The sequence below is a fragment of the Bradyrhizobium zhanjiangense genome (genome assembly GCF_004114935.1).
GTDB classification, from domain to species: domain Bacteria; phylum Pseudomonadota; class Alphaproteobacteria; order Rhizobiales; family Xanthobacteraceae; genus Bradyrhizobium; species Bradyrhizobium zhanjiangense.
Map to the genome: position 1 here is coordinate 9234256 of NZ_CP022221.1, position 56546 is coordinate 9290801.

General features: G+C 64.1%; 55 protein-coding genes (2 of these 55 only partly in view). 32 read left to right on the forward strand and 23 right to left on the reverse strand.

The window, feature by feature from the left end; translation table 11 throughout:
* The 5 genes from XH85_RS44135 to XH85_RS44155 form a co-directional block, all read left to right on the forward strand.
* Positions 1 to 446, forward strand: partial view of an ABC transporter substrate-binding protein gene (locus tag XH85_RS44135; RefSeq protein WP_128936948.1) — the end only. Its footprint begins 523 nt before the window's first position; the window shows 446 of its 969 coding nt (coding positions 524-969); its start codon lies off the left edge, out of view; the stop codon is at positions 444 to 446.
* A gap of 270 nt (positions 447 to 716) precedes the next feature.
* Positions 717 to 1400 carry a glycerol-3-phosphate 1-O-acyltransferase PlsY gene (gene plsY / locus XH85_RS44140; protein WP_128936949.1) on the forward strand — a complete coding sequence of 228 codons (684 nt, stop codon included), beginning with the start codon at positions 717 to 719 and terminating at the stop codon, positions 1398 to 1400.
* A gap of 336 nt (positions 1401 to 1736) precedes the next feature.
* Complete coding sequence (locus XH85_RS44145; protein ID WP_164940901.1) at positions 1737 to 2423, forward strand: Crp/Fnr family transcriptional regulator; 687 nt, start codon at positions 1737 to 1739, stop codon at positions 2421 to 2423.
* Positions 2424 to 2569: 146 nt separating this feature from the next.
* Complete coding sequence (locus tag XH85_RS47755; RefSeq protein WP_128936951.1) at positions 2570 to 2998, forward strand: hypothetical protein; 429 nt, start codon at positions 2570 to 2572, stop codon at positions 2996 to 2998.
* A gap of 12 nt (positions 2999 to 3010) precedes the next feature.
* Positions 3011 to 3193, forward strand: a complete 183-nt coding sequence (locus tag XH85_RS44155) for a hypothetical protein (RefSeq protein WP_128936952.1) — start codon at positions 3011 to 3013, stop codon at positions 3191 to 3193.
* 119 nt (positions 3194 to 3312) lie between these two features.
* Here XH85_RS44155 and XH85_RS44160 read toward each other — a convergent pair whose 3' ends face one another.
* A complete protein-coding gene (locus XH85_RS44160) occupies positions 3313 to 3522 on the reverse strand; it encodes a hypothetical protein (protein ID WP_063707793.1) in 210 nt (69 codons plus the stop codon).
* A gap of 184 nt (positions 3523 to 3706) precedes the next feature.
* On the opposite strand from XH85_RS44160, the gene XH85_RS44165 reads away from it, so the two are divergent.
* The 5 genes from XH85_RS44165 to XH85_RS44185 all read left to right on the forward strand — a co-directional run bounded on the left by XH85_RS44165 (position 3707) and on the right by XH85_RS44185 (position 8562).
* Positions 3707 to 4138, forward strand: coding sequence for a hypothetical protein (locus XH85_RS44165; protein WP_128936953.1), 432 nt, complete (start codon positions 3707 to 3709; stop codon positions 4136 to 4138).
* 1204 nt (positions 4139 to 5342) lie between these two features.
* Positions 5343 to 5576, forward strand: a complete 234-nt coding sequence (locus XH85_RS44170) for a hypothetical protein (RefSeq protein ID WP_091896907.1) — start codon at positions 5343 to 5345, stop codon at positions 5574 to 5576.
* A 175-nt stretch (positions 5577 to 5751) separates the two neighbouring features.
* A complete protein-coding gene (locus XH85_RS44175) occupies positions 5752 to 6678 on the forward strand; it encodes a complex I NDUFA9 subunit family protein (protein ID WP_128936954.1) in 927 nt (308 codons plus the stop codon).
* Positions 6679 to 6834: 156 nt separating this feature from the next.
* Positions 6835 to 7308: a GNAT family N-acetyltransferase gene (locus tag XH85_RS44180; protein ID WP_128936955.1), complete on the forward strand. Its 474-nt coding sequence runs from the start codon at positions 6835 to 6837 to the stop codon at positions 7306 to 7308.
* Between the two features lie 102 nt (positions 7309 to 7410).
* Positions 7411 to 8562 carry an acyl-CoA dehydrogenase family protein gene (locus tag XH85_RS44185; protein WP_128936956.1) on the forward strand — a complete coding sequence of 384 codons (1152 nt, stop codon included), beginning with the start codon at positions 7411 to 7413 and terminating at the stop codon, positions 8560 to 8562.
* Between the two features lie 185 nt (positions 8563 to 8747).
* Here XH85_RS44185 and XH85_RS44190 read toward each other — a convergent pair whose 3' ends face one another.
* Entirely contained in the window at positions 8748 to 10916 is a 2169-nt protein-coding gene (locus XH85_RS44190; RefSeq protein WP_128936957.1) for a putative bifunctional diguanylate cyclase/phosphodiesterase, read from the reverse strand.
* 460 nt (positions 10917 to 11376) lie between these two features.
* On the opposite strand from XH85_RS44190, the gene mepA reads away from it, so the two are divergent.
* The 4 genes from mepA (at position 11377) to modC (ending at position 14795) form a co-directional block, all read left to right on the forward strand.
* A complete protein-coding gene (gene mepA / locus XH85_RS44195; protein ID WP_128936958.1) occupies positions 11377 to 12321 on the forward strand; it encodes a penicillin-insensitive murein endopeptidase in 945 nt (314 codons plus the stop codon).
* A 311-nt stretch (positions 12322 to 12632) separates the two neighbouring features.
* Complete coding sequence (gene modA, locus XH85_RS44200; protein WP_128936959.1) at positions 12633 to 13418, forward strand: molybdate ABC transporter substrate-binding protein; 786 nt, start codon at positions 12633 to 12635, stop codon at positions 13416 to 13418.
* Between the two features lie 13 nt (positions 13419 to 13431).
* Positions 13432 to 14127, forward strand: a complete 696-nt coding sequence (gene modB / locus XH85_RS44205; RefSeq protein WP_128936960.1) for a molybdate ABC transporter permease subunit — start codon at positions 13432 to 13434, stop codon at positions 14125 to 14127.
* 2 nt (positions 14128 to 14129) lie between these two features.
* On the forward strand, positions 14130 to 14795 hold the full coding sequence (gene modC / locus XH85_RS44210) for a molybdenum ABC transporter ATP-binding protein (RefSeq protein ID WP_128936961.1): 666 nt from the start codon (positions 14130 to 14132) through the stop codon (positions 14793 to 14795).
* Between the two features lie 102 nt (positions 14796 to 14897).
* Here the strand turns inward: modC and XH85_RS44215 are convergent, their stop codons facing one another.
* Positions 14898 to 15158, reverse strand: coding sequence for a PepSY domain-containing protein (locus XH85_RS44215; protein ID WP_128936962.1), 261 nt, complete (start codon positions 15156 to 15158; stop codon positions 14898 to 14900).
* Positions 15159 to 15419: 261 nt separating this feature from the next.
* Positions 15420 to 17213, reverse strand: coding sequence for a potassium/proton antiporter (locus XH85_RS44220; RefSeq protein WP_128936963.1), 1794 nt, complete (start codon positions 17211 to 17213; stop codon positions 15420 to 15422).
* A 209-nt stretch (positions 17214 to 17422) separates the two neighbouring features.
* Between XH85_RS44220 and XH85_RS44225 the strand changes: the two genes are divergently transcribed.
* From XH85_RS44225 to radC, 4 genes are all read left to right on the forward strand, one after another.
* A complete protein-coding gene (locus tag XH85_RS44225) occupies positions 17423 to 18739 on the forward strand; it encodes a mechanosensitive ion channel family protein (RefSeq protein WP_128936964.1) in 1317 nt (438 codons plus the stop codon).
* A 129-nt stretch (positions 18740 to 18868) separates the two neighbouring features.
* Positions 18869 to 19687 (forward strand): type I methionyl aminopeptidase, encoded by an 819-nt coding sequence (map, locus tag XH85_RS44230; RefSeq protein WP_128936965.1) that lies wholly within the window; start codon positions 18869 to 18871, stop codon positions 19685 to 19687.
* A gap of 81 nt (positions 19688 to 19768) precedes the next feature.
* Positions 19769 to 20590, forward strand: coding sequence for an intradiol ring-cleavage dioxygenase (locus XH85_RS44235; RefSeq protein WP_128936966.1), 822 nt, complete (start codon positions 19769 to 19771; stop codon positions 20588 to 20590).
* 229 nt (positions 20591 to 20819) lie between these two features.
* On the forward strand, positions 20820 to 21533 hold the full coding sequence (gene radC, locus XH85_RS44240) for a RadC family protein (RefSeq protein ID WP_091896850.1): 714 nt from the start codon (positions 20820 to 20822) through the stop codon (positions 21531 to 21533).
* Positions 21534 to 21581: 48 nt separating this feature from the next.
* On the opposite strand, the gene XH85_RS44245 is transcribed toward radC, so the two are convergent.
* The 6 genes from XH85_RS44245 to XH85_RS44270 all read right to left on the reverse strand — a co-directional run bounded on the left by XH85_RS44245 (position 21582) and on the right by XH85_RS44270 (position 26592).
* Complete coding sequence (locus tag XH85_RS44245; RefSeq protein ID WP_128936967.1) at positions 21582 to 21956, reverse strand: hypothetical protein; 375 nt, start codon at positions 21954 to 21956, stop codon at positions 21582 to 21584.
* A gap of 101 nt (positions 21957 to 22057) precedes the next feature.
* On the reverse strand, positions 22058 to 22750 hold the full coding sequence (locus tag XH85_RS44250; protein WP_128936968.1) for an AprI/Inh family metalloprotease inhibitor: 693 nt from the start codon (positions 22748 to 22750) through the stop codon (positions 22058 to 22060).
* Positions 22750 to 23739 carry a 2-hydroxyacid dehydrogenase gene (locus tag XH85_RS44255; protein WP_128936969.1) on the reverse strand — a complete coding sequence of 330 codons (990 nt, stop codon included), beginning with the start codon at positions 23737 to 23739 and terminating at the stop codon, positions 22750 to 22752. The genes XH85_RS44250 and XH85_RS44255 overlap by 1 nt, the downstream gene beginning before the upstream one ends.
* Positions 23739 to 24557 carry an ABC transporter permease gene (locus XH85_RS44260; RefSeq protein ID WP_128936970.1) on the reverse strand — a complete coding sequence of 273 codons (819 nt, stop codon included), beginning with the start codon at positions 24555 to 24557 and terminating at the stop codon, positions 23739 to 23741. The genes XH85_RS44255 and XH85_RS44260 overlap by 1 nt, the downstream gene beginning before the upstream one ends.
* Entirely contained in the window at positions 24554 to 25369 is an 816-nt protein-coding gene (locus XH85_RS44265) for an ABC transporter ATP-binding protein (protein ID WP_128936971.1), read from the reverse strand. The genes XH85_RS44260 and XH85_RS44265 overlap by 4 nt, the downstream gene beginning before the upstream one ends.
* A gap of 200 nt (positions 25370 to 25569) precedes the next feature.
* The gene (locus tag XH85_RS44270) at positions 25570 to 26592 is read right to left on the reverse strand and encodes an ABC transporter substrate-binding protein (protein ID WP_128936972.1); all 1023 of its coding nucleotides are present in this window, start codon (positions 26590 to 26592) and stop codon (positions 25570 to 25572) included.
* 162 nt (positions 26593 to 26754) lie between these two features.
* Here XH85_RS44270 and XH85_RS44275 point away from each other — a divergent pair, with 162 nt between their 5' ends.
* The 3 genes from XH85_RS44275 (at position 26755) to XH85_RS44285 (ending at position 30333) form a co-directional block, all read left to right on the forward strand.
* Positions 26755 to 27561, forward strand: a complete 807-nt coding sequence (locus tag XH85_RS44275; protein ID WP_128936973.1) for a creatininase family protein — start codon at positions 26755 to 26757, stop codon at positions 27559 to 27561.
* Positions 27562 to 27701: 140 nt separating this feature from the next.
* Complete coding sequence (locus XH85_RS44280) at positions 27702 to 27965, forward strand: hypothetical protein (protein ID WP_164934759.1); 264 nt, start codon at positions 27702 to 27704, stop codon at positions 27963 to 27965.
* Between the two features lie 397 nt (positions 27966 to 28362).
* Positions 28363 to 30333: a carbohydrate porin gene (locus XH85_RS44285; RefSeq protein WP_128936975.1), complete on the forward strand. Its 1971-nt coding sequence runs from the start codon at positions 28363 to 28365 to the stop codon at positions 30331 to 30333.
* A 186-nt stretch (positions 30334 to 30519) separates the two neighbouring features.
* Here XH85_RS44285 and XH85_RS44295 read toward each other — a convergent pair whose 3' ends face one another.
* Positions 30520 to 32595 (reverse strand): methyl-accepting chemotaxis protein, encoded by a 2076-nt coding sequence (locus tag XH85_RS44295; protein WP_128936976.1) that lies wholly within the window; start codon positions 32593 to 32595, stop codon positions 30520 to 30522.
* Between the two features lie 239 nt (positions 32596 to 32834).
* Between XH85_RS44295 and XH85_RS44300 the strand changes: the two genes are divergently transcribed.
* Complete coding sequence (locus XH85_RS44300) at positions 32835 to 34130, forward strand: hemolysin family protein (RefSeq protein WP_128936977.1); 1296 nt, start codon at positions 32835 to 32837, stop codon at positions 34128 to 34130.
* Positions 34131 to 34395: 265 nt separating this feature from the next.
* Here XH85_RS44300 and XH85_RS44305 read toward each other — a convergent pair whose 3' ends face one another.
* From XH85_RS44305 to XH85_RS44315, 3 genes are all read right to left on the reverse strand, one after another.
* Entirely contained in the window at positions 34396 to 34635 is a 240-nt protein-coding gene (locus tag XH85_RS44305) for a PilZ domain-containing protein (protein WP_091896804.1), read from the reverse strand.
* A gap of 98 nt (positions 34636 to 34733) precedes the next feature.
* Complete coding sequence (locus XH85_RS44310) at positions 34734 to 36422, reverse strand: FMN-binding glutamate synthase family protein (RefSeq protein ID WP_206734806.1); 1689 nt, start codon at positions 36420 to 36422, stop codon at positions 34734 to 34736.
* Positions 36423 to 36777: 355 nt separating this feature from the next.
* Positions 36778 to 37551, reverse strand: a complete 774-nt coding sequence (locus XH85_RS44315) for a ferredoxin--NADP reductase (protein ID WP_091896801.1) — start codon at positions 37549 to 37551, stop codon at positions 36778 to 36780.
* A 376-nt stretch (positions 37552 to 37927) separates the two neighbouring features.
* Between XH85_RS44315 and XH85_RS44320 the strand changes: the two genes are divergently transcribed.
* A complete protein-coding gene (locus XH85_RS44320) occupies positions 37928 to 38731 on the forward strand; it encodes an ATP-grasp domain-containing protein (protein WP_128936978.1) in 804 nt (267 codons plus the stop codon).
* Positions 38732 to 38952: 221 nt separating this feature from the next.
* Here XH85_RS44320 and XH85_RS44325 read toward each other — a convergent pair whose 3' ends face one another.
* Together XH85_RS44325 and XH85_RS44330 are read right to left on the reverse strand one after the other, a co-directional pair.
* Complete coding sequence (locus tag XH85_RS44325; protein ID WP_128936979.1) at positions 38953 to 39885, reverse strand: amino acid ABC transporter substrate-binding protein; 933 nt, start codon at positions 39883 to 39885, stop codon at positions 38953 to 38955.
* 9 nt (positions 39886 to 39894) lie between these two features.
* Positions 39895 to 41193 carry a dicarboxylate/amino acid:cation symporter gene (locus XH85_RS44330; RefSeq protein ID WP_128936980.1) on the reverse strand — a complete coding sequence of 433 codons (1299 nt, stop codon included), beginning with the start codon at positions 41191 to 41193 and terminating at the stop codon, positions 39895 to 39897.
* A 212-nt stretch (positions 41194 to 41405) separates the two neighbouring features.
* Between XH85_RS44330 and XH85_RS44335 the strand changes: the two genes are divergently transcribed.
* The 5 genes from XH85_RS44335 (at position 41406) to XH85_RS44355 (ending at position 46761) form a co-directional block, all read left to right on the forward strand.
* A complete protein-coding gene (locus XH85_RS44335) occupies positions 41406 to 42404 on the forward strand; it encodes an NADP-dependent oxidoreductase (RefSeq protein ID WP_128936981.1) in 999 nt (332 codons plus the stop codon).
* Between the two features lie 231 nt (positions 42405 to 42635).
* Entirely contained in the window at positions 42636 to 43472 is an 837-nt protein-coding gene (locus XH85_RS44340; protein WP_128936983.1) for a cysteine rich repeat-containing protein, read from the forward strand.
* 130 nt (positions 43473 to 43602) lie between these two features.
* Positions 43603 to 43818, forward strand: a complete 216-nt coding sequence (locus tag XH85_RS44345) for a hypothetical protein (RefSeq protein WP_128936985.1) — start codon at positions 43603 to 43605, stop codon at positions 43816 to 43818.
* Positions 43819 to 44011: 193 nt separating this feature from the next.
* Positions 44012 to 45151 (forward strand): FAD-dependent monooxygenase, encoded by a 1140-nt coding sequence (locus XH85_RS44350; RefSeq protein WP_164934760.1) that lies wholly within the window; start codon positions 44012 to 44014, stop codon positions 45149 to 45151.
* Complete coding sequence (locus XH85_RS44355) at positions 45148 to 46761, forward strand: benzoate-CoA ligase family protein (RefSeq protein ID WP_128936987.1); 1614 nt, start codon at positions 45148 to 45150, stop codon at positions 46759 to 46761. Before XH85_RS44350 ends, XH85_RS44355 begins: the two co-directional genes overlap by 4 nt.
* Positions 46762 to 46980: 219 nt before the next feature.
* Here XH85_RS44355 and XH85_RS44365 read toward each other — a convergent pair whose 3' ends face one another.
* Both XH85_RS44365 and maiA read right to left on the reverse strand, forming a co-directional pair.
* The gene (locus XH85_RS44365; RefSeq protein WP_164934761.1) at positions 46981 to 47493 is read right to left on the reverse strand and encodes a MarR family winged helix-turn-helix transcriptional regulator; all 513 of its coding nucleotides are present in this window, start codon (positions 47491 to 47493) and stop codon (positions 46981 to 46983) included.
* Positions 47483 to 48115 carry a maleylacetoacetate isomerase gene (maiA, locus tag XH85_RS44370; protein ID WP_128936990.1) on the reverse strand — a complete coding sequence of 211 codons (633 nt, stop codon included), beginning with the start codon at positions 48113 to 48115 and terminating at the stop codon, positions 47483 to 47485. The genes XH85_RS44365 and maiA overlap by 11 nt, the downstream gene beginning before the upstream one ends.
* Positions 48116 to 48218: 103 nt before the next feature.
* Here maiA and gtdA point away from each other — a divergent pair, with 103 nt between their 5' ends.
* Positions 48219 to 49259, forward strand: a complete 1041-nt coding sequence (gene gtdA / locus XH85_RS44375) for a gentisate 1,2-dioxygenase (protein WP_128936991.1) — start codon at positions 48219 to 48221, stop codon at positions 49257 to 49259.
* 275 nt (positions 49260 to 49534) lie between these two features.
* Here the strand turns inward: gtdA and XH85_RS44380 are convergent, their stop codons facing one another.
* The 4 genes from XH85_RS44380 to XH85_RS44395 all read right to left on the reverse strand — a co-directional run bounded on the left by XH85_RS44380 (position 49535) and on the right by XH85_RS44395 (position 53826).
* Positions 49535 to 50359: an ABC transporter permease gene (locus tag XH85_RS44380; RefSeq protein WP_164940056.1), complete on the reverse strand. Its 825-nt coding sequence runs from the start codon at positions 50357 to 50359 to the stop codon at positions 49535 to 49537.
* Positions 50352 to 51125, reverse strand: coding sequence for an ABC transporter ATP-binding protein (locus XH85_RS44385; protein ID WP_128936994.1), 774 nt, complete (start codon positions 51123 to 51125; stop codon positions 50352 to 50354). Before XH85_RS44385 ends, XH85_RS44380 begins: the two co-directional genes overlap by 8 nt.
* A gap of 286 nt (positions 51126 to 51411) precedes the next feature.
* Complete coding sequence (locus XH85_RS44390; protein WP_128936996.1) at positions 51412 to 52416, reverse strand: ABC transporter substrate-binding protein; 1005 nt, start codon at positions 52414 to 52416, stop codon at positions 51412 to 51414.
* A gap of 42 nt (positions 52417 to 52458) precedes the next feature.
* Entirely contained in the window at positions 52459 to 53826 is a 1368-nt protein-coding gene (locus tag XH85_RS44395) for an FAD-dependent oxidoreductase (protein WP_128936997.1), read from the reverse strand.
* Between the two features lie 111 nt (positions 53827 to 53937).
* Between XH85_RS44395 and XH85_RS44400 the strand changes: the two genes are divergently transcribed.
* Positions 53938 to 54822 (forward strand): LysR family transcriptional regulator, encoded by an 885-nt coding sequence (locus XH85_RS44400; RefSeq protein WP_128936998.1) that lies wholly within the window; start codon positions 53938 to 53940, stop codon positions 54820 to 54822.
* Between the two features lie 141 nt (positions 54823 to 54963).
* Positions 54964 to 55236, forward strand: a complete 273-nt coding sequence (locus XH85_RS44405) for a hypothetical protein (protein ID WP_128936999.1) — start codon at positions 54964 to 54966, stop codon at positions 55234 to 55236.
* 3 nt (positions 55237 to 55239) lie between these two features.
* Here XH85_RS44405 and XH85_RS44410 read toward each other — a convergent pair whose 3' ends face one another.
* A complete protein-coding gene (locus tag XH85_RS44410) occupies positions 55240 to 56043 on the reverse strand; it encodes an enoyl-CoA hydratase-related protein (RefSeq protein WP_128937000.1) in 804 nt (267 codons plus the stop codon).
* Positions 56044 to 56197: 154 nt separating this feature from the next.
* On the opposite strand from XH85_RS44410, the gene XH85_RS44415 reads away from it, so the two are divergent.
* Positions 56198 to 56546 carry the start of a ketopantoate reductase family protein gene (locus XH85_RS44415; RefSeq protein ID WP_128937001.1) on the forward strand. Its footprint extends 626 nt past the window's final position, so only the first 349 of its 975 coding nucleotides appear in the window; it begins with the start codon at positions 56198 to 56200; the stop codon falls past the right edge of the window.

Genomic DNA, 56546 nt, shown 5'->3' on the forward strand with positions numbered 1-56546 from the left:
ATGTAACAGGCCTGCGATCAGCCGCATCTTCCTCGGGACTGCAACTGCTTGTTCTGGAGGCGCGAAACCTCCCCGAGCTCGAACAGGCGTTTGCGACATCGGTCGAACGTCGAGCAAACGCGCTGCTTGTAACCTCCGACCGCCTCTTCAATCTTGAACGTCGTCGTGTCGTTGATCTAGCGGCGCTTAGCGCCATACCCACAATGTACCCGTGGCGCGATTTTGCTGACGCCGGCGGCTTGATGAGCTACGGCAACAGTCTGACCGACGCCTTTCGACAAGGCGGGATCTATGTCGGCCGCATTCTGAAGGGGGACAAGCCGGCCGACCTGCCGATTTGGCAGCCCACCAGATTTGAGTTCGTGATCAACCTCAAGGTCGCAAAGACGCTGAACCTCGAAATCCCGCCCGGTCTGCTGGCGTTTGCGGACGAGGTGATCGAATAAGACTAACGTCCGCTTGGGCCATACCGGACAATGCAATGGGCTAGTCGATGACCGGTGGGCTCGACCCGAATCTCGTAGGATGGATTGAGCCCTTGCGAAACTCATCACCCCAATGGGCGAACGCAGCATCTAGATGAAGCTTGATGGGTTTCGCTTCGCTCTACCCATCCTACGGGCTCAAGCGTCTTGGCGTTTTCGCGCAGCCAAGACCCATAGCGGTCACGCGAAGTCGGAGATAAAACAGCGTTCGGGAAACTGGACATAAAACCAATGGCTTTTTGGACAGCGGGCGCGGTTGGGTTGGTGATCGCCTATCTCCTCGGGTCAGCCCCCACGGGCTATCTGGTGGGGAAACTGCTCAGGGGCATCGACATTCGAGATCATGGCTCCAAGTCCACCGGGGCAACGAATGTCTTGCGGACCCTCGGTAAATGGCCTGCCTTGTTCGTGCTCGTGGGCGATGTGCTGAAGGGCGTGAGTGCCATCATCGCCGCGCGTTGGTTCTGTCCTTGGCTTTATGCAGAACTATCCCCGCCGCCGACAGCGTCTGATCTGCAAATCTGGGTGCCATGGGCTGTTTGTCTGGCTGGAATTGCCGTGCTGTTGGGACATAGCCGATCGATCTGGCTGAACTTCACCGGCGGCAAGTCTGCTGCGACCGGGCTCGGTGTGTTGCTGGCGATGTCGTGGCCCGTGGGATTGGGGGCTGCAGCCGTCTTTGGCGGTGTGCTGGCTATGACCCGGATCGTTTCCTTGAGCTCGATGCTCGCGGCGTTGACGGCAATCGTTCTCGTCTGCGCGGTCGAGCACCCATTGCCGTATCGGTTGCTGGTTATCGGAGGCGGCTTTTACGTGATCATCCGCCATCGCGCCAACGTTCAAAGGCTTTTGGCGGGAACGGAGCCGCGTCTGGGTCGAAATGGCGGGGATGCGAAAGCGGAAGCGCAGGTTTAGCAAAGGACTTATTTGGAGCCGCTCATGGCCCGAGGGCGAAGATCGCGATGGCGCCGGGCACGTCAGCAGCCGGGGCCAGACCGGACGTGGTGGTGACGCGGCCAAATCGACGCGAATGACCCCAAACGGACCTCAACTATCATCCACCAAGCTCCCGTTTAGGTATCCAGAGCGCACGAACGATTGCCGGGACCCCTGCACGGCAACGTAAGAATTGTGAGGAACGGATCGACCTCATCCGACTTTGTCGTCACGTACCCCTTCCGTGGTAACGCCCTCGGAGCGTTGATTTACCCCCTGCGGACCGGCCCGACCGATGGGGCGATAGGTGCGCAAGTGGATGATCCTCTTCGCAACAAGCTCTTGGCCCTTCTTCCGCTACGGGACCTCGAGTCTGTAAGGGAGAGGTCGTCGGTCGTCGGGTATGCCCAAGGCGATGTTGTTGAAAAGGAGGGCCAGGAAATCACGGCCGTTCACTTCCCGCTATCGGGCATGTTCTCGCTTTTGGTCGTGCTGAAAGATGGTCGGACGGCCGAAACGTCCGTCGTCGGGCGGGAAGGCATGATCGGAGCCCGTGCGGGCCTTGGGCCGCCGCGCAGGTCCCTCGTTCGCGTCGTCGCCCAGCTACCGGTTCAAGCCTTGAAAATTTCAGTGAAGGAGTTTCGGAACTTGGTGGCGCACAGCGCGCCTATGGCGGAGCTATGTGTCAGGAGTGCTGACGTGTTGCTCGACCAAACCAGGATGACAGCTGCCTGTAATGCGCTGCATGGCGTCGAGCAGCGCTTCTGTCGGTGGTTGCTACACACGGCGGACCGCGCGGAAAGCGATCACTTCGTACTGAAACAGGAGCTACTGTCCGAGATGCTGGGCGTGCACCGCACATACATCACGGATGTCGCAAACAGGCTGCAAAAACGAGGAGCCATTGCCTATTCGCGGGGAAAACTTCAGATCCTGGATCGCAGCCTCGTGCGAGATTTATCGTGCGAGTGCTATGGCCTTCTCAAGCGAAATAGTTCCTAGCATTTCTTTCGAGCTCGCGAATATTTACGTCGACAACCAGACATAACGGGTATCTACTTCTTCGATCACCGCACCGTCCTTAAGGCAGTTATCGGTGAAGAGAACGCCGGTTGCGCTCCCGCCCCAACTTAAATGGAGCAGCGCCGATGCGACGCCGTTTCAAACAAACCAGCACCCTCGAACAGCGGCTGCTCGAACAGGCAGAACGTCTGCGCCAGCGGGCCCAAGCCACTCCGCCCGGCGTTGAACGCGAAGGACTTTTGCGTCGTGCGCGCCAAGCCGAGACCGCTTCCCGCGTCAACGACTGGCTTCGTCCAAGGAATTGCGGCCGCCAACCTAGCGCGGAGCAGCAATTCAATATGGTCGGATACCGAGCATTTATTATCGGCGAGGATAGTCACATCTGCGATGCGCGGGTGATTGAGGCGGCCAGTGATGAAGCCGCTGTCAAGGCCGCACGGCGCTTCATCAACCGCCACGGCATCGAGATATGGCAACTCGGTCGCAAGGTCGCGATCCTTGACGCCGATGATGCAGCGCCGAGTGCTGCCGCCACGCTCCCGCCTGCGAAATAGCGAAGCAACGCGATGCTCATTCTAATCGACAATCCGGAGCGCCGCGCCGAGCTGATCTCGCGAGTTCGGGCCCGTATCGAATGCGAAATTGAAGAGGTGAGCGAAGCGCTGTGCGAAGGTCGCCCAGCGACCCGCTCCTTACGCTTGCTTGAGACGCTCACGAAAATCCTGGCAGAGCTGGAGGTGCAAAAGTAAGCCGCCTCGGTTGGCGGCCTTTTTCATTTCGAACGTCACCTGTTGGCCCGTCGCGACATTGCACTGCCGCGCGATCCCGGTCGCTAACGGGGCATAGGATGTGCAGAGGACTCAGTCGTTCAGAGATGAGCACGCGGCAATAGCCATCCCATGATCTTCTGATACGGATCGCGACGACTGCGGACGAATGCGTTCTCGTTCTGCTGAGCGGCTGTTCTGGCGAATTCAGAAATCCCCTCCATAGACTGCCGTTTATCCTTCGGAAGCTTCGCCCATTGGCGAATGATCTTCCGGCGGGCTTCGCGTTGCTTTTCCCTTACGTCAGGCATCGGGACGCTCCTTGAAGAGGATTTATTCCGGTCGACCTAGTATTGTTTGGGCTCACTAGAACTTCAACGTCCAATCAAGAACTCTTAGCCCCTCTGATCGTGCGGCGCTATACACGGGAGCGAGTCTCATATTGGCTTTGCAGGCCCGCCGTCCTAGAATTGCGGCGATCGCAGGATGGACGAAATGCAGTATGTTTGCGACGCGCCGAAGGGCAAGACCTGGTTCCGTATCGAGACGGAAGGTGAAGCGATGCATGAGTCGCGCCTGATGGGTCACACAGTTGAGAAATATTTCCGCCGCGAGCGGGAGAAGGCAGTCCAGTCCTGGCGTCCCGAGCGGCCCAACGCGATCGAGCGCGACATCGGCCTCGAGGCCCATATACAGCGAGAGATGCCGCTTTTCCTCACGCTGCGCGACAGGGAGGGCAATGCACTGACGACAGCGATGCTGCCACCCGGTGGCAAGGATCGCGGCGGGTTCCGGATCATCATCGTTGCCGCATCCAATGCCGATCCTTATCCTCAGCAGGACGCGGCCATCGCTGCATTGGGAGCGCATTTCGGTCTCACACTCGATCGCAACCGCTGCTTCCCCTACGGCCGCCAAGGAGCCTGACAAGTATCGCCGCTTGATTGGAGCGATGTCGGCTCATGGCCCCTTCGCGTCATTTGCTGCGGTTGCACACCAGGTTGGACTTGGCATTTCACCCGCACTGTTTCTAACCTACCGCGTAACACTGGGCATGGTTTACGGCTCACTCAATTCCTGACTTGTTTGAACCGCAAACTGAAAGAGGCCGCCAACTGAAGCGGCCTTAGTATCGCTCCCAATTCCTTCGGCTCGGGCGCTCTTTTGTGAGCGCCGGGGGTCACTCTTCTAGTCCGGTACTGCTAATCGCAACGGCGGACCCTGCGGACCGAACCGTCGTCGCGCTCGATCGTGACGGTGCGGCATCCACCGCGATATCCGCGATCATATCCGTAAGCGCGATAAGCGGGTCGATCGTACTCTCGGTAGTAACGCCGCTCCGGGCCCACTCTCACGCCGCCGAGCGGAGTTTCAACGGCAACTTGAGCTGACGCGGGCGCGATGGAGATCGACGTGGCGATAGCGAAACCAGCAACCGCCATTACACCGGCCAATAACAGAGTTCTCATACGAGTTCCTCCTAAGTTCTCGCAATTGCCTTCCAACATCCCAGGTAGGGCAAGGTTCCTGCACGAAATTCATCCAAACGGCGGGCGGCTCAGACTTAGGTCGCCCGCCTCGGACGGAACACGAACGGTGCTGGCCCGCCGCGCATATTCCTGAACCAAACAAATACCGACCGGAATGTCTGTTGAGGGTCAGCCTCCGAAGAACTCGCTTTCAGCACAACGAGTCAGCCTTACTTCAATCAGCCGACATCAAGGCGGAGTTTGCAGAGGTCTGCATCGAGCCAAAGCGGCGGTGCATTTCTGCAGCTACACAAGAGGACGAAAGGTTCGAGCCCCTGGCGGAAATGCCGGCTAAACATTCGCCGCAGCCCGCAAACTGCATTGGCAAAAATCGCGCACATCCTCGGATTTTCGAAAGGCATGGTGCAAGTTGACGATTCGACCAATCAACTTGATCCCGTCTCTAAAGTTGTCCTCGGGATGCCGACTGAGGTGCTTCAGCGGCCGGTGCACACTGGCTCCTAGACGATCTGAAGCAAGTCAGGTCGAATAGGAACAATTGGTGAACTCCGCCGTTCGTAGCGCACCGGCCGATGAACGTTCCAGGTCAGCCAAGAAGGCAGCTCAAACTCGCAAACGCCGCGTGGCGTGAAGGAGGCACAATGTCGACATGCGAAACCTGCGGCAATGACTATGACAAGAGTTTTCAGGTGGTGATGAACGGCCAGGCGCACACGTTCGACAGCTTCGAGTGCGCAATTCATGCCTTGGCGCCAACGTGCAAGCATTGCGGAACGCGCATCGTGGGACACGGCCTGGAAAAGAGCGGCACCTACTATTGCTGCGACCACTGCGCCCAGAAGGAGGGCGTGACCGACCTCCGCGATCGTGTGTAAAGCCAGGAATAGGCTCGGCGGCGTTGCACGCAGCTTCCTCGGGAATTTTGGCGCTCACGCGGGGGACGGTGAGATGAAACGGACTGCCGTTGCCAGGCGCCGCTTTCGCGAGAATAGACGACCGACGAGCCTGCGGTCTCCGCTGGCTTGAGACGATCTCAGTACGAGTTGCGCTATGGCGCCCGCAAATAATCGCCTTGTTACGGTGTTCGGTGGAACGGGGTTTCTCGGCCGCCGCGTTGTTCAACATTTGCTCCGGTCGCCCGAGTTTTTCGTTCGGATTGCATCAAGACATCCCGAACGAGGCAGACAGCTTTTTGGTCACGACGAGCCACGCCTCCAATCCGTGAACGTCGATCTACGTGACGAGGGTTCGATAGCCGCTGCTGTTGATGGCGCATATGGCGCCGTCAACGCGGTCAGCCTCTATGTTGAACACGGACAGGAGACTTTTCATTCCGTGCATGTGGAATCAGCCCGGCGATTGGCTGCCCGGGCACATCGAGCTGGCGTCAAGCGGCTCATCCACGTTTCCGGTATCGGCTCTGATGCCACGTCGCCGTCCCTCTATATTCGCAAGCGTGGCGAAGGCGAACTCGCGGTCCGCGCAGCATTTCCTGAGGCTACGCTGGTTCGCCCGGCGGTCATGTTCGGCCCGGATGACGCGTTTCTCACCATCATCCTCAAGCTGCTCCGCCGATATCCGATCTATCCGATGTTTGGCCGCGGATCGACGCGATTGCAGCCGGCCTATGTTGACGATGTGGCCGACGCGATCACAAGAGCGCTTCTGAGCACCGAATCGAACGCAATCACGTATGAATGCGCGGGTCCTCGCATCTACACCTACGAAGAGCTTCTCAGAACCGTCGCGCACGCAGCCGGCCGCAGCCCCATGCTCATTCCAGTACCGTTTGCTGCTTGGCATGTCGCGGGATGGATTTCGGAGCTGCTTCCAAGGCCGCCCATCACACGGAATCAGGTGGAGTTGATGCAGATCGACAACATAGCGTCGGTGGGAATGCCAGGATTTTCCGAGCTTGGAATCCCGCCGCAATCAGTCGAACAAATTGTACCGGCAATGCTACGGGAAAGCTCGTAGGATGGGTTGAGTTCTTGCGAAACCCATCGCCCAGATGGGCGGACGCAGAATCTGGTAATGCTTTGTTAGCTCGATCCGATTTGTGAGGAAGAGGTTTGATGGGTTTCGCTTTGCTCTACCCATCCTACGAACTACTGCTGAGCGAGTGGAGCGATAATGGAATGCACGATCCGACTGGCACGTGAGGACGACGCTGCTGACATCAGCGCGGTCATCCTGCGCGCGCTGCGCGAAACCAACGCGAAGGACTATACGGGCGAGATCATCAAAAGGGTCGAGCGCAGCTTCAGCCCAGACGCAGTGCACCAGCTGATCGGGAAACGCACCGTTTTCGTCGCCTCGACGGGCAGCCGCGTGGTTGGAACGGCAAGCCTCGACGGAAACGTGGTCCGCACGGTCTTCGTGGCTCCCGATATTCAGGCCCGAGGTATCGGCAAGCGGCTGATGGCAGAGATCGAGCGCACAGCGCGCGAGCGAAGCATTCCCTCGCTGACCGTTTCGTCTTCGATCACCGCTGAAGCATTCTACGCACGGCTCGGGTTCAAGGCCCTGCGCGACAGCTATCACGATGACGAACGCACGATCATTATGGAGCGATCCCTCGATGATCCGAGCCGGTCCGCGCCATAGTACGTAGCCCGGATGGAGCGAAGTGATCTTGATCCTCGCTGCCAAATAGACGACCATCGCGTTCCTGACCGCTCACGGCAGAATGGGCGAGGAAACGCAGCAATGAACGCAACTCCCGGAGTTGGCCTGGTCGAACGTGCCCGCGCCATCGCGCCGTTGATTGCGAGCGAAGCGAATGAGATCGAGCTCACGCGGCGGCTGACACCCGCGGTCGTTTCCGCGCTGATCGAGAACGGGCTCTATCGCGCCCTCCTCCCGCAAAGCCTCGGCGGCGCTGAAGCCCCGATCGAGATCTTTATGCAGATGCTAGAGGAGATCGCGAAGGCGGATGCCTCGACCGCCTGGTGTCTCGGCCAGTGCAGCGTCTGCGCGATGATTGCGGCCTCGCTCGACCATGACACCGCGCAAGAGATCTTCAACACGCCGCCCGGCATCCTCGCCTGGGGTGCGATCGCGCATGAGGCGCGCGCGGTCGAGGGCGGCTATCGCGTCACGGCGCGCTGGGATTTTGCCTCGGGCTCGCGGCAGGCGAGCTGGCTGGGGGCGCATGTGCGTATCGTCAATGCCGACGGCACGCCACGGAGGAATGCCGACGGGGCGCCGGAGGTGCGCACCATTCTGTTTCCGGTCGCGAGCGCCGTGCTGCACGATGTGTGGCAGGCGATCGGGCTCGCGGGCACCGGCACCGATTCCTACGAGGTCAGCGATCTCTTCATTCCCGAGCGCTTTACAGCGTTTCGCGACGTGCCGTGGGCGCTGCGCGAGAAGGGTCCGCTCTACAAGATCGGTACCGGCTCGACCTTCAGCCTTGGCTTCGCCGCAGTCTCGCTCGGCGTGGCGCGGGCGACACTGGAAGCGGCCATCGCGCTGGCGCGTGGAAAACACCAATCACTCGCAGCCAGCGGCATGCGCGACAACGGCGCGGTCCAGGGGCTGATCGGCCGCACCGAGGGCGATTTGCGCGCCGCGCGCGCTTATCTCTATGCGACCGCGCATGCGATGTGGCGCGATCTGTCCGCGACCGGCGAGTTCAGCGCCGCGCATCGCAGTGCGGTGCGGCTGGCGGCGACCTGGACCATCCATCAATCGGCAAAGGTGGTCGACGCCGCCTATCACATGGCCGGCGCGACCGCGGTTTTCCGCAGCAATCCGTTCGAGCGGCGGTTTCGCGACATGCATGCGATCGCGCAGCAGATCCAGGCGCGCGACACGCATTATGAGGATGTGGGGAAGGCGATTTTGGCGGGACGCTGAACGGCAGCCGCGATGACGTTGCACTCCCTCGCCCCGTTCTTACGGGGAGAGGGTTGGGGTGAGGGGCCTCTCTCCGCGGATGCGATCGGCGTGAGACCGGTACCCCCTCACCCGGATTGCTGCGCAATCCGACCTCTCCCCGCAAGCAGGGAGAGGTGAGGCAGCATCACGCTCTTGCGCCGCACTCACGCCACCAGCGCGGCGTCCTCGTCCGTGGCGTCGATGCCACGCTGCGCCGCCAAGAGGCTGATGATCTCCGCATTCGGCCTTGCCTTGCTGAACAGAAAGCCCTGACCCTCGTCGCAGCCCTCGGTGCGCAAGCAGCTGAGCTCGGCTTCAGTCTCGACGCCCTCGGCGGTGATGGTGACCCCCAAGCCCTTGCCGAGGCTGACGATGGAGCGGATGATCGCCTGGGCTTCGCGGTTGGCGCCTAAATCGCGCACGAAGGACTGATCGATCTTGATCTTGTCGAAGGGGAAGCTGCGCAAATAGCTGAGGCTGGAATAGCCGGTGCCGAAATCGTCCATCGAGATGCGTACGTCGAGCGCGCGCAGCGCATGCAAGGTCGCCAGCACCTGCGCGCTCTTCTCCAAAAGCAGCGTCTCGGTGATCTCGAGCTCGAGCCGCCGCGGCGGCAGGCCGGAATGTTTCAGCGCGTCCGTCACCATCGACAGCAGATTGCCGCTGCGGAATTGCAGCGGGGACAGGTTGACGGCGACACGGACGTCGTCCGGCCAGGCCGCGGCATCCAGGCACGCGCGGCGCAGCATCAGGCCGCCGAGCGGGTTGATGAGGCCGGTGTCTTCGGCGACCGGAATGAACTCGGCCGGCGAGACCATGCCGCGCTCGGCATGCGGCCAGCGCACCAGCGCCTCGAACCCGGTGATGCGGCCGCTCTGGAGGTCGATCAGCGGCTGGTAATAGGGACGCAGCACGTCATTCTGGATCGCGTCGCGCAGCTCAACCTCGATCTTGCGCCGGCTCTGCGCTTTTGCATCCAGCGCCGCCTCGAAGAAGGCAAAGGTGCCGCGCGAATCGGCCTTGGCGCGCGACAGCGCCATGTCGGCGCTCTTGAGCAGCTTTTCGGACTCATCGCCGTCGCCGGGTGCCATGGCGATGCCGATCGAGGCGCCGATCACCACGGAATGGCCGTCGAGCAGATAGGGATCGGCAATGGCTTCGAGCAGGCGCTTTGCCAGCATCACCGCATCCTCGGGACGTGCCAGGCCACTTTGGACAATGGCGAACTCGTCCGAGTTCAACCGCGCCAGCGCGTCTTCCTCGCGCAAGGTCGAGCGCAGCCGCTTGGCGACGCCGCGGAGCAGCTTGTCGCCGACCGCGTGTCCCAGCGTGTCGTTGACCGCCTTGAAATTGTCGAGCCCCAGCATCAGCAGCGCGACCTTGTCGGTGCTGCGCCGCGTATGCAGCAGCATCTCGTCGACCTGCTGGCGCAGCAAATTGCGGTTCGGCAGCCCGGTCAGCCCGTCATGCTGGGCCATGAAGGCGAGCCGCGCCTCGGCGCGCTTGCGCTCGGTGATGTCCATCAGCGCGAGCAGGACTGCGGGCCGCTCGGCATAGGTCAGTTCGCGCGAGTAGATCGCAAGGTCGATCAGCGCACCGTCGGCCTTGACATGCTTCCAGGTGCGCCCGGCCTGCTCCGCGCCGGTTGGATCGGGGGTCCAGGGCGGCTCGCTGTCGAAGGCCTGCAAGGAGCGGATCTTGAGCCGCTCGAACTCGGCGCGGCTATAGCCATAATGCGCGATCGCGGCATCGTTGACGCCGAGGATGCGTTCGTCGTCCAGCGCGCAGACGATCATGGGCACGGGATTGCCGTCGAACAGCAGCCGGAACGAGGCCTCGCGCTGCTTCAATTCGGTGATGTCGACGCGCAGGCCGACGACGCCGCCGTCATCGGTCAATCGCTCGTCGATCAGGATGACGCGGCCGTCAGCGAGCTTCTGCTCGTGACGCGCGCCGGGCTGATAGAGCTTTTGCAGCCGCTGCGCGATCCACTCGTCTTCGTGGCCGACGGCCTCGGGATAATCGCCGCGGGCGACGCCGATGCGTAGCGTGTCCTCCAGGCGCGCGCCCTCGACGAACAGATCGGCGGTCTTGCTGTAGATCTCGGCGTATTTCTTGTTCCAGAGCACGTAGCGGCCGTCGGCATCGAGAAACACGATGCCCTGCGGCAGGATGTCGATGGCCTGGCGCAGGCGCTCATGGGATTTGTGCGCTTCCGCGATCGCGGCTTCCGCCTCGGCGCGGCTGCGCAAGAGTTCATCGCGGTCGGCTGGCGGATGAGGCGTGCGCGCGAAGCGCGGCTTGCGCGGCTGTCGGCCGGCTTGGGCAAGCACGTTGCGCTTTCGCTTTGCTGTCTTTCGAGACCCCAAACTCAACTTCACTCGTCCCAGTCACGCCCAGTGACCGCAAGCTTTGGGGCAAGTGTCTGAAAAAAAAGTAATCTTGCCCGGCTGCGGCCCGCGCGAGTGGCCGCTTGCTGCCTGTTTGCGAGGCGCGACTGCGTCGACGGGCGTCGCCAACCTCATCCCGGCGCCGCGGTGAAGGACCGATCTGGCGCAAAATTGCGCGCGCGCTTGAATCATTTCCGAAATCGCGCGCGATTGCATGCGAACCGCGCTTATTCCTCACGTCGCGCACGAATTTTGGTCAATGCAGAACAGGGTTATCGCGCGATTAAGGATCGACCATCGCGCGTGCGACTTTGGGATGACGCGACGGATGTTGGCTGCCCGTGTGATCGCTGCATTGCCCTCTCCTTAACCCTGACGCGGCGTTGGGTTATAAGGATTCGGCATGAGTCCCCGCCGCCTCGCTCCTCTCCTGCTTTTTGTGACACTCCTGGCTGCCGGCACCGCGCTGGCCCAGGACAAGGGCAGCGTCACCCCAAAACCGCTGCCGCCGCTCGCCAATCCGAACGACCCCTCCCTCGCCGCCAAGGAGCTGTTCGCGCGCAAGCTGCTGCCGTCGAAGGGATCGGCCCATGTCATCGGCTCCTACACCAAGGGCTGCATCGGCGGCGCCATGCAGATGCCGCTCAACGGCGACAATTGGCAGGTGATGCGGCTGTCGCGCAACCGCAATTACGGCCACCCCGACATGATCGCCCTGATCAAGCGGCTCGCGGCCAAAGCGCACAAGGACGCCGGCTGGCCCGGCATCCTGGTCGGCGACATCGCGCAACCCCGCGGCGGGCCGGCGCTGTCAGGCCATGCCAGCCACCAGATCGGTCTCGATGCCGACATCTGGCTGACGCCGATGCCGGACCGCCGCCTCTCGCGCGAGGAGCGCGAGGAGATGTCGGCGGTGATGATGGTTCGCCCCGACCGGCTCGACGTCGATCCGAAGGTATTCACGCCAGGCCATGTGCTGGTGCTGCGCGATGCGGCGCGCGAGCCGGCGGTGCAGCGCATCTTCGTCAATGCCGCGATCAAGAAGGCGCTGTGCCGCGAGGCCAAGGGCGACCGCGCCTGGCTGTCGAAGATCCGCCCCTGGTGGGGCCACGATTATCACTTCCACATCCGCATGCGCTGCCCGGTGGGCGCCGGGGAATGCGAGGGCCAGCCGTCGCAATCCGAGGACGAAGGCTGCAAGGCCTCCGATCTCGCCTATTGGTTCTCGGATGCGGTGCTGCACCCAAAGCCGCCGCCGGAGCCGCCGAAACCGAAGCCGCCGATGACGCTGGCCGACATGCCGGCGGCATGCAAAGCCGTGCTGCATGCAGCGGACGCGAAGCCGTAGCCTCTCAGCCGTCGTCGTGGCGAAAGCCAGGACCCATTACCCCAGGGAGGAGACCTGACACGAGCTGATAACTCCGATCTTCGCAAAACTACTCCTGGGTAATGGGTCCTGGATCGGCGCTCCGCTGGTCCGGGACGACGAACGAGGTTTGACCTGAGGCCGAGGGCTGCTATCTTCGCGAGCAGCGATATCCCTGCCGGCCGTAAGCCGTCGCAAGGCCCGTGGAACAGCGCGTCCGCCTGTCGCATCAGACCCACCCAACGCCAGATTTGCGCGCGTCACCGCGCGCGAGCTTGCACGGAGCGCTATCCATGTTTCGTATTGCCGCACTTGTCACCGCCGTCGTCATCCTCGCGGGCGCAAGCCCGTCGCCCGCTGCCGCCGAGGACAAGACCATCACCGTGTTCGCGGCCGCTTCGATGAAGAACGCGCTCGACGAGATCGACGCGGCCTACACCGCCAAGACCGGCGTCAAGTTCTCCGTCAGCTATGCCGCAAGCTCGGCGCTGGCCAGGCAGATCGAGCAGGGCGCGCCGGCCGACATATTCGTCTCGGCCGATACCGACTGGATGGACTACGCCATCGCCAGGAAGACCATCAACGAATCCGCCCGCGTCAATCTGCTCGGCAACAGCATCGTGCTGATCGCGCCGAAGGACTCCAAGGTCGACAACGTCACGATCGCGCAAGGCTTCGATCTCGCCAAGCTCGCCGGCGATGGCAGGATCGCGACCGGCGACGTGAAATCCGTGCCGGTCGGCAAATACGCCAAGGCTGCGCTCGAGAAGCTGGGCGCCTGGCAGGCCGCCGAGCCGAAATTCGCCATGGCCGAGAGCGTGCGCGGCGCGCTGACGCTGGTGGCGCGCGGCGAGGCCGTGCTCGGCATCGTCTATGCGACCGACGCCAAGGTCGAGCCGGGCGTGAAGATCGTCGGCACCTTCCCGGCGGATTCGCACCCCGCGATCATCTATCCCGTCGCGGCGACCACGACCGCGAAGGGCGAGAGCAGCGAATATCTCGCCTTCCTGCGCTCGACGGCCGCCAAGACCATTCTGGAAAAATACGGCTTCAAGTTCCTGATCAGCCCCACCACGTGATATTTCCGGCTTGATGTCCGAGATTTCACCCGCCGAATGGACGGCGATCCTGCTTTCGCTCAGGGTCGCCATCATCGCAACGCTGGTGGCGACGCCGTTCGGCATCGCCCTGGCATGGCTGCTCGCGAGGCGCGATTTCTGGGGCAAGTCGCTGCTCGACGCGACCGTACATCTGCCGCTGGTGCTGCCGCCTGTGGTCACCGGCTATCTGCTGCTGCTCAGCTTCGGCCGCCGCGGCCCCGTCGGCAGTTTCCTCGCCGACCATTTCGGCATCGTCTTCTCTTTCCGCTGGACCGGCGCTGCGCTCGCCTGCGGCGTGATGGCGTTTCCGCTGCTGGTGCGGCCGATGCGGCTGTCGATCGAGGCGATCGACCGCCGGCTCGAGCAGGCCGCCGAGACGCTTGGCGCGGCACCCTGGAAGGTGTTCTTCACGGTGACGCTGCCGCTGGCGCTGCCCGGCGTGCTCGCCGGCATGGTGCTGGGCTTCGCCAAGGCGATCGGCGAGTTCGGCGCCACCATCACCTTCGTCTCCAACATTCCCGGTGAGACCCAGACGATCTCGTCCGCGATCTATTCGCTGATCCAGACGCCCGACGGCGACGCCGCGGCAGGGCGGCTCGTCATCGTCTCGATCGTGCTCGCGCTCGGCGCGCTGATTGCGGCAGAATGGTTCGCCCGCCGCGCCACGGCGCGGCTGCACGGGAATTGACCATGCTGCGCGTCGATGTCGAGAAACAGCTGGGTGAGTTTTCGCTACACGCGTCCTTCACCAGCGAGGGCCGCGTCATCGGCCTGTTCGGCGCCTCGGGCGCCGGCAAGACCTCGCTGGTCAACATGATCGCGGGCCTGTTGCGGCCCGACCGCGGCAGCATCGTGATCGACGGCGAGACCGTCGACGACACCGCGGCCGGCATCCATGTGCCGGCCTGGCGCCGCCGCATCGGCTATGTGTTCCAGGACGCACGGCTGTTTCCGCATCTCAACGTGGCGCAGAATCTCGACTATGGACGGCGGATGAACGGCCTCGCCGCCGATCCGGCCCAGCACAAGCGCATCATTGATCTCCTCGACATCGGCGCCCTGCTCGGCCGCCGGCCCGGAAAGCTCTCCGGCGGCGAGCGCCAGCGCGTCGCGCTCGGCCGCGCGCTGCTATCGAAGCCGCGCCTCCTACTGCTCGACGAGCCGCTCGGGGCGCTCGACGAGAGCCGCAAGCTCGAGATCCTGCCCTATCTGGTGCGGCTGCGGGACGAGGCCAACGTGCCGATGGTCTATGTCAGCCACGACGCCGCCGAGCTGCGCCAGCTCGCCACGCAGATCGTGATGCTGAAGCAGGGCCGCGTGACGAGCTTTGGCGGGGTGAAGGTGTTGACATCGTAGCCCGGATGGAGCGCAAGCGTAATCCGGGGCGGTGCCGCGGGTGAGAGCGCACCCGGATTTCGATTTCGCTCCATCCGGGCTACGCGGCAGCATCATTCAGAGCTACCACCCGCGCTCGACGTTGCGCACCTCGCCCGTCCTTGCATCGACATAGACTTCCATCCAGCGGCCGACACGATCCCGTCCGTCAACCTCCCATTCGTCGCCGAGGAAGTTGGTGTGCGAGACCGTCACGACGCCGAGATCTGTCGCGACGTCGAGGGCGGCCTGCATCGAGATCTGATCGCCGGTGTCATAAGCCATCGCCGGTGCGGCAGCGCCGAGCGCAAGGGCTGTGAGAATCGGAAGAATGAACTTTCGCATTGCATACTCCTGTCAGTCCAAGCGGTTACGCGCCTTAGAACGAGCGGCATGGCGGAGTGTTCCGGGTTTCAAGGTCACGAAACCGCGCAAATCTTCGGCGGTTGCGGCGATTTGGTGGCGGTTCCTCTTCGTGGTCGTCCTGGCGAAAGCCAGGACCCATAACCACCGACTGCGGTTTGGCGAGGACTCGTGGTTGCCACTCTCGGCAACAACTTGTTTCTGGGGTGATGGGTCCTGGCTTTCGCCAGGACGACACCCAAGTTAAACCCCCGCCACCGACGCCCACACATCAGCGAGCTTGCGCCGCAGCGCTTGCGTACGGGTCAGCGGCGCGGGGGTCTCGTCCTCTTCCGGCAGGCGCAGGCCGACGACGTTGACGCGGCCGCCGGAGATCGACCGTGCGACCAGCACGATCGTGTCCAGCGCAAGCTCGGCGCCCTCCTTCGGTGCGCGGTCGAGATGGACGTCGAAATAATCGGCCAGCGTCAGCTTGCCGTCGTCCGCGCCGAGCTTCACGCCGTAGATCTCGGCGAGCTCGGCAAGCGTGTGCTCGCCGGAGACCACGAAGTCGCCGAGCAGATGCGGATCCGGCGCCGAGCTCGGCTGCATGTCGACGAAGAAGCGGTCGAGCGCCTCGGCCTTTTCCGGCGGCGCCAGCAGGTAGATGTAATCGCCGGGCGCGACCGGATCGGCCTCCGTCGGCGTCAATATGCTCTCGTTGCGGATCACCAGCGTCGGCTTGGACCAGGACGGGATCAGGCCGCGGCGGAAATACAGGCTCTTCGGCCGCACCGGATAGCCGACCAGCTGCTGCTCGAGCTGGCCGGGCAGATCCAATTCGACGCGGCGCGGACCGCGCTCGGCGCGCGGCAGTGCGACATGCAGCTTGCGCGCGGCGGGCGCCAGCGTCCAGCCTTGCAGCAGCAGCGAGATGATGACGACGACGAAAGCGACGTCGAAATAGAGATAGGCCTTGGACAGGCCGACCAGCATCGGGATCGACGCCAGGAAGATCGCGACGGCACCGCGTAAGCCCGTCCAGGCAATGAAGACCTTCTCGCGCCAGTTGAAGCGGAACGGCGCAAGGCACGCGAACACCGCGAGCGGCCGTGCGACCAGCATCAGCATGAGAGCGACGGCGACTGCCGGCAGCACGCTGGCACCGAGCCGGCTCGGCGAGACCAGGAGGCCAAGCAGCACGAACATCACGATCTGCGCCAGCCAGGTCGCGGCGTCCAGGAAGGCCACCACCGAATTATGCGCCCGCGTCGGCCGGTTGCCGATGATGATGCCGGCGAGATAGACCGCGAGGAAGCCTGATGCGTGCATGATCTGCGAGCCGCCGAAGATGACGAGCGCGCCTGTCGTCACGAACGGCGCATGCAGGCCCTGCGGCAGCGCCACCTGATTGAGCGCGATCACGACCAGGCGTCCGCCGATGACGCCGACCACGGCACCCAGCACCGCCTCCTGGACGAATTCGATCAGCACATGGCCGGGCGAGCTCGATCCCAGCGAGATGTACTCGACCAACATGAGCGTGAGGAAGATCGCAAACGGATCGTTGGTGCCGGATTCCGCCTCCAGCGTCGCGCCGACGCGCGGGCGCAGGCGCAGACCCTGGGTGTGCACCAGCAGGAAAACCGCGGCGGCGTCGGTCGAAGCGACCACGGCGCCGACCAGCAGCGATTCCGTCCAGTTGAGATCGAGCGCGTATTTCGCGAATGGCGCCGTGATCAGCGCCGTCAGCAGCACGCCGATCGTCGCGAGCACCACGGAAGGCGCGAGCACGGTGCGGATGCTGGCAAAGCGCGTCCGCAAGCCGCCATCGAACAGGATCAAGGCGAGCGCGACCGAGCCGACCAGATAGGTGGTGCGGACGTCGTCGAACTGGAGCTGCCCGGGGCCGGAATCGCCCGCGAGCATGCCAATCGCAAGGAAGACGAGCAGCAGCGGCGCGCCGAAGCGCAGCGCAAGCAGGCTCGAGAGGATGCCGGCCATGACGAGGACAGCGCCGAGCAATATGGCGAGACTGACGGAGTCGAGGGAGGCCATCCACCTTCCGGGTACAAATCGCTGGAATTGCATCCTTATCGTCGGCGGCCTCGCGCGCCAACCCATTTTCTCCCGCTCGCGGCAATCTGGCCGCATTTTGCGGCCTTAACGCGCATCACTTCGCGGTGTATCGATGGTCCGGCGGTGCCCTTTGTGGGATTCTGCGGCTCCCTCGAATCAATCGCCTGCTTCCCGACGAGACCGACCCGATGGACATGGACCTCAAGGATTTCATGGAGTTCGTGCAGACCACCGCACGCAGTGTCGGGGCGGAAATCTCCTCACCCTGGTTCTACCTGCAATTCGGTCTCATCCTGACCGCGGCCGGCATCGCCTATGCGGCGGAGGCCGCCATTCGCATCCGCGTCGATATGACGTCGCTGGCGATGCGCTGGCCGCTGCCGCTCCGGCACTTCGTCCGGGTGATGGTCGCAAGCGCCTCGACGGCGGTGTTCACGCTGCTCGTGATCATTTCACGCGTGGTGATGTACCATGCGACCTGGCCGAGCCGCAGCTATCTGTTGATGGTCGCGGCCAAGCTCGGGCTGGCGTGGCTCGTGATCCGGCTGCTCACCTCGGTGCTGCGCAACGCCTTCATCGTCAAGCTGGTCTCGATCACGGCGTGGTTCGTCGCCGCGCTTTCCATCCTCGGCCAACTCGATGCGACGGTCGAGTTGCTCGATTCCTTCGCCATCGTGCTCGGGGGCCTGCGGCTGACCCCGCTGTTGGCGCTCAAGGCCGGCGCGCTGCTGCTGATCGCGCTCTGGCTGACCAACATCGCGAGCAATTTCGCCGAGAGCCGGATCAATGCGACCACCGACCTGACGCCATCGGTGCAGGTGCTGCTGGTGAAAATCATCCGCATCGGGCTGCTTGCGGTTGCGATCGTGATCGCGCTCGGCGCGGTCGGGATCGATCTGTCGGCGCTCGCGGTATTCTCCGGCGCGGTCGGCGTCGGCATCGGTATCGGCCTGCAGAAGATCGTCGCCAATTTCATCTCGGGGATCATCCTGCTCGCCGACAAGTCGGTGAAGCCCGGTGACCTCGTCACCATCGGCGACAACACCGGGCGCATCAGCGCGATGAAGACGCGCTATATTTCAGTCGCCGCCGGCGACGGCCGCGAATTCCTGGTGCCGAACGAGGATCTGGTGACGCAGAAGGTCGTCAACTGGACCTATACCGACAAGAACACGCTGGTGAAGATCGCCTTCGGCACCAATTACGACGCCGATCCACGCCTGGTCTGCAAGCTCGCCGCCGAGACCGCCGCCGCCCATCCGCGCGCGCAGAAGGGCAAGCCGCCGAATTGCATTTTGACCGAGTTCGCCGAGGCCGGCATGAAGTTCTCGCTGACCCTGTGGCTCGCCGATCCCGACGGCATGGACACCGTCAAGAGCGACGTGATGCTGGCGCTGTGGGACGCCTTCAAGCGCGAGGGCATCCGGGTTCCCTACCCCGTCCGCGAAATCCGCATTCGGGGTGGCGCGCTACCGGTGGAAACCACCGTAGAAGTCCCGAATTAGGCCCGCTTTTGGGTGCAAAGATCACGCTCGGCTTGCATGAAGGCCCGCAATCATTAAATTAGGGCCTGAAATCAAGCCTTTCCGCCGAACATCGAAATCAGGCCCCCGAGCCCGGAAGACAGTTCCCGCATGAGCTACGTCGAAGCCACCGATACCGCCCTGCGCAAGACCGGACAGATCAAGCTGCATGGGCCGAGCGCCTTTGCCGGCATGCGCAAGGCGGGCGCACTGGTGGCCAAGTGCCTCGACGAGCTCACCGACATCGTCGGGCCCGGCGTGCCGACCTCGCGCATCGACGAATTCGTCCGCGACTTCGCCTTCAGCAACAACGCCTATCCGGCGACGCTGATGTATCGCGGCTACCGTTACTCGACCTGCACCTCGCTCAATCACGTGGTCTGCCACGGCATGCCCGGCGACCGCCCGCTGAAGGAAGGCGACATCGTCAACATCGACGTCACCTTCATCGTCGACGGCTGGTACGGCGATTCCAGCCGGATGTATGCGGTCGGCCCGATCGCCCGGAAGGCCGAGCGGCTGATCGAAGTCACCTATGAAGCGATGATGCGCGGCATCGCCGCGGTGAAGCCCGGCGCCACCACCGGCGACATCGGCTACGCCATCCAGAGTTTCGTCGAGCCGCAGGGCATGAGCGTGGTGCGCGATTTCTGCGGCCACGGCCTCGGGCGCATGTTCCACGACGAGCCGAACATCATCCATATCGGCCGGCCCGGCGAAGGCGTGCAGCTCAAGCCCGGCATGTTCTTCACCATCGAGCCGATGATCAATCTCGGCAAGCCGCACGTCAAAATCCTCTCCGACGGCTGGACCGCAGTCACCCGCGACCGCTCGCTGTCGGCGCAGTTCGAGCATTCGGTCGGCGTGACGGCGACGGGCGTCGAGATCTTCACGCTGTCGGAGCGGCACGGCGAGAAGCAGATCGGGTGATTGCCGGCACCATCGCAGCGCGATCTTGCCGTCCTCTCGGCCGATCACGATCTCCCGCCAGAGCTAATGGGAGAGAGATGAGTGAACGGATCGACGCGGCGCGGATTCCTGGCGTTTGTATCGGCCAGTGCGGCGGGATTGCTCCAGAGCGGCGCGAAGGCCGCTCCCGCTTCAACGGACGCTGAGCCGGCCTGCATCCTGACGCCCCAGGCGGAGGAAGGGCCGTTCTATGCCGACCCGAAACTCGTTCGGTCCGACATCACGGAGGGCAGGCCCGGTGTGCCACTGACACTGCGGCTGCGCGTGATCGAAGCCGGGCCCTGCATGGCAATCAGGGACGCCCGGGTCGACATCTGGCATTGCGATGCAAAAGGCCTCTATTCGGCGTTTCCCGGCCAGGGCGACGGCCACAACATCGACGCGACCAGCAAGACGTTTTTGCGCGGCACGCAGATGACCGACGAGGCCGGCTGGGTTGCGTTCAATACCATCTATCCCGGCTGGTACGACGGCCGCGCCACGCACATCCATTTCAAGGTATTTTTCGACGACCGCACGGTGCTGACCGGGCAGACTTTCCTGCCGGACGCACTGAACGAGTTCATCTACATCAACGTTCCCGCCTACAAGGACCGCGCCCGGCAGCGCACGATCATCAACGCCAATGACCTCGTAATCGGACGCTCCGATCCCGAGCATCGCGCTTTCTGCGCGGTGAAGGAGGAGCGCGACCGCTACGTTGCGACGCTGACGCTCGGCGTCGACCGCCGCACCGATGCGACCGTCGGGCGCCGCGGACCTCCGCCGGGTCCACCGCCGTCAGGCATGGGCGGATCGATGTTCGGCCGCCCGATCAAGGACAGGCTCGCCGCACTGGTGCCGGGGTTGAAGCCGGGGCGCTAGAGCTGCGTCTCTGACGTCTGGTTCACTCAATGTCATTCCGGGGCGCGACGAAGTCGTGAGCCCGGAATCCATTCAGCCGCGTACGCTGTGGCCCGATGGATTCCGGGCTCTCTCGCTCCGCTCGAGCCGCGGAATGATGGAATGGACTGTTGGGGTCACAACGCCAGAGCGGCGCCGTGCCGCAATTGACGGTTGCAAAAACGCTGGCCCCCGGCAATGCTGGCGGCCGATGCCCGCCAAGCCAGACCACGACAAGAGCAAGCCTGAGGACACGCCGCATTATCACGGCCATCGCGAGCGGCTGCGCGAGCGCTTCTACAGCGCGGGCGCGGATGCGCTCAGCGACTACGAGCTGCTGGAGATGGCGCTGTTTGCCGCGCTGCCGCGGCGGGACACAAAACCGCTGGCGAAGACGCTGATCAAGACGTTTGGTTCGTTCGCCGAGGTCGTGCATGCCCCCGTGGCGCGCCTGCGCGAGGTGGACGGCGTCGGCGAGGCCGCGATCCACCAGCTCAAGCTGATCGCAGCGGCGGCGCACCGCGTCGCCAAAGGCGAGGTCAACAGCCGCAACGCGCTGTCGTCCTGGAACGAGGTGATCGACTATTGCCGCACCAGCATGGCGTTCGCCGACAAGGAGCAATTCCGCCTGCTCTTCCTCGACAAGCGCAACCAGCTCATCGCCGACGAGGTGCAGCAGACCGGCACCGTCGACCACACCCCGGTCTATCCACGCGAGGTGATCAAGCGCGCGCTCGAGCTCTCCGCGACCGCGCTGATCCTGGTGCACAACCACCCCTCAGGCGATCCCTCGCCCTCGCAGGCCGACATCCAGATGACCAAGGCGATCATCGACATCGCAAAGCCGCTGGGGATTTCCGTGCACGACCACATCATCGTCGGCAGAAGCGGGCACGCCAGCCTGCGCGGGATGCGGTTGATCTAAGGCACTCTAAATTGTCCTTTCATGGCGCGCCTTGCTAGCGCTTGTCGCTTACGGTTCGACCCAGCGCTGCACCGCTTCGACTGTGTCGGCCGGCGTGGTGTTGAAGCAGATCGCGGCTTCCGGCGCCAGGCGGTGGACGAGGTTGAGCACCTTCTCGAACAGCAGCAGCCGTTCCTTCGGCTCGCGGAGCCCGGCGCCGATCACGATGCAGTCGAAGCGCTCGTCGCGCAGCGCCGCCGTCACGGCGGCCTCGGCGGTCGCATCGAGATCGATCAGACAGCTCGTGACCTCGAAGCCGAGGCCGCGCAAACGCAAGAGCTGGGCCTCGATGTAGCTGCGGACATGTTCGGGCGTGAGCTGCGGGAATGCGCTATAATCCGCATTGCCGGGCTCGATGCCGATCGCGAGGACATGCTTGGCCATGCGGATCTCCCAACGGAATCACCTGTTCTGCTAACCGATTCCCTCCGGTCCGGTTCCCGTGAGAACTCGCCGCGTCATCGTCGCGGCAATGCTGAACGAGCCTACTGACGCAGCATGATCAGCGGATCGGCGGTGTCGGGGACGCGCCGCCACTGCGCGTTGTCGTCGGCCTCGAACTGCCAGGCCTCGCCCGCCTTCGACATCAGGATGATCTGGCCGCGCTCGAGCCGCCATTGCGTCGGGTTGAACTGCGCGATCGCCGCGTCGCATTTCGGCTTGAGGAAGACCTGGAAATTGTCCGGGCCCGCCTCGGTGTTGGTCAGCGTCAGCCCGCACACCGGCTGACCGTTGCCACGCACCATCGACCAGTCGCCGATCATCTGGTCCATCGACTTGGCCATCGAGCGCGCGGCGGCGAGATCTTGCAGGATGTAGACGCCTTCGCCCTGGCGCAGGCCCTCGAAGATGCCGGCCTCGACCTCGGTGAAATCGATCACGGCTTCACCGGTTGCGTCCTGCAAGCGGACGATGTCGAGACCTCGAACGTTCCAGGCGACGATGTCCTTGGTGAAAGGCAGCGCGGTCTTGCAGGCCGGCTCCAGCTCCAGCTTAAAACCCTGGCCCGCGGCGTCAGCCTTGAGCGTGACGACGCAGGTCTTGCTGCGCTCGGTGGTCGACAGCTCCCACTGCCCAGGCATCTGCTTCTTCAGGGTCGTCGCATCCTGCGCATGCGCGATGCCGATCGCGGCCAAGCAGGCCGCGACGGCGAATGCAACGCCCCGAAGAGCTCTCATCAGCGCCCCCTGAACGGCGTTTCCGCAACCGGCGTCAGCGGCGCCTTGCCGGCGAACCAGGACTTGAGATTGTCGACCACGAGCTGGTCCATCGCGTTGCGTGTCACCACCGAGGCCGAGCCGATATGCGGCAGCAGCACGACGTTCTGCATGGACTTGAGCTCGTCCGGCACGTTCGGCTCTGCCGCGAACACGTCAAGGCCGGCGGCGAGAATGGTGCCGGATTTCAGCGCCTGCACCAGCGCCGGCTCGTCCACCACCGAGCCGCGCGCGACATTGATCAGCACGCCGCGCGGGCCGAGTGCCTTGAGCACCTCGGCATTGATCATCTTGTTCGTGCTGGCGCCGCCGGGCACGATCACCATCAGCGTGTCCACCGCCTTCGCCATCTCGATCAAATCAGGATAGTGCTTGTAGGAGACGTCCTTGGACGGATTGCGAGAATGGTAGACCACCGGCACCAGCGATGCATCGAGCCGGCGCGCGATGGCTTGCCCGATCCGGCCCATGCCGACGATGCCGACCTTGCGGTCACGCAGCGAGCCGACGCTAAGCGGATAGTTCTGCGTCTGCCATAGTCCGGAGCGGACGTAGCGGTCGGCCTTGATGAACTCGCGCAGGGTGGAGATCAGAAGGCCCATCGCAACGTCAGCGACCTCCTCGGTCAGGACGTCGGGCGTGTTGGTGACGATGATGTTGTGCTCGGCCGCGTATTTGGCGTCGATGTGGTCGTAACCGACGCCGAAGCTCGCCACCATCTCGATCTTGGGCAGCTGCGACAGCGATTCCTTGTCGGCACGCACGGTGTGATAGGTCACGGCGACGCCGCGGATCCTGTCGCGCACGGCCGGCGTCAGTCGCTCGAGGTCACCACGCGTCTCGGCCTTGTGCACGACGAAATGGTCGGAAAACCCGTTCTCGAGGATCGGCCGCACCGGCCCATAGATCAGAAGGTCGATCTTTTCGGACGAAATCGAACCGGTAGACATCAGTTTTCCTTTCCAAGCGCGCTCTCATGCCAGCGCCGTAAAACGAGGTGCGAAACTAGCGCCAGCACCCCATAGATGACAATCCCGGCGAGTGACAACAAAAGCAGCGCCGCGAACATTCGGGGTATGTTCAATCGATAGCCTGACTCGGCGATCCTGTAGGCGAGCCCAGAGCCGGCACCCGCCGTTCCCGCCGCGATCTCGGCCACGACCGCACCGATCAGCGACAGGCCGCCGGCAATGCGCAAGCCGCCGAGAATGTAGGGCAGCGCCGCGGGCAGCTTGAGAAAGCGCAGGGTCTGTGGCGGCGAGGCGCCATAGAGCTGGAACAAGCCGGCGAGATTGCGGTCAACCGAATTGAGCCCAAGCGTGGTGTTGGACAGCACCGGAAAAAAGGCGACGATGAAGGCGCAGACCACCACCGCGGTCTGCTGCTCCAGATAGATCAGGAGCAGCGGCGCAATCGCGATGACAGGCGTCACCTGGAGGACAACGGCGTAGGGGAACAGCGAATACTCGACCCATTTCGACTGATTGAACAGCAGCGCCAGCGCGATGCCGCCGATGCTGGCCGCGATAAAACCCTCGAGCGTAGTCAGAAGCGTGGTCGCAAGCGATTGTGACAGCACTGCCCAGTCCTTGACCAGCGTCAGGACGATGATTGAGGGCGCCGGCAGCACGTAGGGCGGAATCTCCTTGATGCGGACCACCAGTTCCCAGGCGAGGAGGCCGGCCGCGAACACGATGACGGGCAGCACGAAGCGCATCGCGCGTTGCGCGCCGGACGGTTTTACGGTGGCGACAGGTTGCGCGTTCATAGCGTCGACTGCCCCGCATAGGACGGCGCCAGCGCGGCCGACACTCTTCGGCAATAATCGGAATAGGCCGCCGAGGTGCGAAACTCCTCAGCCCGCGGCTCGATTGTCTCGATGCGGAGGTCGGCCTGAATGCGGCCGGGCCGCGCCGTCATCACCACCACGCGCTGCGACAGGTAGACGGATTCGAACACCGAATGGGTGACGAAGATGACGGTCTTGCCGAGGCTGCGCCACAGCGCAAGCAAATCATTGTTGAGACGGAAGCGCGTGATCTCGTCGAGCGCGGCGAACGGCTCGTCCATCAGCAGGATATCGGGATCGGTGACGAGCGCGCGCGCCAGCGACACCCGCATCTTCATGCCGCCGGAGAGCTCGCGCGGAAACGCATCGGCAAAATCGCCGAGCCCGACACTGGCGAGCGCCGCGTCGGCGCGCGCGCAGGCCTCTGCCTTCGGGACGCGGCCAAGCCTCAGGGGTAGCCGCACGTTGTCGCGCACGCTGGTCCAGGGCATCAGGGTCGGCTCCTGGAACACGAAGCCGATGCCGTGGCCCGGCTGCGGCACGCCCTCGTGGCGCGCCACCCGCACGATTCCGGACGAGGGCGTGCTGAGCCCGGCGATCAGCCGCAGTGCGGTCGACTTGCCGCAGCCGGACGGGCCGAGCAGCGAAATGAACTCGCCCTTGCGCACCGCGAGGTCGAGCGGGCCGAGCGCCATGACGCCGTTGTCATACGTCTTCGTCACGCCGCGCAGGCTGACGGCGAGAGCCGTCAAGCTGGCCTCGACGGTGGATGACGTTTGGCTCGCTACCATTGATCGCGGGCTGCTGCATTTCGGGCGCACTTCACCTCTCCCCAACGGGGAGAGGTCGGCGCGCAGCGCCGGGTGAGGGGGCTCAGGTCCCAGGAGAGAGCGTAACCCCTCACCCGCATCGCATCTGACAATGCGATGCGACCTCTCCCTTCGGGAGAGGTGGACGAGGCCGACGCACCTTGCTCAAATCTCAGCATGCGTTACGGCTTGCTCGGGCGCAGCTCGACGCCGACGCCCTTGTTGACGAAGCGCAGCGTATAGGATTTGCGGAAATCGAGGTCGGGCTTGACCACGCCGGCCTTCACCATCTTGTTGAAGAAGGAGGTGTAGCGCTCATCGCTCATGGCGCCGATGCCGTTCTTCAGGCTGTCGCCGGAATCGACGATGCCGTGCTCCTTCATCTTGGCGACGGAATAGGCGAGCAGATCGTCGGTCATCTCCGGATTGAGCTGCTTGATCATGGCATTGCCGGCGGAATTGCCGCGGTAGATGTAATTGTACCAGCCAATCATGGAGGCATCGACGAAGCGCTGCACCAGATCCGGTTTCTTCTCGACGATCTCGCGGCGGGTTTCGATCAGGGTCGAATAGGTGTTGAAGCCGTAGTCGGCGAGCAGCAGCACGTTGGGCTTGAAGCCGGCCGCCTTCTCGACCGCGAAGGGCTCGGATGTCACGTAGCCCTGCATGGCGCTCTTGGGGTTGGCGATGAAGGGCTGCGGATTGAAATTATAGGGACGGACGTTCTTCTCGCTGAATCCATATTCGGACTTCAGCCACTGGAAGTAGCTGGTCATGCCCTCCTTGGAGACGAACAGCGTCAGCGGCTTGAGATCCTCGATCTTGGCGACCTTGGCGTCGGGTTGCGTCAGCATCACCTGCGGATCCTTCTGGAAGATCGCGGCGATGGTGACGACGGGAACGTTATTGGCGACCGCATCGAACGACATCAGCGTGTTTGCGGCCATGAAGAAATCGATCTTGCCGGCGATCAGCAGCATCCGATTGTTTTCATTCGGCCCGCCGGGGACGATGGTGACGTCGAGGCCGTATTTCTTGTAGGTGCCGTCGGCGACCGCCTGGAAGAAGCCGCCATGCTCGGCTTCGGCGACCCAATTGGTGCCGAAGGTGACCTTGTCGAGCGTCTCGGCCCGCACCGGGACGCTTCCGACCAAAGCGGCCATCAAGCCCGCCGTTAACGCTCGCCGCAGATGAGAAGGGCTCATGAAGGGACTCCGTCGATCGTTGCTGGCCGATGTGAACGCAACGCGATAAAACCGCATGAAGTTCGGGGACGCGAGCCGGCCGGGCCCGCGTCCCCTCATACCCCAAATTACGTGACAAATTCAGGCAAAGAAACCTCCAAAGAAACCTTCAAGGAAAGCTCAATGATGCCGTCGCGCGACTGGACCGAGATCCGCTGGGCCGATGCGGCCCCGGCCGAGGCCTCGCGCTGGATTGCGGTGCTGCCGCTGGCGGCGACCGAGCAGCATGGCCCGCATCTGCCGCTCGAAACCGACGTGCTGATCGCGGACGCGTATCTGGCGCGCGTGCGCGAGCTGTTGCCCGAAACCGTTCCGGCCAGTTTTCTGCCCGTTGAGCCGGTTGGCATTTCCACCGAGCATATCGACTATCCGGGCACGCAGACGCTGCCGACTGAAACCGCGCTGAAGCGATGGACGGGGATCGGCGAAGATGTCGCGCGACGCGGCGTGAAGAAGCTCGTCATCATCACCAGCCATGGCGGCAACAGCGCGGCGATGATGCTGATCGCGCAGGATCTACGCGCGCACCAAAAACTGTTCGTGGTGACGACGTCGTGGTCGCGGCTATCAGGCGCCGACAAACTGTTTCCGGCCGATGAAGTGCGCCACGGCATTCACGGCGGCGCGGTCGAGACCTCGATCATGCTGGCGCGCTATCCCGATCAGGTGCGCATGAATGCGATCGCGGATTTTCCCGCGAGCAGCATCGCGATCGAGCAGCAGTATCGCTGGCTGTCGACGCAACGTCCTGCGCCGTTCGCCTGGCAGGCGCAAGATCTCAACGCCAGCGGCGCCGTCGGCAACGCGACGCTGGCCGTTGCAGAAAAGGGCGAACGCCTGATCGATCAGGGCGCGACGGCCTTTTGCGAACTGCTGAGCGAGGTCGATAACTTCGACGTGAACAGGCTCGCCAAGGGGCCTCTCGGCTAGCTCCCATCCTCCTGGAATTGTTCAGGAAAGCACAGGGCTCGGCGACCGCCTTTCCCGGCTTCGAACCGGACGCGAGGAGCCTCCGTCCAACTGGGCACGCGGGCCACAACGGACCGCCTCAACCCCGGATGGAGTTTCACATGTCGATCAAGACCAAGCTTGCCGCAGTCGCTCTCGCTACGCTCGCCGTGACCGGCAGCATCGTGTCCACCACCTCCTCGGCCGAAGCCAAGCAGCCCGGCTGGGTCTGGGGCGTGGGCGCCGGCATCGCCACCGCCGCCGTCGTCGGCTCCGCGATCGCCGCCAGCAACGATCCCTACTACTACGGCTATCACCGCTGCGGCTGGGTCGCCCAGTACAACGCCTTCGGCCAGTACGTCGGCCGCGTTCGTACCTGCTACTGATCTGAGTATCTGAGGCCGATCTCCCACGTGGATCCTGCGTCCGACACGGGCGCCTCATCCACCCCGTGTCGTGCCCCCGGCCCCGCCCGGCGTCCCCCCGGGCGGGGTCATCTGTTTCGGACTCCGACTTTGTTGCAGTCCCGTCACACACGGGTGCGAACCATCCTCTGCGGCGACGCGCGCCAGTTGCTATTGCGAATTAATCGCAATAAGGTCCGCAACAAGCTTAGGGGCTTGGGACGAAATCGCGCCGGATCGAGATCATCTCGTTCGATCGCGTGAGCACCTAAGACCTGATGACAGGGTCGCCGCGAATCGGCAGGGATGTCGCGGCGGGTGGATGCATTCGCGTTTGGGGGCGTGCGTTTTGACGTTGGGAGGTCACCGTTACAGGTACTTGCGGACAGCCGCGGCGATTGCCACGGGCGTGCTGGCTTTGCCCGCCACAGGCACCGCGGCCGATCTGCCGCTGAAGGCGCCGGCGCTGAGAGCGGTCTATGATTGGACGGGCCTCTATATCGGCGCGCATGCCGGCTATAGCCGGGGTTCGTCGCACTTTGCGCTGAACGATGGCACCGCAGTCAGTGACAGCGGCGTCTTCAGCGGCATGATCGGCGGCGTGCAGGCCGGCTACAATTACCGGCTCAATTCCGGCTGGCTGGTCGGCGTCGAAGGCGATTTCTCGTTTCCCAACTACATTGTCTCGAACTCGATCGTCTCCTTCCTGGCCACCCCCGCCAACACCGTCACCCAGCAATGGGACTACACCGCGAGCCTGCGCGGCCGCGTCGGCTACACCAGCGGCCCGTGGCTGGTCTATGCCACCGGCGGCCTTGCCTGGATGGGCGAGCGCTATTTCGACACGCCGGCCTCCGGCGCCGAAGTCCCGAAAATCCTGAACACGCGGCCCGGCTGGATCGCGGGTGCCGGCATCGAATACGGCTTTGCGCCGCATTGGAGCGCACGGCTCGAATATCTCTACAGCCGCTTCGACAGCGCCAATGTCGCCTTCTCCACGGGAGCCCAATACAGCTCCTCGTCGCTCGACTTCCAGCAGGTCAGGCTCGGCCTCAACCGCAAGGTCGATTGGCCGGGCATGCCGAGCTATGACCCGAAGAGCTCGCTGATCGACACGGAATCCGATCGCTGGGAGATTCACGGCCAGAGCACCTATCTGCCGCAAGGCTATCCGTCGTTTCCCGCGCTCTACACCGGACCGAACTCGCTCTCGCCATCAGCGCAGGCCAAGGCGACCTGGAGCAACAGCCTGTTCCTGAACGCACGGCTCTGGGACGGCGGCGAGGTCTATTACAATCCCGAGCTGCTCCAGGGATTTGGACTGAACGACACGGTTGGCGCCGCCGGATTCCCGAACGGCGAAGCGCAGAAGTCGAATTTCCCCTATCCGCATTACAACACCTCGCGCCTGTTCGTGCGCCAGACCTTCGGCTTCGGCGGCGAGCAGGAGGAGCTTGCGAGCAGCCAGCTGCAGCTCGGGCAGAAGGTCGACGTTTCCAGGCTCACCTTGCAGGCCGGCAAGTTCGCGGTGGTCGACGTGTTCGACGGCAATGCCTACGCCAAGGACACCCGCAAGGACTTCATGAACTGGTCGCTATGGGCGCCCGGCGCCTTCGACTATTCCGCCGACAAGGTCGGCCTCACCTATGGCGTCACCGCCGAGCTCAACCAGAAGCACTGGGCGCTGCGCGGCGGCTATTTCCTGATGGTCTCCGAGTCCAACTCGAATCATTTCGAGACAAAAGTCGGGGAGCGCGGCCAATACGTGCTCGAACTCGAGACGCGCTTCTCGCTGTTCGGCCAGCCCGGCAAGCTCAGGACCATGGGCTGGCTCGACAGCGCCAACATGGGAAGCTTCCGCGAGACGCTGGACAATCCCGCGCTCAATCTCGACATCGCGCAGACCCGGCGTGGCCGTGTGAAGTACGGTTATGTGCTCAACCTCGAACAGGCGATCACGGACGATGTCGGGCTGTTCGGCCGCTGGAGCTGGAACGACGGCCGTTTCGAAACGCTGGCCTTCACCGACATTCATCGCAGCCTGTCCGCGGGATTGTCGATCAAGGGCATGAAATGGGGCCGGCCTGACGACGTGATCGGCATCGGCGGCGCCGTCAACGCGATTTCGCAGGACTATCGCGACTTCCTCGCCGCCGGCGGCCTCGGCGTGCTCATCGGCGACGGCGCGCTCAACTACCGCAACGAGCGCATCCTCGAGACCTATTACGCCTACGCCGTGAACAAGAAGCTCACCCTCACCGCCGACTACCAGCTCATCGTCAACCCCGCCTACAACGCCGACCGCGGACCGGTGTCGGTGTTTTCAGGACGGCTGCACGGGGAGTTCTGAACGCGGCAAGAGTGTGCGGCCGTTTCACCTCTCCCGCTTGCGGGAGAGGTCGGCGCGAAGCGCCGGGTGAGGGCTTTCCCCTTGGGGATAGTCCCATTGTGGAACCACCCTCTCCCCGACCTTCTCCCGCAAGCGGGAGAGGGAGTGCACCTCGTTTGCAGCAATCAACTCTGACATCGCGACGCTCTACGCGGCACGGATCGCGTCCAGGAATTTTCCGACCTCGAGCTTGAGACGGCTGCTCTCGCCGGACAGCGATCTCGCGGACGCGAGCACGTTGGCGGAGGCCGAACCAGTCTGACTGGCGCCGCGCTGCACGTCGACGATGCTGGCGGAGACCTGTTGAGTGCCGCGCGCCGCCTGCTGCACGTTGCGGGAAATCTCCCGCGTCGCCGCGCCCTGCTCCTCGACCGCCGCGGCGATTGCGGAAGCAATCTCGGACATGCGGGCGATGGTGTCGCCGATCGCCTTGATGGCGCCGACCGAATCCTCGGTCGCGGTCTGAATGCCAGTGATCTGCTGGCTGATCTCGCCGGTGGCCTTGGCGGTCTGCTCGGCCAGTGCCTTGACCTCGGAGGCGACCACGGCGAAGCCGCGGCCGGCCTCGCCGGCGCGGGCCGCTTCGATGGTGGCGTTGAGGGCCAGAAGATTGGTCTGGCCTGCGATCTGGCTGATGAGCTCGACCACGTCCCCGATCCGCCCCGCCGCCTTGGCGAGCTCGCCGACATAATCATTGGTGCGCCCCGCCTGCTGCACCGCCTCGCCGGCGATGCGCGCAGAATCCTGGACCTGCCGGCTGATCTCGTCGACCGACGAGGCCATTTCCTCCGCGGCCGCGGCAACGGTCTGCACGTTGGTCGAGGCCTGCTCGGAGGCGGCCGCGACGGTCGCGGTGACCTTTTCCGATTGATCGGCCGTGTTCGTCAGCGTTCCCGCCGAGACTTCCAGCTCCGACGATGCCGACGACACGGTGTTGACGACATCGCCGATCATGGCCTCGAACTCGCGCGCGATCCGATCCATGCGCTGGCCGCGCCGAAGCTTCGCCTCGGCTTCGACCGCGGCTGCCTCGTCGGCAGCTTTCTTGGCGACGAGCGAATCCTTGAAGTGCCGGAGCGAGCCCGCGACTTGGCCGATCTCGTCGTTGCGGCCGCTTGCGGGAATCTCGACCTCGTGCTGTCCGACGGCGAGCGTTCCGATCACGTCGGCGAGTCGGCCGAGCGGCGTCACCACACGGCTGCGCAGCATCACGGTCACACCACCGAGCGTCCCGAGCAATGCCAGCACCGCGACGGCCGCAAGCGCCAGCATCGCCAGCGCACCATCACGAGAGGACGAGGCGCGATCGGCAGCTTCGGCCAGCGCGGCGTCGCGCACGCCGTAGAACATCTGGACGGCCGGTACGATGACCTTTGCCAGCTCATCGCTGTCGATGCCATATTTGCCATCGCTGCGCGCAGCAGCCATCTCCTTGTCCACGGCAGATGCTGCTTTTCCGAAATAAGATTCCGTTGCCGCCTTCAGCGCGGTGGCGATCCGCGGCGGATTCCCGAGCTGGTCGATGCCGGCCTCGATGCGCTCGCGGTCGGCTTCCACACGCCCCTGCATGCGATCCATCAGCGAGAATTCGGCCGACGTGAGCGGGCGACGTGCGGACAGCGCGGGGGACAGCGTGGCCGCGCGGCTGCCGGCGGCAACCCGCAGATCCTGCGCCGTCCGTGCCAGGCTCAACAGCGCCGCAAGCGAGGAATCGGCATTGATGACCTTCGCCTCGAGTCGGTTCATGATCGGCTCGATGCTGCCGAGCACCTCGGCGACTCCGGGCAGGAAGCCCTTGATCGCAGAGCTATCGCGCGCCGCCAGAGGAAGGCCCATCGCGCGATCGGCCGCCGTGTAGATCTCCTTCAACCGTCGCGCGGCACGGTCGAGGTTCTCGACCATCGCAGCACCGTCATCGAGCACAACGATGGCTCGCCTTGCGCCCTCGAATGCGGCATCGGCGGCTTTCCCCGCCTTCGCGGCATTATCGATCTGGGCCTGTGTGGCTGCGGCATCCTGGAAGATCGGTCCAATGTAGGGGGCACGAAGGCCGGCGACCTGCTGGCTGACCATCAGGGTCGCCGCAAAAGCGTCGACGGTCTTGATCGCGTCGGAGCGGTTCGTGAAGATGCGTGTCTGGGGTATGAGCACCTCGGCGCCGAGGATGACTGCAAAAACCGTCACCGTCAGCATCGACAGCGCGAAAAGCTTCCCGATCCGCATCCTGGTCCCCGAATACATTCTGCAAATTGTCGGAAACCTAGCCGGCGGCCACTAAGAGCCCGTTAAGTAACGCCCCGTAGTTCCGCGGAGTGCCATCTCGTCGCGGACCTGTCGGAACGCCGTCGATCACGGTTCCCCGGTGGTACGGATGCGACAGAATGGTCGGCATTTCCTCCCGGAATACCTATATCAATACGCGTGCCCTCATTCGGCGACACTGGCTTACTCTCGGAACGTCAATGCTCTCGATCGAACTCGTCATCGTCGTCGTCCTGATCGTCATCAACGGCCTGTTGTCCATGTCCGAGCTGGCCGTGGTGTCGTCCCGCCCGGCGCGGCTGTCGCTGCTCGCGGCCAAGGGCGTCCGTGGCGCCGAGCGGGCGCTGACGCTGGCGGCCGATCCCGGCAAATTTCTTTCGACGGTGCAGATCGGCATCACGCTGGTCGGCGTGCTCTCCGGCGCATTCTCGGGTGCGACGCTCGGGCAGCGGCTGACGCAATGGCTGGTCGAGCTCGGCATGTCCTCAGGCATTGCCGACATCGTCGGCGTCGGCCTCGTCGTCACGCTCATCACCTACGCCACCCTGATCGTCGGCGAGCTGGTGCCGAAGCAGGTGGCGCTGCGCGATCCCGAGAGCATCGCGGTCAGGGTCGCGCCCGCGATGCACGTGCTGGCGCGGATCTCGCTGCCGCTCGTGTTCCTGCTCGATGTCTCCGGCAAGCTGATCCTTACACTGCTCGGCCGCGGCGGCAGCGCCGAGGAAAAGGTCTCGGAGGACGAGATCCATCATCTTGTCCGCGAGGCCGAGAGCGCAGGCGTGCTCGAGCCGGGTGAGAAGGAGATGATCGCCGGCGTGATGCGGCTCGGCGACCGCCCGGTCGGCGCGGTCATGACGCCGCGCACCGAGGTCGACGAGATCGACCTAAACGACGATCCGGAGACCATTCACGAGATCATCGCAAAGAGCCCGCATTCGCGCTTCCCCGTCTCGGACGGCGATCGCGACAAGCCGATCGGCGTGCTCCAGGCCAAAGACCTGCTGATCGCTTATATGAACGAGCGCGCGCCGGATCTGCGCGCACTCGTGCGCGAGGCGCCGGGCATTCCGGCCTCGGCGGATGCCCGCGATGTGCTGACCATCCTGAAAGCTGCGCCGGTCCACGTCGGCTTCGTCTACGACGAATACGGCGCCTTCGAAGGCATGGTGACGGCCGCAGATATCCTCGAGTCGATCGTCGGCGCCTTTCATTCCGAGGAGGGGCCGCCCGAGCCGGCCTTTGTCAGGCGCGACGACGACTCGCTCCTGATCTCCGGCTGGATGCCGGTCGACGAGTTCGGCGAGCTGCTCGGCATTGAGCTGCCGCCGCACCGCTACAACACGGTGGCTGGCCTCGTGCTGCAACAGTTCAGCATGCTGCCCAATGTCGGCGACGCCTTCGACTTCGCCGGCTGGCACATCGAAGTGGTCGATCTCGATGGACGACGGATCGACAAGATTTTGGCGAGCCGGCTGGGCGAGCAGGCGGCGGCGTGAGTTGAGTGCGCTTGTATGGGCTAGCGTAGGCTGCCGCGCCAATCTCCACTCGCCGTCCCGGACAAGCGCGCCTTCAAGCGCGCGCCGATCCGGGCCCCCGAGCGAGCCCTTGCGCTCGTCGCGATAGCCACAGAGAGTGGTTTGGCGAGACTCGGCGTTCGGTACTGCTACCAACCGCGATCGTTAGATCACGCGGTATGGGTCCCGGATCTGCGCTGACGCTTGTCCGGGACGACAGCGGAGTTTTTGGGCTCGCGGCCTAATCTCACCCGAACCTCACCCCGATCCGCTTTTCCTTGCGCCAGACCACGGTGCAGGACAGATGCTTTCCGTCGGCGTGGACGAACAGGGTGAAACGGTCGGGGATACCGACCGGGCTGGTGACGTCGAGCGCTGCGCCGGTATCGGACAGGTTGCGGACCGTGCAGTCGATCGCGCCGCCGCCGAACTCGATGGTTCCGGCTTTCAGTACGCGATGTCTCGCCTTGTCGCGCCGTTCGTCCATGGGGCCAACTACACCCAAAGTTGAAGCAAGCGTTTAACGCAGCCTCTCCGGCAATGAATTATGCGCCGGAGCCGGCGGTCTTGCAACCGAGGCGACGCTCACAGCGCGGGCTGGAACGTCTCGGAGCGCGCCATCCGCCAGCCGTCGCGGAACCGCGGATCTTCCGTGCCTTCGAGCAGCTCGCCGGGCCGCAGCGCCGGATAGAGCTGTGCGAAGGATTGCACCTGGGTCGTCGATGTCCGTTGGCTGAAATGGATCGGGCGCAGCTGCTGCGGGTGTTCGAGGCCGGCGGCGGCGATCAGCTCGGTCAGCGAGTGCAGCGTCGCATGGTGGTAATTCTGCACGCGGTCGATCTTGAGCGGCACGTAGAGCGCGCGCGCACGCGTCGGGTCCTGCGTCGCGACGCCGGTCGGGCAGCGGTCGGTGTGGCAGCTCAGCGACTGGATGCAGCCGAGCGAGAACATGAAGCCGCGCGCCGAGTTGCACCAGTCGGCGCCGATCGCCATGGCGCGCGCCATGTCGAAGGCGGTGGCGATCTTGCCGGACGCGCCGATCTTGATGCGGTCGCGCGCATTGATGCCGACCAGCGCGTTGTGGACGAAATTGACGCCCTCGCGCATCGGCATGCCCAGATGATCCATGAACTCCAGCGGCGCCGCGCCGGTGCCGCCCTCATTGCCGTCGATGACGATGAAGTCGGGATAGATGCCGGTCTCCATCATCGCCTTGCAGATCGCCAGGAATTCCCAGGGATGGCCGATGCACAGCTTGAAGCCCGCCGGCTTGCCGCCGGACAGGCGGCGCATCTCGGCGATGAACTGCATCATGCCAACCGGCGTGGAGAAGGCGCGGTGCGAGGCCGGCGAGATGCAATCCTCGCCCATCGCGACGCCGCGGATCTTGGAAATCTCTTCCGAGACTTTTGCCGCCGGCAGCACGCCGCCATGACCCGGCTTGGCGCCCTGACTGATCTTGAGCTCGACCATCTTGATCTGGTCCTCGCCGGCGACGCGCGCGAACGCCTCGGGGTCGAAGGTGCCATCGCGATGACGGCAGCCGAAATAGCCGGAGCCGATCTCCCAGATGATGTCGCCGCCCATCTCGCGGTGATAGGGGCTGACGCCGCCCTCGCCGGTGTCATGCGCAAAACCGCCTTTCTTCGCGCCGGCATTGAGCGCACGCACCGCGTTCGGGCTGAGCGCGCCGAAGCTCATCGCCGAGATGTTGAACACCGAGGCCGAATACGGTTTTGCGCAATCCGGCCCGCCGATGGCGACACGGAATTTTTCCCTGGCATGCGCCTTCGGCGATACCGAGTGATGCATCCACTCGTAGCCCTCGCGATAGACGTCCTCCTGGGTGCCGAACGGACGCTTGTCGAGCTCCATCTTGGCGCGCTGATAGACCACCGCGCGGGTGTCGCGCGAGAACGGCATGCCGTCCTTCTCGCTCTCGAAGAAGTATTGCCGCATCTCGGGGCGGATTTCTTCCAGCAGGAAGCGGATGTGCGCCGAAATCGGATAGTTGCGCAGCACCGCGTGGCTCTTCTGCAGGAGATCGCGGACGCCGAGCAGGGTCAGCGCGGCGAAGATCAGGATCGGGACCAGCAGGATGTCGAAGATCTTGCGGTCGGCGATACCGATGGCGATCAGGAGCGCGGTGACGACCGCGCAGATCGTCAGCACGATGAAGCGCGGCGAGAACGGCAGCAGCAGGGTTTCCATGACCCCCTCTTCCGCCAGTGGCAGGCGTTTCGGAGCTTCTTGCGTCTTGTTGTCCTCGGCCACGATCACGTCCTCTCGCCAGCATGAGCGCTACGATACGCCTGTGCCTGTCATACGGATATGACGCGGCCTTTGTTTCAGGCTAGCGAATTCAGCTGAGACAAATCAATCAGCCCGATGGGCGGGCTTTTGCAGTGCAGCAGGAAGATGGGAGAGAAAGGGACGGTCAGCCGGGCAAGACGCTTCACCCACCGCCGTCGTCCTGGCGAAAGCCAGGACCCATAACCCCTAAGCGGGGTTGTTGCGAAGACTGATAACGACCAGCCTTCGCCAAACCTCACTCGGTGGGTATGGGTCTTGGCTCCCGTGCGCAATTGCGCACAAGGCCAGGACGACACCGAGACGACAAAGAGCGGGCTTACCGCTCGACGAACGCCTTCTCGATCACGAAATGGCCTGGCTTGTTGCCGGAGCCCTCGACGAAGTCGCGGCCTTCGAACATCAGCTTCAGCTCTTCGAGCATCGCCGGGCTGCCGCACATCATGACGCGGTCGGTTGCGATGTCGAGCGGGCCCTGGCCGATGTCGTTGAAGATCTGCTCGGAGTTGATGAGGTCGGTGATGCGGCCGCGGTTGCGGAACGGCTCGCGGGTCACGGTCGGATAGTAGACCAGCTTGTCCGCGAGCAGCTCGCCGAACACCTCGTCCTCACGCAAATTCGCGACGAGCTTCTCGCCATAGGCGAGCTCGGAGACCTGGCGGCAGCCATGCACCAGCACGATCGACTCGAACTGGTCGTAGACCTCGGGGTCCTTGATCAGGCTCGCGAACGGCGCAAGGCCGGTTCCGGTCGAGAGCAGCATCAGCCGCTTGCCGGGAAGGAGATTGTCGGTGATCAGCGTGCCGGTCGCCTTGCGGCCGACCAGGATGGTGTCGCCTTCCTTGATCTTCTGGAGGCGCGAGGTCAGCGGACCGTCCTGAACCTTGATCGAGAAGAACTCGAGCTGTTCCTCGTGATTGGCGCTCGCCATGCTGTAGGCGCGCAGCAGCGGGCGGCCGTCGACCTCGAGGCCGATCATGGCGAACTGGCCGTTCTGGAAGCGGAAGCCGGTGTCGCGCGTGGCGCGGAAGCTGAACAGCGTATCGGTCCAGTGGTGGACGGAAAGAACCTTCTCTCGGTAAAACGCGCTCATGATTTTCGATATTCCGAATATATTGCGGTTTTCGGGCAAAAGCGTTGCCCGGCCCCTGACAGCGGGGCGGGCACCATCTGCCATGGCGGAGGATTTCGCGTGTGTGATCTACGCCATTGAGACCAATAATCAACCTCGTTTCGGAAGCAATTGATGCCGATCAAACCGGCATTTGGGCTGAATTGGGCGCATCATTAATGAATTTGCTGCCCAGCGCGCGCGGCGGGCAATTTCTTTTCCCTTGGGGGCTCGACGGCAGCACTTAATTTCCATCGCGCTAACGAGAATTTCATTAAGAATAGCTCTGATTTTCACCCCGGTTTGGCGCCGTTTTCCGCATTTTTGCGGCTTTTGGCGACAGGAACGACTGAATCACATGGCAAGCGGCGAGCGGATCTTCGTCCAGGCGATCAGGCGCTATTGCGCACAGCACGGCATCACGGTCGATGTCCGCGCCAGTGGCTGGCTGATCGCGATGCGCCGGGGCGACGAGCGCCGCTTCGCCTTCGGCTACGACATCGGCCTCAACAGCGCCATCGCCCACCGCCTCGCCAACGACAAATCGGCCACCGCCGAAGCGCTGACGCTTGCGGGCGTGCCGTGCGTTCCCCATCACCTCTTCCTCAACCCGAAGCTGGGGAAGCATGTTGTTGGCCCCACCTGGCGAGAGGCAATGTTCGAGCTGCTTCGCGACCATCCGCAAGGCGTGGTGGTGAAGCCGAACGAGGGGACGTCGGGGCGATCGGTGTTCAAGGTGACGACGGAGACGGAACTCGACCACGCGGTTGGCGAAGTTTTCTCGATGAGCGCCGGACTCGTGATCTCGCCCTATGTCGCGATCGAGGAGGAGGTCCGTGTGGTGCTGCTCGATGATGTACCTCTCATCGTCTACAGCAAGCAGCGCGGCACAGATTGGCGACACAATCTCGATGCCGGCGCAAAGCCGGTGTTGCTGGAGGACAGCGAGGTTCGCGAGGCTTGCGTGAGACTCGCCATCCACGCAGCAAACGCCATCGGCATCGCCTTTGCATCAATTGACGTGGTCCGCGTCGATGGCACCTGGCGCGTGCTCGAGATCAATTCCGGCGTGATGATGGAAGCGTTGGGCAAGCTGCATCCGGAGCTGGTGCAGGCGACGTATGACGCGGCGCTGGACCGGGTGTTTGGGGACGACAGGTGATTTGAACTCTCGCCGCGAGCTCGCTGCCCCTCTCCCCTTGTGGGAGAGGGTGGCTCACCGCGTAGCGGTGAGACGGGTGAGGGGTTTTCTCTTCGCGCGCGCCATTTCACGATTGAATTCGCGGATGCATACCCCTCATCCGGCGCTTCGCGCCACCTTCTCCCACAGGGGGAGAAGGAAGAGCAGTGAGTCCGCGGCGCCAGCCCTGCAACAAATTCAACCTAATTATTCGCGCTCGGCGAATCGTCCATGGCCTTAAAGGCTTCCTCCAATTGCAGCGAGATCGGCACGTTCAGCCGTTCGCCGGTGGGAAGCCTTGCGGTGAACCATTTGTTGTAGAGCGGGACGAGGTCGCGGTTGGAGCCGAGCTTGCGGAAGGCGCGTTCGACCACGGCGGCGAGTTGCGGTTCGCCCTTCCTGAACATGATGCCGTAGGGATCGTAGGACAGATAGTCCCCGACCACGCGAAAATATTCCTGCGCCTTGTGGCGCGCGATCAGGCCGTAGAGCAGGATGTCGTCGGTCGCGAACGCATCCGCCTTGCCGTCGGCCACCATCCGGAACGACTGCTCGTGATCCGGCGCGGTCACGATGTTAAGGCCGAGCGAGAGCTTCTTGTCGACGGCGTGCATCGCCTGCTCGTTGGTCGTGCCCTTGGTCACGACGACGGTCCTGCCCTTCAAATCCGCGACACCGGAAACGGCCGCTCCCTTCGGCACCATCAGCTTGGTGCCGGCGACGAACATCAGCGGCGAGAACGCGACGCGCTTGCCACGCTCGGCATTGGCCGTGGTCGAGCCGCATTCGAGGTCGATCTTGTTCTGAAGCACGGCCTCGATGCGGTCGTCCGAGGTAACCTTGACGTAGTCGATTCTGAGATTGGGGTCGTCGACCTCGACGCCGATCTCCTCGACGATGGCCTCGCAGAGCTCGAGGCTGTAGCCGATCGGGCGACCCGCCTGGTCGAGGAAGGAGAATGGCGGCGAGCTCTCGCGATAGCCGAGCCGCACGGTGTGCGCTGTCTTGATAGCCGACAGCGTCGGGCTGAGCCCTTCGCTGCCGCCGGTCTGTGCGACCGCCGAGGTCGCGAGCAACGATGCCGCTGCGACCCACAGGACGCCGCCGATCACTGACCTCGCCAGGATCTGGCCCATGGTTCGCTCCTATCCATGGCCGGCCATCGCAGGCACTTCGCCCGGAACCATGTCCTCAGGCACGAGGTCGCCCGGTTCAAGCGCATGCTCGGGCCCGAGCTCACCCTCCCATTTCGCAACCACCGAGGTCGCCAGCGTGTTGCCGATCACGTTGGTGGCGCTGCGACCCATGTCGAGGAAGGTGTCGATGCCCATGATCATCAAGAGGCCGGCCTCGGGGATGTTGAACTGTGCCAGCGTCGAGGCGATCACGACGAGGGAGGCGCGCGGCACGCCGGCGACGCCCTTGGAGGTGATCATCAGCGTCGCCAGCATCGCGAGCTGGGTGCCGAGCGGCATGTCGATGTGGTAGCTCTGCGCGATGAAGATGCTCGCGAAGGTGCAGTACATCATCGTGCCGTCGAGGTTGAAGGAATAGCCGAGCGGCAGCACGAAGCTCGAGATCCGCGACGAGGCGCCGAAGCGGTTGAGGCCCTCCAGCGTCTTCGGATAGGCCGCCTCCGAGCTCGCCGTCGAGAACGCGATCATCAGCGGCTCGCGGATCAGCTTGAGCAGATGGCTGTAGCGCGGCCCGATCACGATGAAGCCGACGATGACCAGAAGGCCCCACAGGATCGCCAGCGAGAGATAGAAGCCGCCCATGAAGACGACAAGCTTCCAGAGCACCAGGAGCCCGTTCTTGGCGACCGTCGCGGTGATCGCGGCCCACACTGCGAGCGGCGCGAACAGCATCACATAGCTTGTCACCTTCAGCATGATGTGGCCGACGTCGTCGATCAGCGCCAGGATCGATTTGGAGCGTTCAGGCATCGCGCCCATCGCCACCGAGAAGAACACGGCGAAGATCACGATCTGGAGGATCTCGTTCTGCGCCATCGCGTCCGCAATCGAGGTCGGGATCAGATGGGTCAGGAATTTCTCGATCGAGAAGGCCGAGACCGGCAGGCCGGTCGATTGGCCTGCCGCGGGCAGCGTGCCGGGGAAGTTGGCGCCGGGCTGCAGCAGATTGACCATCACGAGGCCGAGCAGCAGCGATACGAAGGAGGCACTGACGAACCAGCCCATGGTCTTGGCGAAGATGCGGCCGAGCTTGGAGCCCGAGCCCATATGAGCGATGCCGCCGACCAGGGTCGCAAACACCAAAGGCGCGATGATCATCTTGATCAGGCGCAGGAACATCATGGCGATCAGGTTAATGGAGGATGCCCAATCGGCGCGCGTGTCGGGCAGGAAGTTGTAGATCGCCGAGCCCATGACGATGCCCAGCACCATCGCGGCCAGAATGTATTGCGTGAACCTGTTGGACATCGCTTACCCCCCACGTACACCGGCGCTTCATGATGTCGCAGATATCACGGCGACGCAACACGCTTTGCGTGTGGTCGCGTTGGCCGGATGTTCCCGTTGTGAAATGGAGCGCGGCGATCTAGCCTTCACGCAGCGCACAACAAATGCGGCTTGCACGTTTTCTTGGCTGCGGTTGCATCAATAATTGCCAAACAATCGAAGAGGGGAACGCCATGAGCGGCATCAATCGTCAAATTCTCCTGGTGGAAAAGCCCAGCGGCAAGCTCGGCCCCGAGCATTTCAAGATGGTGGAGAGCGCACCACCGGAGCCAAAGGACGGCGAGGCCCTGCTGCGCGTGCGCTACATCTCGCTCGACGCCGCCAACCGTGCCTGGATGCACGGGGCGACCTATCGCTCCGCCGTCGAGGCCAACAGCGTGATGGCCGGCGGCGCCATCGCCGAGGTCGTCAGTTCGAAGGCGCCGGCGCTCGCACCCGGAGACATCGTGTTCGGCGATACCGGCTGGCAAGAGTTTGCCGCGGTGCCTGCGAAGCACCTCACCAAAGTGCCGAAGCTCGAACCGATGACGCATCTGCTCAGCGTGTTCGGCATCGCCGGCCTCACCGCCTATTTCGGCCTGCTGGAGATCGGCAAGCCCAAAGAGGGCGAGACGGTCGTGGTCTCCGCGGCAGCAGGCTCGGTCGGTTCGATCGTCGGACAGATCGCCAAGATCAGGGGATGCCGCGTGATCGGCATCGCCGGCGGCACGGACAAGTGCAACTGGCTGACCTCAGAGCTCGGCTTCGATGCCGCGGTGGACTACAAGGACAGCGCGGTGTTCAAGGCGCTACGTGCAGCCGCGCCAAAAGGCATCGACGTCTATTTCGACAATGTCGGCGGCGATATTCTGGAAGCCTGCCTGCCGCAGATGAACAATTACGGCCGCATCGCCTGCTGCGGCGCGATCTCGCAATATGACGGCGCGCCTGCCGCGCACGGCCCACGCGGCGTGCCCGGCCTGATCGTGGTGAAGCGGCTCGTCATGCAGGGCTTCATCGTGATGGACTATATGAAGGACAGCCAGCGCGCGCTCGCCGAGCTCCAGGGCTGGGTCAAATCCGGCAAGCTGAAGGTACAGGAGGACATCATCGATGGCCTCGAGAACACACCGAAGGCGCTGATCGGATTGCTCGCGGGCGAAAACCGCGGCAAGCGCATGGTCAGGCTCTGACGACGTATCGTTTGAGCATGATTTTCGAAAAGCCGCTGCAGACTTTGCGCTAGCGCGGCCCGTCGGATCCGGATCATGCTCTCGTTGCGGCGCGATTGGGCCGGCATAATTGACTTGCGGCAGAGGTCAAAGCGGCGAATGATGCGGCTCGCGAGGCATTACCCGCGACGATTGCGATTGCATCACATTTTCAGAATCGTCGGCGTGACCGACGGGGCAGGAAATACTCAGATGTTCAACACGTTGAAACATGCATCAACGCGCAAGGCGTTGCTGGCGGCAGCGTTCTTCGCAACTGCAACAAGCGCATTCGCGCAAACGCCGACCGAGGCGCAGAAGGGCGCCATCCGCTCGGCATGCCGCTCGGACTTCATGGCGCATTGCGCGAGCGTGACGCCCGGCGGGGTGGAAGCGTATCAATGCCTGGCGAAGAACATGCCCAGCCTGTCATCGGGATGCCAGACCGCGGTTCGCGCGGTCGAACCTGCTGCGGCTCCGAAGACCGAAGCTGCGCCCGCTGCGCCGAAGACCGAGGCCGCACCCAAGGCGGCAGCGGCGCCTGCCACGCCGAAGGCTGACTCCGCTCCCGCTGCAAAGCTGACCGCCGCGCCGGCGCCGAAGGCTGCTGCCGCCACGCAGCCGAGCAGCGCGCAGATTGCGGCGGTCAAGAGCGCGTGCCGCGCCGATTATCCCAAGGTGTGCGCCAGCGTGCCGCCGGGCGGCGCCGCCGCGCTCGAATGCCTGGAGAAGAACAAGGTCAAGGTCTCGCCGGCCTGCGAGAAGGCCGTGAGCGCCGCAGCCGGCGGTGGCGCGGCAGCAACGGCAGCGCCCGCGGGTGCGGCTCCCGCGGCAGCAGCGCCGGCGGCCGCACCAGCGGCGATCGTTTTACGCCCGCTGCGGCCGCGCGAAGAGCTGTTCATCGTCAGGTCGGCCTGCGGCGCCGATATCCGCACGCTCTGCGCCGGCGTCGCGCCCGGCGGCGGCCGCATCGTTCAATGCATCTCCAGCAATGCCGCCTCGCTATCGCCGGCGTGCAAGGACGTACTCGCCCCGTTCGCAGCGCGATGAGGCGGCGCACGATCGCGCGCCAAGGCACGGGGCAATGATTGGCGGCGTGCGCAATGAATTCCCGCACGCCTGCAACGACAAATCTTTTGCAAGGATCCGATTTCGATCACGACCAGACCGGGAGGACAACATGCGTTCATTGCTGCTCGTCGCTTCTGCACTCCTCGCCTTCGCGGCCACCATGACGTTCGAGCCCACCGACGCCAATGCGGTGGTCTGCGCCCGCGGCGTGTATCGCGCCGGCTGCGCCGGGCCGAACGCGGCCGTCGTGGTCCGCAAGCCGGTTCCGGCCGTCCGCTGCACCAGGGTGCTGGTGAACGGGGTCTACGTGAAGCGCTGCGTCTGACGGTGCGGATGGCCAAGCCCGCGTGGTTTGGCTATGCTTGCGCGCGAAACTGCTTCGGACACGCGCCAAACGCGCGGTCCGAGAGCGAGCTTCGGCGCGCCACGCTTTGCCGATAATTCTGCTGGCGCCGGACGCCGGAGCACATTAGTCTACCCCTAGATAGTAAGTATACTGTCAATTAGGGAGGCAGACGTTGCGGATCGCCGTGATTGGCGGGGGGCCCGGTGGGCTCTACTTCGCCTATCTCTGGAAGAAGCGTCACCCCGAGGATCAGGTCGACCTGTTCGAACAGAACCCGGCCGACGCGACCTGGGGCTTTGGCGTCGTGTTCTCGGACCAGGCCCTGGAATTCCTGCGCGCCGACGACCCCGAAACGGTCGACGCGATCGCGCCGCATATGGAGAGCTGGGAGAACATCACGCTGAACCTGCACGGCGACAGCGTCGCCATCGACGGGGTCGGCTTCTCCTCGATCGGACGGCTCGAGCTCCTCAAGTTCCTGCAGCAGCGCGCGCTCGATGCCGGCGTCACCCCGCGCTTCGATACCCAGATCCACGCGATCGACCAGCTCAACGGCCACGACCTCATCGTCGCCGCCGACGGCCTCAACTCGCTGGTGCGCCGTGCCTATGAGGGCGATTTCGGCACCTCGCTGTCCTACTCCTCCAACAAGTTCGTCTGGTACGGCACCTCGAAGCGCTTCGACACGCTGTCGCAGACTTTCGTGAAGACCGACCGCGGCGCCTTCAACGCCCATCACTACCGCTACTCGCCCACCATGAGCACCTTCCTGGTCGAATGCGATCACGCGACATGGCAGGCCTATGGCTTCGCCTACAAGGACGTCGAGCAGTCCAAGGGCATTTGCGAGGAGGTGTTTGCCGATACGCTTGGTGGCCATTGCCTCATCTCCAACAAATCGGTCTGGCGTAACTTTCCCTGGGTCTGGAACGAGTACTGGTCGTTCAAGAACATGGTGCTGCTCGGCGATGCCCTGCACTCGGCGCATTTCTCGATCGGCTCGGGCACGCGGCTCGCGATCGAGGACGCCATCGCGCTGGTCAAGGCGCTGGAATCGGACGCGCATCTGGCGACCGCGCTGCATCGCTACCAGGCCGCGCGCAAGCCGGTGGTGCAGAAGCTCGTCAACGCCGCGCGCACCTCGGCCTTCTGGTACGAGCATTTTGCCGAGCACATGCAGCTCGATCTGATGGATTTCGCCTACAGCTACATCACCCGGTCCGGCCGCATCGACGATTCCCGGCTGCGGGCGATGTCCCCAGCCTTCATGGCGCGTTACGAGGTCGCCAAGAACGGCGGAGGTGCGGCATGAGCAACGTGATTCGCGACCAGGTGCCCGCGGACAGCGCGGGCGCACGCGAGATCGGCTTTGCCGTTCCGCAAATCTATAACGCCAGCCGCGTGCTGTTCGACAATCTCGACAAAGGACGCGGCGACAAGCTCGCGCTGATCGGTCCGGCGGGCAGGCGAACCTATGCCGAGCTCTGCGCGGAGGCCTGCCGCTGGGGCAACGGCCTCGCATCGCTTGGTCTCCAGCGCGGCGATCGCGTGCTGTTGTTCCTCGACGACACGCCGGCCTACCCCGCCGCCTTCTTCGGCGCGGTGCGTGCCGGCTTCGTGCCGCTCCTGATCAACACGTTGACGCCGCCAGACCTCTTGCAATTCTATCTCGCCGATTCCGGCGCGACCGTTGCGGTGGCCGATGCCGAATTCGCGACGCGCTTCAATGCGGAAGCCTGCAAGGACACGGAGCTGCGCACGCTGGTCGTCGTCAATGGCGAAGCGCGCGACCACGCGGCGCCTGTTGCGATCGCAGCGGCAAGCTGGCTCATGCAATTTCCGGTCGAGCTCGCGGAAGCCGACACGAATCGCGACGAGATGGCGTTCTGGATGTACTCCTCCGGCTCCACCGGCCGGCCCAAGGGTATCGTGCATCTCCAGCACGACATGGCCTATAGCGAGGCCGCCTTTGCGCAGAGCGTATTGAAACTGACGCCTGACGACATCTGCTTCTCGGTGCCGAAAATCTTCTTCGCTTACGGCTTTGGCAATTCCGTCACCTTCCCGTTCTCGGCGGGCGCGGCAACACTGCTGCTGCCGGGCCAGCCGAAGCCCGCGGCGATCTTCTCGGCGATCACGCGGTACAAGCCGACGGTCTTCTTCGGCCTGCCGACGCTCTACACGTCGCTGACCAAGGCCGAAGGTGCCGAGAAGACCGACTTCTCATCGCTGCGCATGTCGCTCTCCGCGGCCGAGGTGCTCTCCGCCGAAGTCTTCAACGGCTGGAAGACACTCACGGGCCTCGAGATCGTCGAGGGCCTCGGCTCGACTGAGGTGCTGCACATCTATCTGTCCAATCGTCCCGAGCAGAAGAAGCTCGGCGCCGCCGGCCTGCGCGTACCCGGCTACGAGGTCGCGCTGCGCGACAAGGACGGCCGCGACGTCGCCGACGACGAGGAAGGCATCTTGCGGGTGCGCGGCGATTCCAACACACCGCTGTACTGGAACCGGCCGGACAAATCCGCCGAGACCATCCGCGACGGCGGCTGGATCTACACCGGCGACCGTTTCGTGCGCGATGCCGACGGCTTCCACTTCTTCCGTGGCCGCGCCGACGATCTCATCAAGATCTCGGGCCAGTGGGTCTACCCACTCGAGGTCGAGCTGTGCCTCGCCGATCACCCGGATATCCGCGAATGCGCGGTGTTCGCGGCCGAATTGCCGGACCGGCGCATGACGCTGAAGGCGGTGGTGGTGATGAACAACCGGAGCGTCGACCAGAGCGAGACGACGCGCAAGCTCCAGGACTATGTGAAGGGCAAGCTATTGCCCTACAAATATCCGCGCGAGGTGATCTTCATCGACGAACTGCCGAAGACGGGCACGGGGAAGATTGACCGGCAGGCGTTGCTGAGGATGTAGCCACTGCTGTCATCGCCCGGCTTGCCGCCTCCGCTGAAGCTTCGGCGGCCAAGCACCCTTGTGGCCCCGGCGTAGCCTTGGCGGAGCCGGGACCGGGCGATCCAGTACGCCGAGACGGTCGTGATTGAACCGAGACGCCGCGGCGTACTGGATTCCCCGCCTTCGCGGGGAATGACAGTTGAGATTGAGGCGATAGCGTCGCTCCACAATTGGAGCCAGTCACCCACCCTTCCCCAGATGCTCCAGCGCGTCCTCTGCGCGCAGTGGCACCCGTGACGCCTCGTTGTTGAGGTCGACCAGCTGCACCAAGAGCCCCAGCAGCGCCTTGCGCTCAGTGGGCTTGAGCGGCTCCAGCATGCGCGCCTGGGCGCGCTCGACGGCGGGGATGATCTCGCGCAGGATCGCGGCGCCGGATTTCGTCAGGTACAGGAGCTTGATCCGCTTGTCCTCGGGTGCCGGCTTGCGCTCGATATAGTCCTTGGCCTGCAGCCGTTCGATCACGCTGCCGAGCGTGGAGCGGTCGAAGGCGATCACCGCCGACAGACGCGTCGCGTCGATGCCGGGATGGGTGTGGATCGCGATCAGCGCCGCATATTGCACCGGCGTCAGATCGAACGCCTTGCACTCCTCCATGAAGATCGAGACCGCGATCTGCTGCATGCGCCGGAACAGGTAGCCCGGCGCGGCATAGACCGCGTCCATGGTGATCGGAGGAAGAGGCTTACTCGGCATCGGGCTGCTTCTCCGGAGCGGCATCGGCAAAGGCCCCTAGCGCCTTGGCGGCGGCTTCTGCCGTCAGCAGGCGCGGATAGGCAGACACATCGACGCCGAAGCGGCGGGCATTGGCGAGCTGCGGCACCAGACAGAGATCGGCGAGCGTCGGCGCATCGCCGAAACAGAACGGCCCAGGCTCGTTCCTGATCAGCGTCTCGCAGGCCGAGAGCCCCTCGCGGTTGACCCAGGCCGCCCACTCCTGGACTTTCTCCTCGGCAAGGCCGAGCTCGCGCAGCCGCGCCAGCACCTTCAGGTTCTGCACCGGATGGGTGTCGCAGGCGATCGCCAGCGCGAAGGCGCGCACCTTGGCGCGGCGCAGCGGATCCTTTGGCAGCAGCGGCGGATTGGGGTGCATTTCGTCGAGCCATTCGATGATCGCGACCGATTGGGTCAGCACTACACCCGCATCATTCTCCAGCGCCGGCACCAGACCTTGCGGATTGATGGCGAGATAGGCGGGCGCGCATTGCTCGCCCTTGCGCAGATGATGCGGCAAATGCTCGGCACCGAGGCTCTTGAGGTTCAGCGCGATCCGCACCCGATAGGCGGCGCTGGAGCGGAAATAGCCGTGCAGCTTCATCGAGACCTCCCATTTTCCTGTTGCTTGTACGTTGTTCGCCACGTTGACGCTACCTAGATCGTCAGTATACTGTCAATCAACAAAACGATCGGGAGCAGCAACCATGGAAGCCGTGACCAAGACGCCGGAACGCGAGGCGTTCTACCGGAAAATCGACGGCGAAAATCTCACCGCGCTGTGGACGGTGATGAGCGATTTGATCACGCCGGAGCCGAAGAGCGCCTGCCGGCCGCATCTCTGGAAGTTCGACGTCATCCGCGACTACATGACGGAAGCTGGCAAGCTGATCACCGCCAAGGAAGCCGAGCGGCGCGTGCTGGTGCTGGAGAACCCGGGCCTGCGCGGACAGTCCAAGATCACGACGTCGCTCTATGCCGGCGTGCAGATGGTGGTGCCCGGCGACGTCGCGCCCGCCCACCGCCACAGCCAGTCGGCGCTGCGCTTCGTGCTCGAGGGCAAGGGCGCCCACACGGCCGTCGATGGCGAGCGCACCGCGATGGAGCCCGGGGACTTCATCATCACGCCGTCGATGACCTGGCACGATCATTCCAACGAGACCAGTGAGCCGATGTTCTGGCTCGACGGCCTCGACATCCCCCTGGTGCAGTTCTTCGACTGCTCCTTTGCGGAAGGCTCCAAGGAAGACCAGCAGAAGATCACCAAGCCGGCCGGCGACAGCTTCGCCCGCTACGGCCACAATCTGCTGCCGGTGGACGTGAAACGGAGCTCGAAGACCTCGCCGATCTTCAGCTATCCCTATGCCTACACCCGCGAAGCCCTGGAGAAAGCCCGCGTAAGCCAGGAATGGGACGCCTGCCATGGCCTGAAGCTGAAGTTCAGCAATCCCGAGACCGGCGATTTCGCGATGCCGACCATCGGCACCTTCATCCAGCTGCTGCCGAAGGGTTTCAAGACCGCGCGCTATCGCGCGACCGATGCGACGGTGTTTTGCCCGATCGAGGGCAAGGGGCGCAGCCGGATCGGCGACACCGTTTTCGAATGGGGCCCGCGCGATCTGTTCGTGGTGCCGAGCTGGCACTGGGTCACGCACGAGGCGGACGAGGACGCCGTGCTGTTCAGCTTCTCGGACCGGCCGGTGCAGCAGAAGCTGGATCTGTTCCGGGAAGATCGCGGGAATGCGTGAGGCAGGCTGCCAGCCAAGTACTCGGTGGCGTCCCGGCGAAGGCCGGGACCCATAACCACAGGAAGTAGTTTAGCGAAGATTTGTAGTTATCTTCGTCGGTACAAGTTCCTTGTTAGATCACGCGGTATGGGTCCCGGCCTTCGCCGGGACGACGATGGAAATTTTGGCGCGCGTCTCCATCCACATCGTCATTGCGAGCGCAGCGAAGCAATCCAGACTGTCACCGTGGAAAGACCCTGGATTGCTTCGCTGCGCTCGCAATGACGGAGAATGCTTCACCGCCAGTGCAACAGCCGCATCTCCAGCCAGCCGATCACTTTCCCCACCGCAAGCCCGAACACCGACAGGATCACCACGCCCGCGAGCAGCTGATCGGTCTGCATCAGATTACCGGCCTGGAGCACGAAGGCGCCGATGCCGTATTGCGCGCCGATCATTTCGGCGCTGACGACCAGCAGCAGCGCGACCGAGGCGGTGATGCGGAAGCCGGCGAGGATCGCGGGCAGCGCGCCGGGCCAGATCACCTTGCGCACGATGGTGGCGAAGGGAACGTTGAAGCTTTGCGCCATGCGGATCAGGTTGCGCGGCACCGCATCGACACCGCTATAGACCGAGATCGCGGTCGAGAAGAACACCCCGAGCGCAATGGTCGCGATCTTCGGCTCTTCGCCGATGCCGAGCCATAGGATCAAGAGCGGCAGCAGCGCGATCTTGGGGATCGGGAACAGCGCCGAGATGAAGGTGATGCCGACGCTGCGCGCGAGCCGCGACAGGCCGATGGCGAAGCCGACGGCAACGCCGGCCGCAGTCCCGAGCAGCCAGCCGACGCCGATGCGCAGCAGCGAGGCCGAAACGTGCTGCCAGAGCGCGCCGGAGATTGCGAGCTGGTAGATCGCGCGCACGATCGCCGACGGCGCCGGCAGGAACAGCGGATTGACGAGGCCCACGGTGCCGGCGGCCTGCCAGACTGCGATGACGAGCGCGAGCGCGATCCAGCCACCGAAGCGGCTCGACGCAGGCACGAAGCCCGCACCGCGGAAGCGGACGCGCCGGGTCGCCTCGTCCTTCGCTGAAGTTTCCGCCAAGGCCCGATCAAGCATGTTGGACCTCGCGCTCGGCATCGATCGCCTCATTGCGGATGAGCGACCAGATCTGGTTTTGCAGCGCGAGCAGCTTCTCCCGCGCCGCGGTCCCGCCGCGTTCGGCGCGCGTCATCGGCACGGTCACGACCTCGCGAATCCGCCCCGGCCGGCGCGACAGCACCACGATGCGGTCGGCGAGCCGCGCCGCCTCTTCGAGATTGTGGGTGACATAGACCGCGCCCATGCCACCATCGGCGAGCAGGCTAACGAAATCCTCCATCAACAGCTCACGCGTCTGCGAATCCAGCGCCGACAGCGGCTCGTCCATCAGCAGGATCGCAGGTTTGACCGCAAGCGCGCGCGAAATGCCGACGCGCTGGCGCATGCCGCCGGAGAGCTGCTTTGGATAGGTTTTGCGAAAATCGGTCAGGCTGGTGCGGCGGAGCGCATCGTCGACCAGCGCGCGGCGCTGCGTCGACGAGAGCTGCGTATGCAGCAGCGGGAATTCGACGTTCTCCTCGACCGTCGCCCATGGCAGCAGCGCAAAATCCTGGAACACGAAGGTCAGCGGATTGAGGCTGTCCGCTGGCGGCGTCCCGCGCAGCTCGGGCGCACCGGAGGTCGGCTGCAGCAGGCCGCCCAGGATCGACAGCAGCGTGCTCTTGCCGCAACCGGAGGGACCGACGATCGCCACCACCTCGCCGGCGCTGACCGTAAAGGAGACGTCGTCGAGCACAGCGAGATCGCCGAAGCGGTGGGAGATGTGGTCGGCGATCAGATCCATGCGGCGAGCCCGCCTTCTTCACCCTCCCCTGGAGGGGGAGGGTCGGTTCGTACTGAGCGAAGCGAAATGCGAACCGGGGTGGGGTGACGGTCTATTCGCATTGATGCTGACGATGCCTGCTCTCGCGCTTTCCGCGAACGATCGGAGCGAACGACGGACAGACCGCCGCCGTGGCTCACCCCACCCCGCTCGCCGCGGTCGATGCTGCGCATCGCCGGTGCGATCGACCCTCCCCCTCCAGGGGAGGGTGGCAGATTGCTCGCCGCAAGAGTCTGCATCGTCAACATCAATCCGCCTTCACATAGTCCTTCGCGATGATCGCGTTCGCATCGAAGCCTTTGTCGGCAAAGCCCTGCTCCTGCAGCCATTTGATCTGGTTGTCGACGTTCTTCACGTCCAGCTTGCCGTCGGGGTCGATATAGGCACAATTGCCGACCACCTGCTCGACCGGCAAATTGGTGTACTTGGCAATGATCTCCAAGAGCGGCTTCGTCTTGTCGTTGATCGGCGCGACGCCGTCCTTCATCGCGGCGAGGATGACATCGTGATATTCGCGGTCGGCCTTCGCGAGCGCGCCGAGCAGTTTTGTCACCAGCACCTTGTTGGTCAGCGTCTTCGGCGAGGCGAACACCGCGCCCAGCTGCCAGGGCGTCTCGTCGCCGACCCAGCCCAGAAACTTTGCGCCGCCCTCGTCCATCAGCTTGCGTGCGGTGGAGATCGGCAGCAGCGCCGCATCGACGGTCTCGCCCTTCAGCGCAGCCGCCGCATTCGACAGCGATTGCAGCGGCACGATCTTCACGTCCGCAAGCTTGAAGCCGTATTTGTCGGCGAGCAGGCCGAGCGAATAGTGAAAGCTTGATCCGACCTGCGTCACCGCCACGCGCTTGCCGGCAAGATCCTTCGGCGTCTTCAGGCCGGCGGCATAGGCGTTGTTGCTGGCGAAATAGCCGATCAGGGGATAGCCGGCCTTCTCGCGGCTCATGCCGCCGATCACCTTCAGCGTGCCCTTGCCGGCGAGATTGTAGAGACCTGCGGTGAAGGCGGTGATGCCGAAATCGACGTCCCCCGAGGTGGTGGCGACCGCGATCGGCTGCGCCGCGTCGAAGAATTTCAGCTCGACCTCTAAGCCGGCCTCACGAAAATAGCCCTTGTCCTGCGCGATGAAGACCGGCGCGGAGGACGACAGACGAAGCACGCCGATCTTCGCCTTCAGCGCGTCTTCGGCCCTGGCCGTGCTCATCGCCATGATCGCCAAAAGGCCCACTAGCGCGAGCCGCGCAATCCCGATCATCCCGTTTCCTCCAGTGGTTCTCTTGGTCGTTCTTGCCGTCCGCTACAGGCCCTCGGGCACCGTCTGGTCTCGCCCGATGAAGGCGCCCTGTTGTTTCAACGTTTCCTGCAATTTTTCAACGGGGATGTCACGCGGGATCCGGTTTCCGGACAGCGCCAGCGCGGCGGCGGAACCGGCGGCCTCGCCCATCACGAAGCAAGCCCCGGAGACCCGCGCCGCCGACTGGCCCTCATGGGTCATCGAGGCACAGCGGCCGGCGACCAGGAGATTGTCGACGCCTTCGGGCACCAGCATGCGATAGGGCAGCTCGTTATAGCCCCGCGATTCCGGGATCGGCGGGAAGGTGAAGACGACGTCGCCGGGCACATGGGCCTCGATCGGCCAGCCATTGACGCCGATGGAATCCTCGAACGAAGCGCAGCCGAGCACATCCGCACCGCTGAGCTGGTAGCCGCCCTTGATGCGGCGGGTCTCGCGGATCCCGAGCTGCGGCGGCAGGTCGACGATGTAGGACTTTTCGAAGCCCGGCACGGTGCTACGAAGGAACTCGTACGCGGCAAGCGCCTGCTTGCGGCCCTCGATCTCGCCGCGGGTGAGATCGTCGGGCTCGACGCCGTTGATGGCGTGGCCGTCCTCGCGCGCCACTTGGGTGAAATTCACCCGCCATTCGATGCCGGATTTTTGCGGCCGCACGATCGCGCTCTTGCGCGGGAATGTGTGGGTGCCGGCCGCGATGGCCATTTCCATCAATTGCGGAATGGTGCGCCAGGCATCGCCCGCCTTCTCCGGATCGATGCCGTTGAGACGCAGCATCATCGAGGGGTACATCGGATGGCCGTGCTCGTCGCCGATTTCGAACGGCGCACCGGCCCACACCGCGAGATCGCCGTCGCCGGAGCAGTCGATGAAGATCTCAGATCGCACTGCCCGCCGGCCGGCCTTGGTCTCGACCATCAGCGCATCGATGCGGCTGTCGTCGCCCATCACCACGCCGGCGCCGAGTGCATGGAAGAGGATGTGTACCTTGTGGCTGGCAAGCAATTCGTCGGCCGCGATCTTGTAGGCGGCGGTGTCATAGGCCTGTGCAAAGACCTTGCCGAGGATCAGGTGCGGCGCATTGAGACCGTTGAGCCGATCGATCCGCGCCAGCAGCTCGGACGCCATGCCCTGCACCAGCCGGTGCGCCTGGCCGTAGACATTCCCATGCAGGCCGCAGAAATTGGTGACGCCGGCCGCCGTGCCCATGCCGCCGAGAAAGCCGTAGCGCTCGATCAGCAGCGTCTTCCGCCCGGCGCGCGCGGCAGAGGCCGCGGCGACAATGCCGGCGGGGCCGCCGCCGAGCACGACGACTTCATACTCGCCATAGAGCGGCACCTGTCGTGCCGGTTCTTCGATCGTCATGGCCCGCATGGCGCGTCCGCTCCCGAAATCCTTTGCTTAGGAACGACTATGAATTAACGCGCGAGGGGCTACAATCCACCAAAATACGCGATCAGCTTTCGCGAATCGAGAAAGGTCGCCATGGACATCCTCGTGAACCTGCAAGCCTTCCTCGCCACGGCGGATGCGGCCGGATTCTCGGCCGCCGCGCGAAAGCTTGATGTCTCGACCTCGGTCGTCGCCAAGCGCGTCACGCAACTGGAGGCCCGCATCGGCACGCCGTTGTTTCACCGTTCGACCCGGCAGTTGCGACTGACCGAGGCCGGACAGCGCTACGTGCATCGCGCGCGCGGCGTCGTGGCTGACGCCACCGACCTGCTCTCGCGCATGGGCGAGAAGGGCCACGATCTCGTCGATCACCTCCGCATCAAGGCGCCGACCTCGCTGACTGTGGCGCGTCTCGCCGACGCCTTCAGCGCGTTCCAGACCCAGAACCCGCGGCTGAAGCTCGAGATCGTTCTGATCGATCGCCCGGTCGATCCCGTCACCGAAGGATTTGACATCGCCATCGGCGCCTTCCCGCATTCCTTCGGCGGCGTGGTCGACGAGCCGCTGTGCCCGTTGAAGCGGCTGCTTTGCGCCTCACCAGCCTATTTGAAGAAGCACGGCACGCCAAAACATCCGCGCGATCTGGTCGAGCATCGCTGCCTCAGCTTCATGCCGACCGGCCCGGAATGGGTCTTCGACGGACCGCGTGGCCGCATCAGCATCCAGGTCAGCCCGCTGCTCTCCTCCAACGAGGGGCACGTGCTGGCGCGCAGCGCCATCGCCGGCAACGGCATCGCGCTGATGTCGCATTATCTCGTCGCGGATGCCTTGCGTGACGGCACGCTGAAGCCGGTGCTGCGCGATTTTCCGATTCCGGAATTGTGGGTGAAGGCCGCAATCCCCGAACGCCGGCGCAACGCCGCCGCAGTGCAGGCGCTGCTCACGCTGCTGAAAACGTCACTCGCGACGTCGCTGTGAGCCTTGCGGCGCGCCGTAGCCCGCATGGAGCGCAGCGGAATGCGGGGACACCGGCCCCGGATTTCGCTTCCGCTCCATCCGGGCTACATGCTTGCCTCGAGACGGTTGCCCGGGAATGACGGACCTGACAGAAGTGCCAGCATGGACTCGACGCTTATGAAATTTCCCCTCCCCGCTTTGATCGCCCTGTTGATCTCAGCTGCTCCCGCCGCAGCCCTGGAGCAGAACTGCCGCTTCATCCAGGCCAAGCCCGATCGCGAAGCCTGCTACAAGCGGCAGGAGGAAGAGCTCGCCGAAAGACGCAAGCCAGCCGCGCCGACCGGCGAGAGCAAGACGCTCGAAACGCTGCGCCAGATGCGGCAGGACGACGACGCGGTCTATCGCAGCATCAACAACATCTGCCGCGGCTGCTGAGGCTCAAGTTTTCGCGCCATCCCAATTCGCCGCCCGCTTCTCCGCGAAGGACGCCAGTCCTTCCGCGGCCTCCGCGCTCTGGCGCTTGACCGAATGCAGCTGCACGAGCCGCGTGTACGCCGCATCGTCCACCGCCATTCCGCCGAACGAGCTCTCCAGCGCAAGGCGCTTGGTTTCGGCCATCGCCTCCGGCCCGTTGGCGAGCAGCTGCTCGACCACTTTCGCGCCGGCGGCTTCGAGATCGGCGAGCGGCACCACCTCGTGGACGAGGCCGATGCGGCGGGCGTCCTCGGCGCCGAAGCGCTCGCCGGTCAGGGCGTACCGGCGGACCTGGCGCACGCCGATGGCGTCGCAGAGCTGCGGGATGATGATCGCCGCGGTCAGGCCCCAGCGCACCTCGGTGATCGAGAATAGCGCGTTTTCGGCCGCGATCACGACATCGCAGGCCGCAATCACGCCGGTGCCGCCACCAAAACAGCCGCCTTGCACCAGCGCGACCGTCGGAACCGACAGCGTGTTGAGCCGCTGCACGGCCTCGAAGGTCGCTCGTGACGCCGCCTCGTTCGCTTCAGTCGATTGCGGCCGCACGCCATTGATCCATTTGAGGTCGGCGCCGGCCTGGAAATGCTTGCCGTTGCCGCGGAGCACCACGACACGCAAGTTCGGCTTGTTGCCGAGATCGTCCATGGCCGCGAGCACGCCCGCGATCAGCGCGCCGTCATAGGCGTTGTTGACCTCGGGACGGTTCAAGGTGACGGTCGCGACGCCGCGCTCATCAAGGGTCCACAGGACAGGGTTGGCGGGCATCGGCGATCCTCCGGTCGGATTGTTTGCTGCGCACTATGGCCGAGGGCGCTTGTCCTGATCCATATCTTTACGGCGTAGGGCGGCCGCGTCCATCGCATGGCGGCTTGTGTCATGCTGGCAGCTGATGGCACCAAGGGACAGGACGGGACAGCACATGCGCATCTGCATTTTCGGCGCGGGCGCCGTCGGCAGCCACATTGCGGTCCGGCTGGCACGCGCCGGCCATGAGGTCTCGTGCGTGATGCGGGGGGCGCATCTGGAGGCGGCGCGCGCCGGCGGCCTCAAGCTGCGCGTCGGCGATTCCGAGGTCAGCGCCAAGGTGAACGCGTCAGGCGATCCGGCCCAGCTCGGCCCGCAGGACGTCGTGATCTCGACGCTGAAGGCGACCGCACTTCAGGGACTGGTTTCCAACATCAAGCCGCTGCTCCAGGACGACACAGCGATCGTGTTCGCGCAGAACGGCATTCCCTGGTGGTACGGCATCGGCCTGCCGCCGCGGCACC

Bases quoted from the DNA above. Each gene is read 5' to 3' on its own strand.
- XH85_RS44165 (WP_128936953.1), top strand. From the start codon at position 3,707: ATGCAGTATGTTTGCGACGCGCCGAAGGGCAAGACCTGGTTCCGTATC.
- XH85_RS44385 (WP_128936994.1), bottom strand. From the start codon at position 51,125: ATGGATCTGATCGCCGACCACATCTCCCACCGCTTCGGCGATCTCGCT.
- XH85_RS44265 (WP_128936971.1), bottom strand. From the start codon at position 25,369: ATGGTAGCGAGCCAAACGTCATCCACCGTCGAGGCCAGCTTGACGGCT.
- maiA (WP_128936990.1), bottom strand. From the start codon at position 48,115: ATGAAGCTGCACGGCTATTTCCGCTCCAGCGCCGCCTATCGGGTGCGG.
- XH85_RS44320 (WP_128936978.1), top strand. From the start codon at position 37,928: ATGGCAAGCGGCGAGCGGATCTTCGTCCAGGCGATCAGGCGCTATTGC.
- XH85_RS44185 (WP_128936956.1), top strand. From the start codon at position 7,411: ATGAACGCAACTCCCGGAGTTGGCCTGGTCGAACGTGCCCGCGCCATC.
- XH85_RS44220 (WP_128936963.1), bottom strand. From the start codon at position 17,213: ATGGCCTCCCTCGACTCCGTCAGTCTCGCCATATTGCTCGGCGCTGTC.
- XH85_RS44345 (WP_128936985.1), top strand. From the start codon at position 43,603: ATGCGTTCATTGCTGCTCGTCGCTTCTGCACTCCTCGCCTTCGCGGCC.
- XH85_RS44395 (WP_128936997.1), bottom strand. From the start codon at position 53,826: ATGCGGGCCATGACGATCGAAGAACCGGCACGACAGGTGCCGCTCTAT.
- XH85_RS44305 (WP_091896804.1), bottom strand. From the start codon at position 34,635: ATGGACGAACGGCGCGACAAGGCGAGACATCGCGTACTGAAAGCCGGA.
- XH85_RS44405 (WP_128936999.1), top strand. From the start codon at position 54,964: ATGGACTCGACGCTTATGAAATTTCCCCTCCCCGCTTTGATCGCCCTG.
- XH85_RS44250 (WP_128936968.1), bottom strand. From the start codon at position 22,750: ATGAGAGCTCTTCGGGGCGTTGCATTCGCCGTCGCGGCCTGCTTGGCC.
- XH85_RS44380 (WP_164940056.1), bottom strand. From the start codon at position 50,359: ATGCTTGATCGGGCCTTGGCGGAAACTTCAGCGAAGGACGAGGCGACC.
- XH85_RS44335 (WP_128936981.1), top strand. From the start codon at position 41,406: ATGAGCGGCATCAATCGTCAAATTCTCCTGGTGGAAAAGCCCAGCGGC.
- XH85_RS44155 (WP_128936952.1), top strand. From the start codon at position 3,011: ATGCTCATTCTAATCGACAATCCGGAGCGCCGCGCCGAGCTGATCTCG.
- plsY (WP_128936949.1), top strand. From the start codon at position 717: ATGGCTTTTTGGACAGCGGGCGCGGTTGGGTTGGTGATCGCCTATCTC.
- XH85_RS44225 (WP_128936964.1), top strand. From the start codon at position 17,423: ATGGACATGGACCTCAAGGATTTCATGGAGTTCGTGCAGACCACCGCA.
- XH85_RS44315 (WP_091896801.1), bottom strand. From the start codon at position 37,551: ATGAGCGCGTTTTACCGAGAGAAGGTTCTTTCCGTCCACCACTGGACC.
- XH85_RS44325 (WP_128936979.1), bottom strand. From the start codon at position 39,885: ATGGGCCAGATCCTGGCGAGGTCAGTGATCGGCGGCGTCCTGTGGGTC.
- XH85_RS44330 (WP_128936980.1), bottom strand. From the start codon at position 41,193: ATGTCCAACAGGTTCACGCAATACATTCTGGCCGCGATGGTGCTGGGC.
- XH85_RS44340 (WP_128936983.1), top strand. From the start codon at position 42,636: ATGTTCAACACGTTGAAACATGCATCAACGCGCAAGGCGTTGCTGGCG.
- gtdA (WP_128936991.1), top strand. From the start codon at position 48,219: ATGGAAGCCGTGACCAAGACGCCGGAACGCGAGGCGTTCTACCGGAAA.
- XH85_RS44300 (WP_128936977.1), top strand. From the start codon at position 32,835: ATGCTCTCGATCGAACTCGTCATCGTCGTCGTCCTGATCGTCATCAAC.
- XH85_RS44355 (WP_128936987.1), top strand. From the start codon at position 45,148: ATGAGCAACGTGATTCGCGACCAGGTGCCCGCGGACAGCGCGGGCGCA.
- map (WP_128936965.1), top strand. From the start codon at position 18,869: ATGAGCTACGTCGAAGCCACCGATACCGCCCTGCGCAAGACCGGACAG.
- modA (WP_128936959.1), top strand. From the start codon at position 12,633: ATGTTTCGTATTGCCGCACTTGTCACCGCCGTCGTCATCCTCGCGGGC.
- XH85_RS44410 (WP_128937000.1), bottom strand. From the start codon at position 56,043: ATGCCCGCCAACCCTGTCCTGTGGACCCTTGATGAGCGCGGCGTCGCG.
- XH85_RS44400 (WP_128936998.1), top strand. From the start codon at position 53,938: ATGGACATCCTCGTGAACCTGCAAGCCTTCCTCGCCACGGCGGATGCG.
- modB (WP_128936960.1), top strand. From the start codon at position 13,432: ATGTCCGAGATTTCACCCGCCGAATGGACGGCGATCCTGCTTTCGCTC.
- XH85_RS47755 (WP_128936951.1), top strand. From the start codon at position 2,570: ATGCGACGCCGTTTCAAACAAACCAGCACCCTCGAACAGCGGCTGCTC.
- XH85_RS44170 (WP_091896907.1), top strand. From the start codon at position 5,343: ATGTCGACATGCGAAACCTGCGGCAATGACTATGACAAGAGTTTTCAG.
- XH85_RS44260 (WP_128936970.1), bottom strand. From the start codon at position 24,557: ATGAACGCGCAACCTGTCGCCACCGTAAAACCGTCCGGCGCGCAACGC.
- XH85_RS44160 (WP_063707793.1), bottom strand. From the start codon at position 3,522: ATGCCTGACGTAAGGGAAAAGCAACGCGAAGCCCGCCGGAAGATCATT.
- XH85_RS44365 (WP_164934761.1), bottom strand. From the start codon at position 47,493: ATGCCGAGTAAGCCTCTTCCTCCGATCACCATGGACGCGGTCTATGCC.
- XH85_RS44215 (WP_128936962.1), bottom strand. From the start codon at position 15,158: ATGCGAAAGTTCATTCTTCCGATTCTCACAGCCCTTGCGCTCGGCGCT.
- XH85_RS44255 (WP_128936969.1), bottom strand. From the start codon at position 23,739: ATGTCTACCGGTTCGATTTCGTCCGAAAAGATCGACCTTCTGATCTAT.
- XH85_RS44180 (WP_128936955.1), top strand. From the start codon at position 6,835: ATGGAATGCACGATCCGACTGGCACGTGAGGACGACGCTGCTGACATC.
- mepA (WP_128936958.1), top strand. From the start codon at position 11,377: ATGAGTCCCCGCCGCCTCGCTCCTCTCCTGCTTTTTGTGACACTCCTG.
- XH85_RS44390 (WP_128936996.1), bottom strand. From the start codon at position 52,416: ATGATCGGGATTGCGCGGCTCGCGCTAGTGGGCCTTTTGGCGATCATG.
- XH85_RS44245 (WP_128936967.1), bottom strand. From the start codon at position 21,956: ATGGCCAAGCATGTCCTCGCGATCGGCATCGAGCCCGGCAATGCGGAT.
- XH85_RS44280 (WP_164934759.1), top strand. From the start codon at position 27,702: ATGTCGATCAAGACCAAGCTTGCCGCAGTCGCTCTCGCTACGCTCGCC.
- XH85_RS44175 (WP_128936954.1), top strand. From the start codon at position 5,752: ATGGCGCCCGCAAATAATCGCCTTGTTACGGTGTTCGGTGGAACGGGG.
- XH85_RS44275 (WP_128936973.1), top strand. From the start codon at position 26,755: ATGATGCCGTCGCGCGACTGGACCGAGATCCGCTGGGCCGATGCGGCC.
- modC (WP_128936961.1), top strand. From the start codon at position 14,130: ATGCTGCGCGTCGATGTCGAGAAACAGCTGGGTGAGTTTTCGCTACAC.
- XH85_RS44270 (WP_128936972.1), bottom strand. From the start codon at position 26,592: ATGAGCCCTTCTCATCTGCGGCGAGCGTTAACGGCGGGCTTGATGGCC.
- radC (WP_091896850.1), top strand. From the start codon at position 20,820: ATGCCCGCCAAGCCAGACCACGACAAGAGCAAGCCTGAGGACACGCCG.
- XH85_RS44295 (WP_128936976.1), bottom strand. From the start codon at position 32,595: ATGCGGATCGGGAAGCTTTTCGCGCTGTCGATGCTGACGGTGACGGTT.